Below are 45,899 nucleotides of genomic sequence, written 5' to 3' on the forward strand. Positions count from 1 at the left end.
GTTGCTCTAATTCTGTCTGCTCTTTTATAGCTAATACCGGTTGTATTACAAGCCAGGGATGTCCCAGATGGCTTTGCTAAAGGTGCCTGAGGATGAGGCAGAGCCTCCCTGTTAAGTTCTATCTCGTTATGTGGCTCATCATGTAACATTCTTTTTTTATGATGTTGCCTGCCCATGTGTCTGTTTGCAATGAGCCTGCATAACCTCGAGGAGATGATGGCAGAGCGTGGCGTGATGGTTGACCATTTCCTTTCTTTAGCGCTGAGCAGATCCTTACTGAGAACACCGACGTTTTTTTCACAGGCTCATGGCGTCCCTCAGACCCAGAAAATGGACTCCATTATGTATCTGTCCACATACCATTGTTTCCTGCCACTATAAATTCGTTATGCATAATACTTTAATGTTTATGCTTTGTGACCGGAACACCCGAACCGGCCAGTCCATAATCAGTAACCAGCTGCCGTGACTTTTTTTCATCAACCACCATCTTACGAGTACACTCCGTTTTGATAGCTTTTCAAGCGCTTCTGCTACTGGCACATTTGTAAATCCGTACAGAGACACATCGGCAGAACCGGCACCTGGGCGTATAAAATATATGATTAGTACCAGAGCGGTGCAGTCCTGTGAAAGCCCGCCTGCAGGTCAGAGCTGGCATAAGGGAAAAATGACAAAAACAGATTGGTTGATGCGATTCAGACGTTGTCGTTCGATTGATACGCTGGAGACTGTATATGAGCACCTGAAATACAAAGGTGACTCGAAAGAAGAGTTCGCAATTAACTCAGCATATGAGCATCGTAAGGCTGAATTGACAATGGGAAAGTTGTTTGATCGCGTTCCGCCACACGTATGGAAATTCGTTAAATGAGAGACTGCATGGAGTAGCAGCAAGATTTTACCGGTAACTGACGGCGCACACACAAATTCTTTGTGTGCGCGCCGTCAGTTGAACAAGCCGCAGGCGCGTTAGCAAAGAAGATCGTTTATCCACATTTGCACAGGCTCGATCCAATAACTTACCAATTTAGATCCTTATAGCTCCTAAAAGATCCCGCTGTCTCTCAGGCCCTGCCACATAAGGCCTGAAGCACTTTTATGATGTGTGGTGGCGGGATAAACATGTGTTCTGACGGGAAAATCGTGTGTGCTGGTGGGCTGGTAATGTGTGCTGTTGGGATGTAGTGTGTGTGCTGTTGGGATATAAGCCATTTTTAATAACAGGAAGATCCTGTGACGCAGAGTTGAGATAACTATATGACAGATAAGTCATTCATTGGCGATGCACTTTATAGTGACATGGTCAGTAAAGAAAAACAGCTCACAGTTAATTCTAACAATACTGTTCAGCCCGTGGCATTGATGCGCCTTGGTGTTTTTGTTCCTAAACCCACGAAATCACAGGGTGAAAACAATATTGTTGATGCTTCGGAATTGTTTTCACAGCTGGAGATTGCCCGGGCTGAAGGTTACGATCATATCAACATTTCAGGTCCGCGACTGGATATGGATAGTGACTTCAAAGTGTGGATAGGAGTTATCTATGCTTTCAGCCGACACGGACTGACATCGAATAAAATTGAACTGAAATTCACTGAGTTTGCTAAAGGGTGTGGTTTTTCTGCTAAACGTATAGACGGCAGGCTGCGTCTTTCGATCCATGAGTCTTTGGGGAAATTACGTAATAAATCAATCTCTTTCAAACGTGGACGTGATGCTAAGGGAAGTTATCAGACAGGGCTTTTGAAAACAGGCTACTTTGATGCTGAAAAAGATATCGTCCAGCTTGAAGCGGATGAAAAACTCTGGGAACTGTTTCAGCTGGATTACAGAGTCCTTCTTCAGCAACATGCAATCAAAGCACTACCTAAGAAGGAAGCGGCTCAGGCTATTTACACTTTCATTGAAAGCCTTCCAGCCAATCCTATTCCGGTAAGCTTTTCACGTTTACGTGAACGTCTCTCTCTTAGCAGTTCTGTAAGCGAACAAAACCGCACAATCAAAAAAGCGCTTGAGCAGTTACAAAAGATAGGTTACCTGGAATTCTCACTGGTTCGTAAAGCGCGGGAAAATTTCGTTATTATTCATAAACGTAACCCAAAACTTAAACCGGCTGACATCTGAATGTGTGCTATCGGGGGCCTTAGACAGCCCTCCACTTCAGAACAGCAATTATTCTATCCCGCCAGCGCACATGCTCAGGCAATGCATTGTTCCGGAAACCTGTCAGGGCACATATTAAGGGCTTTGACTCTTAACAGCAGCCCGTCAGCACACACAATCGGGTATTTTAAGCACATCTGATCCCCTCCAGCACACATTAATCTCCCGCTAACGCACATAATTATGAGTCATTCAGGAAAACCTATCCTGCCAGCACACACTTTCTGAAGTCTCTGAAGCTCAGTTTCCCGCCAGCACACATGATCGTGACTTTCGGACGGGCTTAACCGGCCATGACACATTTTTAGTTTCACTTGAACTCGTATCCCTCCAGCACACATTTCTGTATCCAAAATGAAGAAAATAGCCTGTCAGCCTGCATTTCTTTGCTTCTGCAAAGTAAATGGGCGTCCACCTTATCAGTCAGTTGCTTCATATAGCCCGTTATAGACGGCTTTTAGAGGAACTGCCTGTAAGCAGAACCGCCAGCACATATGTTGAAGTCCTGTGCTTTTTAATACCCGCCAGCACACATTTTCCTTTGGGAAATGACATTCCGCCTGCGCACATTCTCTTTCATGACAACGGTATCCCGCCAGCACACACGATCTATTGCTTAGTTCAAGATGCTTTAGGTTGCAAGTCTCCTATTTCAGACGTGTATTGTCTAAAAGGTTGAGTAAATGAGACTTTTCATCTTCTCTACCGAAATAACCGCACTCAGTTTTAATTAAAATTGTGCCTCCGCCAAACTTATTGAAGCACGCATGAATGACCTTCGAAACTTCTGAAACTATACAGGCATCACCTGCAGAGTAACTGAAAGACATTACTGATTATCGCTGAAGTAGAGGGAATTTCAACCTGAAATAAATTAATAAAATCAAATAAAAACATATACTTGAATGCTTTATGATGTAGGGTAAACCCATCTGAATTTCAGTGCATTTCTTATTCTGAGACGGTGATTCACTCATTAACAGGACATCACTTTTGCCGGTAAAGACAGTGATACTGTGAGCAATATTTTTTTCTCATGTACAAGAAATTCATGTCTTTTCGAAAAATATTGCTCTGACATTTTTGACATGTACAATCAACATAAAAATTGACAACGGAACCGTTAAATGAAAAGTCATTATGGTGGCGTGGACGAGACTGCACGCAGAGCCAGCGCAATGTTGCGCAGTATGAGCGACGATATATCCCTCAGAAGAAATGAGTTTGGTCTGGATCAGTACTACCAGACATTCACACGTAACTCTGTGGCGAACCTGCCTAAACTCAGCCGGCGTGCAGTTGAGCAGGCGATCGATGAAATGGAAGCGCAGGGGCATGTCTTCGGCAGAAAAGACGCCGGTAATACCCGACACTATGCGCTGACCATTAAAGACGTAGTTGATATTTACGCTCACCGCAAAGTGCCTAAATACCGTGATTTGCACGCCGGGGAAGGCCCCTTTGTTATCTTTGTTGTGAATCTAAAGGGCGGCGTGTCGAAAACCGTAAGCACGGTGACGCTTGCACATGGTTTACGTGTTCATCAGGACCTCCTGCAGCACGATCTTCGTGTCCTTGTGGTTGACCTTGATCCCCAGGCCTCCAGCACCATGTTTCTCAGCCAGCAAAACAGCATTGGCTCCATAATGGAGACGGCTGCACAGGCAATGCTTAACGATCTTGGCGCTGAGCAGCTCCGTGAAGACATTATTAAACCCACAATCATTCCTGGTGTGGATGTGATCCCCGCCTCCATAGACGATGGTTTCATTGCCAGTCAGTGGAATGATCTCGTCAGAGAACACCTGCCGGACAAGTTACCCTCAGAAGTTCTGCGCCGCACTATCATTGACCGTGTTGGCGGGGATTATGATTTTATCTTTATTGATACCGGTCCTCACCTTGATGCCTTCATGCTGAATGCTCTCGCGGCAAGCGATTTACTGCTCACACCCACGCCGCCGGCTCAGGTGGATTTTCACTCCACTCTGAAATATCTCACCCGACTGCCTGAAATGATTGAGCAGCTTGAGGAAGAGGGAATTACGCCACGTATAAAAGGGAATATCGGCTTTATGTCGAAAATGACCTCAAAACGTGACCATGAGATGACACATGGTCTGGCCCGCGATGTCTTCACGTCTTACATTCTTGATGCGGCACTGCCACGGCTGGATGGCTTTGAACGTTGTGGAGAGAGCTTTGATACCATCATCAGCGCCGATCCCGGTTCTTATCCGGGCAGTGCTGAGGCGCTGAAAAAGGCAAAACGGGAAGCAGAACGTTTTACTCAGGCTGTATTTAAAAGGATTGAGTTTATCAGGGGTGTGAAATGAAGAAAGAAATGGTGAAACTGGGCCGGCAGCTGGGTAACTCAAGTTTTTCGAAAATGATGAGTGAGTCTGACAGCGAGCGGGTTTTCACCCTGAAGTCTGGCGCTCAGGCCCGTTTTGTTCTGACAAAGTTTCTGCATGATGACATTGAAGCACAGACTTTTGTAGACGCAGCCGTTAATGGCCGAGACCAGGCCTTTCTGACGCGCGAATCGGTCAGTGATATTTCCCGTACCATAAGACTGCAGCAGTTCTTTCCCGCTATTGGCCGGGAGGTAGACGGACGTACAGAGATTCTCGATGGTTCACGCCGTCGGGCCGCCTGTCTTTACAACGGGACCGCCTTTGAAGTGCTGGTGACGCGTGATGCGTTGTCCATCTCTGATGCCAGACAACTGGCCGCTGATATTCAGACTGCCAGAGAACATACGCTGCGTGAACTCGGTAAAAGATTAAAGCTGATGTATCCTGCAGATATGAATCAGTCAGATATTGCCGCCGCAGAAGGACTTTCTGCGGCCAAGGTCACCCGGGCGTTTCAGGCGGCTGCAGTTCCTGAAGAGATCATTGCGGTGTTTCCTTCGGTCAGTGAACTCTCCATCAGTGACTATCAGATTCTGCTTGAGGTGACTGAGAGAGCCCGGACGAGAGGCATCAGCACGGAGGAGTTAACTGGCCACGTTCGTGCACGTATCGAAAGTGACGCGCATTACGACAGGGGTGATCCCACCTATAAGGCAAAAATAATCAGTTATTTTCGCGCTGAAAGCGCAGAGCCTAAAAAAGGGTCGGCCGGCAAAAAAGTCGTGACTGAAAAACTGGCTGAATTTGCTGATAAAAAGCAGTTTGCCAGAAAGAAAACGGACTCAGATAAACGGGTGGTTACTTATGAATTCTCGCGCCTTTCTGCAGCCTGTCAGGCTGAACTTGATGCCGCTGTCAGAAGCGTCATTGAGCGTATGATTGTGAATGAAAAAGACGCATGACTTACTGCCAGTTGCGGGAAATCCAGGAGAGGATTCCCGCAAAACAAATGCTTTAACCTTATGTTTTTTTTGAATAAAGAAAGGAAATTTCAATCTGAAATTCCCCTAATAGCATTTTCTTTAATTGCCAGCAGCTGACAGGGCCGGTTCTGGTCAAAGCAACAGAGCTATCCAGCCTGAAGCATGATAAAAGAACAAGGGGCCTGGCGTAACAAAACTCATTTTTTAAAACAGTACTTTTCTGCGAGCCTCGACAGGAATGATCGTGTGGGTGGCTCACCCGTGCTGATTCAACGTTTTCCCCATCCTGGATGTTTATTCATTCCCCATACATAACCTAATACGGAACCTGCTGTACGTCACAAAATTCTGTTCCCTGCCTTCAGGCGTGGCATCATGTTTTGAACCCTTCACAGACAGCAGGCATATTGATTACTGACATTTCCTGTATCCTCCGCGGTCATGTTATTGAGGCAGGAGTAAGTCAGGACCTGGATAGCTTTTCCCGGTTGCTGAAATCAATTGCGGTACGACAAATTAGTACCCGACTGGCATATCCTCAGTAAAACCTCGCGCAACTCGCCGTCGGTGTGCAGTTTTATCAGCGAGCATCCCGGCATCAGAATTGAGTCGCACTGTATGGATGAGACGCAGATTAAGCTGATTATCTGCCAGAATGAGGCGGCGACGCTTCACGCAGATGATGAAGTCATCAAGCTCTTTTATCAGGAACATCACAGGTATGGCTGCCATTCCCTGAACAAAGGAGCCAGTAAAGAACCCGGTCAGTTTACCGACGTCTGTATTGTGCCGGGTGCAACGCACCGGGCGCTGCTCGCAGTCCGGCGGTGAAATGAGTTGCCACCTGCTACCCGTAACAGACTCTGCGTGGCCTGTTTGCGCGCCCGGGGGCACATCTGGTTTTTACCGGAAAACCTTCTCCGCCACTTCAGACAGTAAGTGTTATCAAGGCAAAGATCAGCGGGGCAGCAGCAGTCGGCTTGCCTCATGTGGATTCATGGAGAACCGCACCCCGAGCTGACGGGTGACTTCCAGCGCAAACACCCGCGTATACCACTCGGTGGACTTCGCGTCTTTATGGTCCATGAGGGTCTGAATGACCTTCTGCGGCACCTGGTGCTGCACGAGGTGCATCGCAAACGAATCCCGGAACGTATTCGGCGTTACCGGCCGGATGGAAAACATCACACCGTCACGCGCTGCAGCTGTCACGGCCTGACTTATCCAGCTGCGTGCCGTGTCCTCGCTCTTAATGTCCCAGAGCCGCGCACCCGCAGGCAGGGCCGTCGTCGCAAACCATTCACTTAAGCGTTGCACGAATCCAGGATCGGTCAGCGGAACCGCCCGCGGCGGGTTGTCCCGGATTTCCGCTTCGGTTTCTCGCTCCGCCTGCTGCTCCTCACGGATCGGCCGCCCGTGCCGGCGGCTTCGGGCCGCCGCTTCCAGCTTCCGCTGTTTGAGCGTGCGCAGGACCACGAAGGGTGATGATAGGGGCGCGCCGCTGAGCGGATCGTCCAGCACAAAGTCTTCTTTCGTAAGCGGCAGAATTTCGTTCAGCCGGCCGCGGGTGTTCCACAGCGCATCGATGAACAGACGCTTGCGAAGATCGGGCACCCTAGAGAGCAGCACGGCCACTTCGGGAGCACGGCATGTCGGTGCCGTAGGCGGCGGCCAGGTTCCGCAGCGCCACCGCGCTTTTGTAGTCAAAATAGCGTGCGGCGTCCGAATTGGTCAGATTATGACCACTGACGTCGCTGTGTGAAATCTGCATCAGTTCGTGGGGTAAAGTACCCAAACTTTCAATCTCCGTTGTCTGCCGGTGTGGAACGTATTTTACATTCGCCCTACGGATTACCTAGTTCTTAGAGGATGCCGGATGGCAATCGGGACACAGAACTTACCTTCTAAGTTAAGTCCGTCACGTGAGCTGACGCTTATCTTCTCAAAGGGTAATGGCGACGATTCTTCATTCATGAGTGTGCAATATACTTATTATGTTAAATTCATGGGATAAGTTATTAATTATAATATCACGAGGTTTAAAAAAAATTGATGTGAATAACACTTTAAATTTATTTAATCGAATGAACTTTTCTAAATCTGCATATAAAATCGGTTAGACATAAACCGATTTTATATCTAAGTTGAGAATATTAGAACTTAATTTATAACTGGAATACAGTTTTTCTTACACGCTTTCCATTATGCATAACTTGACCATTAAGATATCTATCCAGTTCCGCCTCACATTTTTCAGCATCATCAGATGTCATAACAGAAATCTCACTCATTTTATTACCTAATGAATTAAACGATGTTCCAATTCTTAAGCCGTTTCCTTTCGTTATCAACCACCGGTCATGAATGTGATCATGTCCATCAGTTTTTTCAATTCCATATATATATGTTTCAGGGGGAGACTGATCGGATATAGAGTGCCATTCGGATTCAAAAGACTCATTGGAATCGCTTGATTTACTCTTAAGGTAATCGAGTCTTGTGAGTACATGAATAACATGTACGATTTCAAGCTCGCTGAATAAGGAAATTATATCTATATCATTTTTTGAAAAATAAGGGTCGCAAATTTTAATATAATCTTTACCATTTTTCTGAAGCCAATCACTAATGAAATTCAAAGCCTGATCTCTATTGTCTGCATGTACTATAAATGAACTATCACTTACTTCAATAGATGATTTACTAATGAAATCATTCTTCCTATTGACGATGGCGAACGCCATTTCTGTGGAAGTAAGCAGCATCTCGCAAACCGGTTGAATCTGGGTTTTTATATCATTTTTTGATTTGAATTTTCTTGCCGAGTTCTCAATATACCAGCAATATAAAGGATAAATTTCTGACAAACCTAACTCTGAATCTATCGTCATATAGCTTATCATAACATCTAAATTTTTAGCAGAAATTCTATGAGCAAGAAGAGATGAAAAGTTTTTCCACGATGCCTCGGAAATATAGCTTTGATCAATAACACCATCTGTATCTAACGTTTTATGCTCGGCTAGTTTCTTTTTTGCTCTAATAACTTCCACATTATGAGTAGCATTCATTTTAGCCTCTCTCCGTGCTGGGTCATCATCAAAAAGTTCCAGTAATACATCTGCATAACCTGGTTCTATTTGATCTGCAGAATCAATTAAAGATGATTGAATTTTACTAATATCTTCATCATCATTTAATTCCTTAGAGAGTTCAAAGGTTTGTTTTAAAATGTTCTTAGCTTGCTTAGTATTTATATTTTTACAAGCCAAGGAGAAAGTTTGATTTCTACCAATTCTATCTTTTACAGAAGGTATAAGATCAATGTTGTGTTGAGCGTTATCTAGCAACTCATCACGCCCAACAATCATTTTTGTAGGCAAGCATTTAGAAACTTCAATTTGAACGAAAGCTTTATCGGCAATGTTTGGAATATTGTCTATTTTTGAAATTAAAGCAATCCATTTATCTTGGCTTACATCTGTAATACTATAAGCTTTAGCGTAAGCACAAATCAAGAAGCCATCATGCGTTATGTTTTTTTGATCTGGTAATTTATCATCAATAACTGATATTAATTTATCGGATAAATCTTTTCTTTGAAGGTGTGTAAGTCTGCTTTTATTTTTTTTACTTGCAACAGTTCTTGTTAATTTATCAATAACAAGATATATGACAGAGTCATCATTCATATTATTTATTAAATTTAGAATATCTTCACAATCGTGATGACTTACGATAAATGATTCAGAATCATCAACGATGTCTGGATCATATTTTGTTTGTTTTCTTCTTATTAACTCACATGTTTGATAAAGAGCACTATCAACAAAATCGTCGTCTAAATCAGATAACCTTGAAAGAGCTGATGTTTGGCGGTATACATAAATTGCTGGGAAAGCAATTTCTAACAGGATTGTATACTCAATAGGATCTTTCTTTTTAATGGTTTCAAGTATGGGAATGCAGAAATTATCAATAATTTTCTGTGGATTTCCGCCTGCAATCCAGTAACGAGTAGCTAACTCACAAAATAAAGCAATTTGATGCCTAATAGAAACCATTTTTTCAATAGAAGATGTTAATCTAAAGAGAAGATTTTCATCTAACATTGTTTCCCTCATTAAAGGATGCAAAGATCTTATAACCAATGCCAAGCATCGGAAAAAGCTTTCCTGAACTTCATTTTTTTCAAATTCAAGACTGTTCCTTGTGGAAATTATTTCTTTATATGCCTTCTTAGACTCCAATGGATGGAATTTTGAAAGGACTTCAACCGCAATAAAGCACATATTGTTTCTAGTATTCGAAACTGAGACATTCTCCAATACGTTATACAATAAATCGGTTATTTCTTTATGGTCTCTTACCTCCTCCTTGTCATTATAATATTTGAATAGATTTATTTTTATACCTAATTTAATTACTGGGTCTTTTACTCTTCCTGCCTGCAACGATAGAAAATCAATCCAACGACAATCTATCTTTAACTTGGTAATCTTTTTACTTAAAGCCAGTAACGTCATTGATAATAAATCATTTGTGTTTAGCTTATTCAAAATCTGGAGTGCGTAAAACTTATTTTTCTCGGTGAATTCTTTACTGATAACGATTTGAACCAGTTTTTTATATGCTAACTCTCGATTCGAAGAAGTATTCAACTTAGATGAGAGGATTATGGCATTTTCAACATCATATTCAGCTATAGCTGGAAGAATATGCTCAATGCATTCATATTGACTTACGGTGTTTTTGATTAATTCTTCAATGCTTGTTTGAAGCTCAGCAGTAATCAGCTCTCGAATTTTTTCTTCTTTTTCAAAATCACCATCACTGTCAACTATTTTTAATGCATATATAATTCGCGCATAGCATTCAGCTTTAATCTCATGATTCGATATTTCTGATAGATCGTAATAAATCTCAATAATTCTTTCGAAAGCTTTTTTCTTATCGAACTTTGACTCAGAGCAAGATATTGCACATGATAATCTTGTCCAGTCCCTAGTAACAGATTTATTTTTAAGTAAAGTTATTTGGGAGTCAAATTTAGCAATTATCTTTTTAAGTTCTGAAATGTTAATATCTTGCCCTCTTAAAGCCTCAGCAAGCTCTGCATAATCCTTTGCTTTAGGGAAGTAACCTGTGTCTTCAACTATAAGTTTTAAAGCATATTCAATTAGTGATTGTAAGTTTTTACTATATAAAGATACTTTTATGAATGAAAGGAGTAATGATATTTTATGTTCAGATGCAGATGAATCAATAAATTCTATTATTTGCTCGCTATTTTTTTCTTTTTGAAAAAGCACAAGTGCTGAAGTGAACTCCTGTAGAGCCTTTGATTTTATCTTCTTATCAAAACCTGGATTACCTGTTTCATTTACACCCATCGCCGCAGCTATAGTTGCACGAGAATATGCAAAATCTTTTTGCGGGTTTTGTTTTTCATCAAATGAGCATTCTAACACATTGGCTGCCAGTTCTGGGTCAAAAGCCATTATGTTTTCTACAACCTGTAGAGCTATATCACCGAGTTTATCAAAATCCACATTTTTAACTAATTCCTTAATTGATTGTATAATTACTTCATCAACCTCTCTCCCCTTCCTTTTCAAGCCGCATGCGTATGAAGTTAACAATATAAGCTTAGATGTTTTAGTAATAGCACTGTTGATTATTTCCATTGCATGATTTGAATCACCTATTGAAACTAATGCTCTAATTTCTTCTTCTGAGGCTGTTGACTTTGCTAAATCAATAAATAAACTCTTTTGCAAAGAGAATTGAAATACAGCTGTGGCTTTCTTTAATGTATGAGCGCTTGCTAATCCTAACTCTGCTCTTGTCATGAGTTGAGACAGCGATTGTGTTGAGTCTAGTAGTTTATAATAATGATCTTTAGACAGTAACTCGATTAATTCTTCATATCTGTTTTTCTGTTGTAGATAAGATGGCAGAAAAAGAAGTGCCGTTTTACTATTAGGGTCACTACTCAAAAGCTGAATTTGAAGATCATTTATTTCAGATTGATAATCCTTAAGGTTTCTCTCGGCAACTTTTCGATGAGAGCTTGAAATGAAATTAATGAAGCTACCATCTCTAATTTTTATGAAACTTTGTTTTTCGAGGAAGGGAATTATTTTTATCGCAGGTAAAGAAGATAAGGTGGCTAGATCCTCTACACAAACTTCTTGTTTAGAGTATGCAATAATCGCTATTAATTTAACAAACTCTTCATCATTCAATAGTGTTTTCTTTATTTCAATGTCAACAAAATCAAGGTATTTTTCAGGGGTGTTTTTAAGAATGCTTTCTAAAGTAGTCCCATCCATTATCATCCTTTTTATTGAGCTCAAGTGACCTGGAACCCCCTTGCATACATCTTTTATCTCACCAAGTTCCTTTTCAGAGAGGTTAACGTCCTTAAATATCACGTCAACCTCTGATGCACTTAATTTCATTATTTGATACGGTTTTGTGTTTACGTTATTAATATGTTTAGCTAACCGTCTTTGCGAACCGGATATGATAAATTTATATTGAGCAACACCTACTGGTAAAGCAATTCTCAGAATATCATTAATGTCAGATTCATCATCTGTAGGTATATGGTTTAAACCATCTACAACTATAAAAATAGTGTCTTTTTTTGCAGAAACTCTCACTTTGTGAATAAGAATTAGGTATTCTGCTTCTTCTATCGCAAGCTTACCCTGCTCTGGCTCACCTAAATATGATCTAAATTGTTCTGCTAATAAAACTTTTACATATTCTACACTATAAGAGTATTTGCTTGAAGGGTTTAGAAATATTGAGAACGTCAAATGACATGTATTTCTTACCAGCTGCGCAAGTAGAGTTGTTGCGCCTATGCCGCTTTCTCCTTCTAAAAAAACGACATTAGTATCATCATTCAAAATTTCAAAAATGGTTTCAACGATTGATGAACGTTCGATCTCATCCTTTTTTTTAAGAGGAAAAGAGGGAGTATAGTTCCAAGAATTTTTAGCCGATAAACTATTCATACAAAGTCCTTAATTTGCAAGGTATGAGATTCTTCTGCTTTACATATGCAATATTCATACATGCAATTGACAAAACATCAATAAATATATAGTAATAATAATGATGTTTATTCTATATGTTAAGCAAAATCAATGGGTTATGACACAATTTTGCTTTTTCGACTTTTTACATTCTCTCATTAACACAAATCTTGTTATTCTTATCTTGATTGAATCTTTAATAATTATTATAGGTTCGATGTTCGATTATGCATTGTTAATTTTATGTTAAAACAATACCTGCTTGTATTTTGTTCGTTGTACCTTCGCCTTCAGCTAGCATACGTTTCGATGAGTTAGGCCTTTCAAATAAGCAAAATCCTTATCCCTCCTGTTTCTAAAAACAGAAGTTTTAATACATACCACTAAGCCGATGGATTATTAAATCAATAACCTTATATAATTATGTTTATATAAGGCCAGACAGAGTCTCTGAAACCTTGTATCATGCGGATCGGGGCTGGATCCTGAACCTTTAAGGCCATTTATATGAAACGGCGCAGTTCTGGACGGTGTGCGGCTGAACGACGGTGTTTAAAAAAGAGGCATCGCTACGTAAAATCTGACGAGCATTACCCTTGCTACTTTCTCAGAATTCACGTAGCGCTGCCTTCAGCCAAGAGTTGTAAATGGAGCAAACATGAACGATATCTCCGCTTTTACCGGTGTGACTCTTAGCAGCAGCGCCGGTGATGATCTCACTGCTAAACTGGCCGCGTTCGTCCGCCATCGAGAGGCCTTTTCGGCCAACACGTGGCGTCAGCTACTGAGCGTCATGCGGATCTGCTGGCGCTGGTCGCAGGAGAATCGTCGGTCCTTTCTGCCTATGTCACCGGATGACATGCAGGACTACCTTTTTCACCTGCAGACCATTGGCCGTTCAACTTCAACCATTTCGGTGCACGCGGCGCTTATGTCGATGTTACACCGTAACGCCGGACTGGTGCCGCCAACAATTGCGTCGGACGTCGTTCGCGCCAGGAAAAAGATAAACCGTATAGCGGTCATGTCGGGTGAGCGTACAGGACAGGCCGTCCCATTCTGCCGGCCGGATCTGAACCGTCTTGATGCTGAATGGGCTCATTCTCCGCGCCTGCAGCAGTTGCGCGACCTCGCATTTATGCATGTTGCTTACAGCACACTTCTGCGCATGAGCGAACTTTCCCGTCTGCGGATCAGAGATATCTCCCGTGCAGCAGACGGGCGTATCATTCTGGACGTTGGCTGGACTAAAACCATCCTGCAGTCAGGTGGGATCGTTAAGTCCCTCAGTGCGAAGTCATCCCGCAGGCTGAGCGAGTGGGTCACCGCGGCGGGTCTCGCCAGCGAACCTGACGCTGTTATTTTCTGTCCTGTTCATCGATCTAACCGTATTGGCAGGGTGTCGGAAGTCCCCATGAGCGCGCCCTGCCTGGAAGATATTTATCGTCGTGCCCGTCAGGCTGCGGGTGAGACGAAAGCTCTTGAAACCAACAAAGGGCGCTATGCAAGCTGGAGCGGACATAGCGCCCGCGTCGGCGCCGCACAGGATATGGCCAGAAAAGGAATATCCATTGTACAGATCATGCAGGAAGGTACCTGGACGCAGACCCAGACTGTCATGCGCTACATTCGTATGGTTGAAGCTCACCGGGGAGCAATGGTCACCCTGATGGAAAACGATGATGATTAGCTGATTAAGCGATCTGCTTCTGAGGTTCAGTACTGTGTTTACCCTGACTGAAATCTGTCTGTGATGCTGAAAGATTACTGTTCTGCGTTGCAGGCTTTAACTGACGATATGATGTATGACATGACGGTGAGCCAATGGCAGTTGATAAGTACGGGTTCATTACCCAGCCTGATCTCAAAGGATTTCAGCCAGCCTTTTCACAGCTGATTGCGGATGTTGTTCAGACACTGACAACGACATTTCCGTATCTGATTCATAGCGTTTATGTATACGGCAGCATTATCGACGCGACGGCCACTGAAAGGCTGTCTGACCTCGATCTTACCGTGATTTATTATCGCGAACCCGATGCAGATGCCACTGCAAAAATCGACGTTGTTAAGACTGAGCTTGAGCAGGATCATCCGGTTGTCAGTAAGATTGACATCGATCCGGGCGTGCTTGAGGAAGTGATGCTACCGGCTAACGGTATTCGATGGGGTTACTGGCTGAAGCATCACTGCGTATGCGTTTACGGTGAAGACCTGCGCGATCGCTTTGAACCCTTCAGGCCCTCAAGGGACATAGCCGTTGCCGTTAACGGTGATTTTCTCGAGGTACTTAACGGCTACGTTGCTCTGATGAAACCCACTCTGAAACCTGTGCAGCGCCATGTCCTGCAGAGGTCTGCTGCACGTAAGGCCATTCGTTCAACAAACATACTGAGAGAAGATAATGATCAGGATTGGCCGGTTACGCTGAAAGAATTGGGTAAAAAATTTAATGACCGCTATCCGGCTCTGGCCGAGGAGATGGATTATTTGTTGAGCATAAGTCACCGTCCACGCGGCGACATAATGGTATTCGCCAACAGGATCACAACTTTTAGCTACTGGCTCAATGCAGAATTTCATACGCGTCAGCGGTAAATAACTAAATCAGTACAATAAAATCCTCAGATCTAAGGGTGTCGCAGAATCCATTATCAGGCTCTGCGGCTCACGCTTCTTGGGGGACTTTTATCAAAAAAATGTTGCAAGGGAGAAGTATTATCTGGCTGACGTCGCCATCCAGCCCGTAACAGCAATATGTCAACCGCGGGAAAATTGATGCCCTCGAAGCTCCTGTCTCACAGGATAGCTTTACAGGAGGCCGCGTGTTAAAGGGATAACATGCTACGCTAGGGCTGTTTTTTAAGCATCAATGTTTAACAACTGCATGAACTGACGATGCTGTATCGTTTCTGGGTCCGAAACCATTCAATTTCCGCGAAGGGCAGGGGATAGAGGTAAACAAATATATCCTTGCAACCGGACGTTAAGCTATGTTTTGACTGCTCTGCAGGATCGTCAGCTGGCCAAAATCATTACTCGCTATCAATAGGTCGTTCCTGAATTACCATCCCCGTCGTCCCCTAGAGAATACAACTCTTTTTACTGATGATGATAAGTGCGTGAAATGTAATCTATGTTAAATGGTGGCAGAGATAGCCACATCTCCCAGCTGTATTGACGGTGATTTATGATTCCATCACTCATCTGGCTGTGCGAACTGCGACGAAGAATGATTATGCTTCGATTATTAGAGATCGTACGATGAAGCAGTGTATCCGAAAAAATTAAAAATAATCCGAACGGCTACCTGCAGGCATTGCAGATCTGTTCACCATCAATACAGACGGTTTTCTGCCTGTGGTAACATACAGCGGTTATTTTTCAGAGCCGGGACTGATGAAGAAGAAGAAAAACCGCACACCAACTCCTCACGATGCCACGTTCCGGCAGTTTCTGACTCACCCGGATGTCGCCCGTGATTTCATGGAACTGCACTTGCCCGCAGAGCTGCGTGCTATCTGTGACCTCAGTACGCTAAAGCTGGAATCCGGCTCGTTCGTCGAGGATGACCTGAGGCAGTACTTTAGCGACGTGCTCTACAGTCTGAAAACCACAGCCGGTGAGGGTTATGTTCACGTGCTCATTGAGCACCAGTCTTCACCCGATAAACACATGGCTTTTCGCCTGATGCGTTATGCGGTGGCTGCCATGCAGCGCCACCTTGAGGCGGGCCATAAGAAGTTGCCACTGGTGATACCCGTGCTGTTCTATACGGGTAAACGCAGCCCGTATCCTTACTCCACCCGGTGGCTGAATGAGTTTGATGATCCGGCGCTGGCTGGCAAACTCTACAGCAGCGCTTTCCAGCTGGTTGATGTTACCGTCATTCCTGATGATGAAATCGCCGGCCATCGCAGCATGGCCGCCCTGACCCTGCTGCAGAAACATATTCATCAGCGGGACCTGGCAGAACTGACTGACCGGCTGGCGCCCATTCTGCTGGCCGGCTATCTGTCTTCATCACAGGTGATATCGCTGGTACACTATATTGTACAGGCAGGCGAAACAGCCGACGCCGAAGGCTTTGTACGCGAACTGGCACAGCGTGTGCCGCAACACGGAGACGCACTTATGACCATCGCACAACAGCTCGAACAGAAGGGCATCCAGAAGGGCATCCAGAAGGGTATCCAGTTAGGCAGGCAGGAAGGCCGAAATGAGGGCATGCTGGAAGGCAAGCTGGAAGTTGCCCGTACCATGCTGCAGAACGGTATTGACCGTAATACCGTCATGAAAATGACCGGACTGACTGAAGACGACCTGGCGCAGATCCGCCACTGACTTATTTAGCGGCCTCTCCGGCCGCACTGCTGATCCGCCAGGTACAGCCGCCCAGGGTCTCACTGCTCCATCGTTAGTTCATATTTTTCTGCCGTCAGCACATAAAACCCGGAAGGCCCATCAATAGCCATCTGCCATCCACAGCGGTTAAGAAGCGTTGCCAGCCCCTGCACGCGCCCGGTCAGTCGCGCCATCACCGGTGTGAGCTGCTGGCCGTCATCGTCAAACGCAGCATCCAGGCTGCTCCGGGACAGATAAATTCCGTTTACGCCAGCGTTCAGGACAGCGGCATGTCTTCCCGACCACTCCCGATCGCTGAGCAACCGGTAAGCCCAGTGCATATCCTTCGCGGTTTCCAGGGCATATGTCAGCCGGAACAGGTCATTCTGCTGGGACAGCTCGCCTGTGCAGGAGCGCCAGAGATAGTCGAGCTTGCCGGCAAGCTTTGCGGCAACGCCATATTGGCGCCCCTGTTTTAGCAGCCACTCAATGTCGGGAGCCACCTCACGGGAAAAGCGACGCTGTTTCAGGGCGGTCGCCAGCCAGCGTGTCAGAAAGAGATTTTCCTGAGTAGCGGAACAAACGGTACCGTCCTGACGTGCAAGTGCAAGGGCTGCCAGAGCGCACCAGGCCAGATGACCGGATTTTTGTGTGAGCGTCACTGCAGTCTGTCCTCCTGATAAATCATATTTGCCATTCTAACCGTGCTTATCTACGCAATAAATCATGTACGGTAAATTTACTCAGTGACCGACAAACTAATAAAGATTGTGCTCTGTATGACGTGCAGCAGCATGAAGGCGCCAGAGGATTTCCCGAACAGGGTACACTCGTCAGACGGCGTCGATCATGTCATTTATAAGCTTTACTAATGAGCTAAGTCCCCGAAGGCCTGAAGCAATATTGACTGGCAGGAGTATTAAGCTATGAGCAAACATCGTGGTGGTAAAGGTAATTCCGCCCAAGACGCAGTACGCGCATCTGAGGTCGGCAGAAAAGGCGGGAAGGTCAGCGGCGGTAACTGCAGAAATAAGCCTGACAGAGCAGTTGATACCGGTCTTCAAGGTGGCTTACTCAGCCGCCGTGGTAAAGCGCAGGAAACCAGTGTTTAAACCCGTCATTCTTGAATAGCAAATAAATCAATTCAGGGATGCGCTGTACGATATTTAGCATGGTGGAATCTCCATTTCTTTTCTTTCGTGATTTCCCGGCATCCTCTGCCGGAACCACATCCTGAACAGCTGTTTCAGATCACTGGCCCACCAAATGGGCTATTGCGTTTGAAATTACCCTATGAGGATGAGCAGAGTCTGCCTGACATCAGCTTCCCCAATGATATCCAGGAGTGCAAAATGCAAAACATTAGAATGCTGTGGTCGCAGAGCAGACAATATGAACAGAGTCTCTGGTCTGCTATGACTAAGAAACGGACGCTGGCTATGAAAAGATGTACGGGGCTGAAGCACTCAGAAATAGCGTGACCGGGGCGTGGAGGTATATTCCTGGCATGTCTGTATTCACCCTGGTGAAAATGCCGCCTTCATACCTGGTTGCTTTCAGATCGCCTGCCTCAGGCTCTGTCAGCGAATACCACAACCGCCCTGCTTCGCGCAAATTAGCTCACGACGTTGTCAGCAACTTCTGTTGATGACTTAGAGGCTCCTGACTATCACCGCTGCTGCTGAAAAGAATCTCAGCTGACGACAACCTCACCCTGGGGAGCAGTCTGTCAGGCTTTAAGACCTAAAGCCTGACATGCGTGGCGCAAAATTAACGACGTACGGCCATAATACCTGCATCCACGTCCCAGATAGCACCGGTCACCCAGGCTGCCTTGTCCGACAGCAGGAACAGGATAGTATTTGCCACATCTTCAGGTTTGCCGACGCGGCCCAGCGGATGGAAATCACTCATCGCTTTCATTGCTTCAGCAATATCTTCTTTTGCCATAAATCCTTCGTAGATTGGCGTCTGCACAATACCCGGAGAAACGGCATTCACACGGATACCCGCGCTGGCCAGTTCAATCGCCAGGTTGCGCGTCAGCGCATGCAGACCGGCTTTTGCCATTGAGTAGGCAGAAGCCGGAGAATCACCCAGCGCAGCCTGCGCGCCAATTGAGCCGACGTTCACAATGGCACCTTCGCGTTTGTCGGCCAGCATGTTCTTCACCACGTCCTGCGTGATAAAGAAAGTGGCGCGGTTCAGCGACAGGTAGCTATCGTAGTCTGCGGCATTGTGCTCGGTAAAACTTTTCGGAATAAAGATACCCGCGGCATTTACCATCAGGCTGATGTCGCGATGATGCGCATTGATTTCCTGACGAATGGCATTCATCCCTTCTTCTGTCATCAGGTTTGCCGTAATGACAGACACCGGGCCGAGCGGGCTCAGTTCTTTCTGAACGGCGTCAGCTTTATCTTTTCTGCTGCCCGTCAGGACCACGCTGCCGCCTGCTTTCAGCACCATACGCGCCGTTTCAAGACCCATACCACTGGTGCCGCCTACGACCAGAAGCTTTTTACCATTAAAAAAATCGCTCATATGTGACTCCGTTATTTACAGGTAGTGTTCGCCGGCACGTAAACGGCCGGCAGGTGTCGGGTAATCAGATGCTGCAGCCGTCGGCGCCACAGGCCTGACCTGCAGTCACGGTCATTTCTTCCTGCTTTTCATCCCAGACCTGTCGCAGGGCACTCAGGAAATTTTCCGATGCCTGAGCGCCGCTTATGGCGTATTTCTGATTCAGCAGAAAAAGAGGCACGCCACTCACACCAATCGATCGGGCAGTGCTCTCATCTTCCGTTACCGAAGCACGAAGCGACGGGTCATTCAGCGCCTCAGCAGCGGCTTCTGCTGCCATGCCTGATTCGGCGGCCAGCTTTATCAGCTCATCGCGATCAAAGAGGGAGCGCCCTTCGGTGGTACCCGCAAGATAGAATCGTTCAGTCATCACCTCCCCCAGTCCAGCCAGTCGTGCAGCAGCCAGCAGGGTCAGCGCATCTTCGGTATCCCCGAAAAGCATGGTGTCAAAGTTGTACCGCAGTCCCTCTGACTTCGCGGCCGTATCGACCTGATTCATCATCAGCTCAGCGTTGCTCTGACCGCCGAGCTTTTTGTAGAGCGCATCGCGGAAAGGCATGGCCGGCATGCCTTCGGCAATCCGGAAGCTGTGCTGGCGGATGACCACGCTGTCGCGGTGTTCAAACGCTGCGAGGCCTTTCTCAAAGCGTTTTTTGGCGATCCAGCACCAGGGACAGACCAGATCGGACCAGATATCTATGGTTATGACGGGCTTAAGGGTTTGCATTGCTTACTCCTGAATTTCTGCTGTTCGTGTGACGACTGAAGACTGCCGGAGTCTTAGCGTTTCTGTTCATCCTGCCAAGCCGGATAGTCGGTGTATCCCTTTTCAGGATTGCCACTGACGCCGTAATAGGTACTGCGATCGCTTTCAGCCAGCGGCCAGTCGTTCTGCATTCTTTCGACAAGGTCAGGGTTTGCGATGTAGGGCACGCCAAATGCCACCAGGTCCAGTTCCTCAGCTTCGAGAGCGGCGCTGGCAATGTCCCGTGTAAAGCCGCCGGCGCCGATAAGCGTGCCGCCAAAAGCCTTACGGAAGAAATTCTTAAAGCCCTTAGGTACAGGTGCATTGATATAAGCCGGCTGGTAGTAAAGGTGAACATAGGCAAGTTCACGTTCTCCAAGCGTCATCGCCAGAACCGCCCACGTCTCTTCCTCCCCCTCATACGGGGCCAGATCATAAATACGCCCGAACGGGGAAAGCCGCACGCCCGCCTTCTCGCCGCCAATGGCGGAAGAGACCGCATCAATGGTTTCAATCAGAAAGCGCTGACGGTTTTTAACGGTACCGCCGTAAGCATCGGTGCGGTGGTTCAGCGCGGTGCTGAGGAACTGGTCAAAGATGAAGCCGTTGGCCGCCATAATTTCGACGCCGTCAAAGCCCGCTTCCATTGCCAGTTCTGCTGACTTAACAAAGTCAGCCGTAATACGCCTGATTTCAGCGGTTTCCAGTGCTCTTGGCGTGCTGGGGACGACAGGGCCTGGCTCGCCGGATTCTGTCAGGGCAAATACGGTGGTGTTGGTTGCCGGAATGGTGCCCGATGACACCGGGGCGGCATTACCCTGCTGTAATGAAACATGGGACATGCGGCCGACGTGCCACAGCTGGGCGAAGATACGGCCGCCCTTTGCGTGTACCGCATCGGTCACCGTGCGCCAGCCGGCTACGTGCTCACGGGTATAAATGCCCGGCGTGTAGAGATAGCCGCGTGCCTCTTCTGAAACCGGCAGCCCCTCCGTAATCAGCAGACCTGCGGAGGCCCGCTGCGCGTAGTAACGGGCAACCACCTCTCCGGCAACGTCATTCATGGTACGGGTGCGGGTCATGGGGGCCATTACGACGCGATTTTTCAGCTCTGTTCCAGCCAGGTTAAAGGGGGTGAATAATTTGCTCATAGTGCGCCTCTGACGATATCAATGATGGCTATAGGGGCCGGGCTTCGGTTTTTTGCTCCGGACGTTCCGGCCTGCCGGGTTTATGTTCGGCACTATACCAACCTACTAGTTGATAGGTCAACAGCAATTAATTATACTGCAGCTTACGGCTACACCAATATTTTCAGCATTAAGGTTTCAGATGGGCGGCAGACACAACAGATGCCCGGCCATTGAACAGAAATAGGAGGAGTTAACGTGCGTGAAGTAATAGCTTATAACGAAGATAATTTTCGCGATATTGAACAGTATGAAGGCATTTCTGTCGTGCGCTTTTCGGCGCCATGGTGTCCGCCCTGCCAGAGCAGTGAGCCATTCTTTAGCGCGTTTACCGACGGCCTGGAAGAAAGTATTCAGGTCGGCAAAGTGAATGTCGATCAGGCGCCAGTGCTGACGACTAAGTATGAAATATGGGGGCTTCCTTCGGTACTGATTTTCAGGGAAGGCCAGCTGGTACGCCGGATACCTGGCGTTAAATCACCAGCGTTTTATGCTGCAGCGCTGGAAGAAATAAAAAAAGGGCCTTAAGGCCCTTTTCTGAGGAGGCGGTAATGTTCCTTAACCGCGCAGCTGGCTGACTGCATCAAGGGTACGGGCTGAATAAACAGCAGCGGCGCCCGCATTCAGATTGATGGCAACGCCCAGCGCTTCGGCAATTTCTTCATCCGTCGCGCCGGCCTTGATGGCGGCTTCAGCGTGAAACGCAATGCAGCCGTCGCACCGGGTTGTCACCGCACACGCCAGGGCTATCAGTTCCCGGACCTTTGCACCCAGCAGGTCGGTTTTATTGCCTGCAGCGCCCAAAGTAACCACGCCTTTCATCGTATCCGGCGCCAGCTTGCCCAGTTCACCGAGGCGCTGCATTAATTCCTGACGGTAATTGCTCCAGTCATACATAACGTTATTCCTCAGAGGTGGTGTTTAAGGTAAGAAGGATGTGCCGCAGGCTGGTTTTAAAGACTTCAGACCGGCCAGTCGCTCGGGCCACCACGCTGGCGCCTTCGCAGAGGTTTATTATCAGCATAGCCACATCGGCGGGCTGCATGGCAGAAACAAACTCACCTGCATCTGTGCCACGCTTAACCACGCCAGTCAGCCATGTAATCTGCATATCAAAATACCGGGAGGTCTGTTCAATAACCGCCTCGGGGAGGTTTGCCGTTTCAGCTGAAAGCGCGCAGCATAGCGGCAATAGTGATGCCCGGTAGCTCGCCTCAAATAATGCTACATAAGCGGTAATCTGATCTGCCGCTTTGTGATGTACTGCTTCAATCTGATCAAACTGGTTAACCGTATCACTGACAGCCTGCTTCACGACCTCCTGACCGAGGATTTCTTTCGTCGGGAAGTGGTGATGTATACTTGCTTTCGTGATACCAATCAGCTTAGACAGGTCAGCATAACTGAAAGCTGAATAACCCTTTTCCCGCATCAGGTGTTCGGCCTCATTAACCAGCCGTTCACGCGTCATAATCGTCATTATTAAATCCTTCAATCTACTAGTTGGTAGATTGTATCCTTCATGCCCATTTATGGCAAGCAGTCGGCGTGTTTCCTCAGCTGTTCTGGCGGCGACAATGCGCAGCGGCTTCCTCTGCACGAAACAGTACTGCGGCAATTTCCCGGGTTGTATCCAGGAGCATCTCACCTTTTCGGTACCGGTCGGTCATGTTTCCCTGCGCATCGTTTGCATTACGCGGTCTTTCAATAAACTTACCGAGAAGTTCGAAGTTGCTGTTCAGCACAGCGGCAAAAGGAATGTGAATTTTATCAATGCCAAAGAAAGCTGAAAATTCATTGCCCGCGTCTTCACGCGTAATCAGGCCCAGAGAAACGTGTGGAGCTGCGCGGGCAACGGCCCTGATGGCTGGCAGGTTTCGGTGACAGTCCGGGCACCACATCTCTGCCACGACCAGAATGTTGTAGCCGCCCTGCAAGGCAGACAAACGTTCAGACAGCGTTTTATCCTCTGCCTGTCCTGCCAGCGCTTCAAAATAACGTAACGCCCCGACATCTTTCTCTGCACCGCCCTGCGTAAAAGGCTCGTAATCCATTGCGTGTGTAAACAGTGCCCTGAAGTTCATCATTTTTCTCCTGTCTTAAGTTATCCGGTTCCCGGTAGCGAAACCGCTGCGCGAGATCCGCTATTTAATTTCCGTCTCAGGCTTAAATAAGTTACTTCAGGACTGTCCGGACAGCCAAAACGTTAGCATGAATATTACCAATCTACTGGTTGGTAGTGTATGTTTTTCTTTTTGGAGTACCCACTTTGACCAAAAAATTTATCGTACTGAAGGTTATTATTGCCATGATTGCCTTTGCGGCCAACTCCGTCATTTGCCGCGTGGCGCTGCGTGGCAACCACATTGATCCGGTGACCTTTACCGATCTCAGACTGTTAAGCGGTGCTGTCGTTCTGCTGCCTTTTTTCCTGCTCCGGAAGGACGGAAAAGGCTCACTGTCCCTGAAAAATGGGTTCAGTCTCGTGGTATATGCCATGTGTTTTGCGATTGCTTATATTCATCTGGATACCGGTGCCGGTGCATTACTGCTGTTTGGTGTTGTCCAGCTGGCCATGGTTATTTACGGCCTTTTTCACGGAGACAGGCTTTCCCCGGGAAGAGCCGCAGGCCTTCTTATAGCGTCCTGCGGATTACTGATGCTGCTGTTACCCGGTGCCACAGCGCCGATGCCGGGCAGTGCGCTGATCATGGCGCTGGCAGGGCTTGCCTGGGCGACCTATACCCTTGCCGGCAAAAAAATGCCTGAAGCCACAGCGTCTACTGCCGGTAACTTCCTGATTGCCGCGTCCCTGGCGCTTCTTGTTTCTCCTTTTATCAGCAGCGGTATGCATGCTGACGGCACTGGCATTGTTCTGGCCGTAATGGCGGGTGCAGTTGCATCAGCCGGCGCCTACGTTCTCTGGTATTCACTTCTGCCGCATCTGGATGCCGTGACCGCGAGTACGGTTCAGCTGAGCGTACCCTGTCTCGCCATGCTCGGCGGCGTGTTATTTACCGGTGAATCACTGAGCCTGAAAATGGTTCTGTCTGCGGGGGCCGTGCTCAGCGGGATTGGTATAGTAATTGGTTTTTCGCGGTCCGAAAGCAGTGGCAGCAGCCCGGCAAAGTAAAAGATCAGAAAGACTTGATTTACCAACTAGTAGGTTGGTAATCTCAATCCGGGTGCTTTGCATTGCCCGGACTCCCTGCAGCTGGTCTGTCTGACGGTCGTCGGGCCGTGATTGTTATTTCGGATATACCGGATATCTTCATGCAATACGATTTTGACGGGCTTATTGAACGATCGGGAACAGACAGTCTGACCGCCGAGGGCTGGCGTGAATATATGTTCGGCGACTGCCAGGGCGACATACCATCAGAGCCGCCCGGTGGCTTTATTAATCTGTGGGTAGCGGATATGGCGTTTTCCACGCCTCCGGAGGTACTGGAGGCTATCCGTGCGCGGCTCAGCCAGAAAATAATTGGTTATACTAAAGCTTACCACCCCGGGTATCTTCTGAGCTTTGAAAACTGGTGCGAAAGGCACTATGGCTATCGTTTTCCGCGCGAGAGTATTGTGCTGTCACCCGGGGTGATACCCGCGCTGTACCGGCTGGTTCCATTACTGACACGTCAGGATGAAAGTATCCTGATCCTCACACCCTCGTATGCCCCCTTTAAGAAAGCCGGGGAATACAGCGACCGTCGTGTGATCAGCTGCCCGCTGAAAAGCAATAGCGGGTATATGACGGTTGATTTTGATGCGATGCAGAATCTTGTGCAGGATAATACGTTGAGGATAAAAGCGTTTTTCTTGTGTAATCCGCATAATCCCACGGGGCGTGTCTGGCATCCTCATGAGCTTCGCAGGATGACCGAAATCTGTCTGGAAAACGACGTCTGGATCATTTCAGATGAAATTCACTGTGACCTGACGCGCATTGGCATTTCACACACGCCTGCGGCTTCCCTTTTTCCCCACAGTCAGAAAATCATTACCTGCATGTCCTCCAGCAAAACGTTTAACCTTGCAGGTAACCTGCTGGCCAACATCATGATCCCTGATCCTGGCGTCAGGACTGCCTGGCTTCGCCTGCACGATGAATTCGTTTCCCCGCTAAGCCTGGCGGCTAACATTGCGGCCTGGTCGCAGTGTGATGAGTGGCTGCTTCAGGTAAAACGCTATATTGACGGAAATTTTCTTTTCCTGAGTGAGTGGCTGAAAAAACATCTTCCCCGCGTCCGCTACAGCATTCCTGAAGGCACCTATCTTGCCTGGATTGACCTGGCGCCGCTTTCTGCTCAGGACGAACCGAAATTCACTTCCCACTTTTTTGCAGAAAAAGCGGGTGTTCTTGTAGAGGACGGATCCATGTTTGTCGGTAACGGTGATAACCACATACGGCTTAATCTTGCCTGCCCTCGCGCCGTTCTGAGCGAAGGGCTGCTTCGTATATATCTGGCATTAACCGCCTCAACCTGAAACCAGGACAGCAGAGCTGTCCGGAGTACAAAAATGACAAACCGACACTTCGATTATCTCACCATCGGCGGCGGCAGCGGCGGTATCGCCTCGATAAACCGTGCGGCTATGTATGGCCAGAAATGCGCCCTGATTGAAGCGAAAGAACTGGGAGGCACCTGCGTGAACGTGGGTTGCGTACCGAAAAAAATCATGTGGCACGCCGCGCAAATCGCCGAAGCTATCCATCTCTACGGACCGGATTATGGCTTCGACACCACAGTGAATCGCTTCGACTGGGCCACGCTTGTAAAAAACCGCAGCGCCTATATCGACCGTATCCACACTTCGTATAAAAACGTGCTGGGTAAAAACAATGTTGAAGTGATCAAAGGATTCGCCCGTTTCGTTGATGCGCACAGCGTTGAAGTCAACGGTGAGATCATCACGGCGGATCATATTCTGATTGCCACCGGCGGTCGCCCCAGCCATCCGTCGATACCGGGCGCAGAGTACGGCATTGATTCCGACGGTTTCTTTGAGCTGGATGCGCTGCCGAAGCGCACCGCAGTTGTTGGCGCGGGCTATATCGCGGTTGAGCTGGCGGGCGTTGTGAATGCGCTGGGTTCAGAAACTCACCTGTTCGTGCGTAAGCAGGCGCCGCTGCGCAGCTTCGATCCGCTACTCACCGAGACGCTGGTCGAAGTGATGAACAGCGAAGGTCCGGCGTTGCACACCGAATCCATTCCAAAAGCGGTGATTAAAAACAGTGATGGCAGCCTGACGCTGCAGCTGGAAAATGGCAGTGACTGTACCGTGGACTGCCTGGTCTGGGCGATTGGCCGTGAGCCCGCCAACGATCACCTCAACATTGAAGCCGCAGGCGTGGCACTCGACGACAGGGGCTATATCAAAGTCGATAAATTCCAGAACACCAGTGTGTCAGGCATCTATGCCGTGGGCGACAACACCGGTGCGGTTGAACTGACGCCGGTTGCGGTTGCCGCAGGCCGTCGTCTCTCTGAGCGTCTGTTTAACAACAAGCCGGACGAGCATCTGGATTACAGCAATGTGCCGACCGTGGTGTTCAGCCATCCGCCGATTGGCACCGTGGGGCTGACCGAACCGCAGGCGCGCGAACAGTATGGCGACGATCAGGTGAAGGTCTACCAATCGTCGTTCACTGCCATGTACACCGCGGTCACTCAGCATCGTCAGCCGTGCCGTATGAAGCTGGTCTGTATGGGTGCCGATGAGAAGATTGTCGGCATTCACGGTATCGGATTTGGTATGGATGAGATTCTGCAGGGCTTTGCCGTGGCGCTGAAAATGGGTGCCACCAAAAAAGACTTCGATAACACCGTAGCGATCCACCCGACGGCTGCAGAAGAGTTTGTGACGATGCGCTGATTGGCGCGATGCGAGGCGCATAACAGGCGACTCCGGTAGTCTGTTATGCGCCTGAAGCTTCATGCAGAACAGTGCTGAGTAAAACAGATAACTGGCTGCACAGAAAAACCCTGCTCCGGGAGGAACAGGGTCATGAAGCTTCACAGGCAGAACAGATGTGACTTATACGAGACGTGTCTCAATCGGCACCGGGTTAGCCAGCGTGTCATGAATAGGTGATGCCTCAGGAAGCAGGCTGACCAGCTCTTCCAGCTGTTCACGGCTCGCCGTATTACTTTCAAGACGTACGTCTACGCGGATACCTTTAGCCCCTTTACGGGCGTTTTTATCCAGTCCCAGGAAACCTTTCATATCAATATCGAAATAGAGATCCAGCTCGATACTTTCCAGATCTACACCTTTTTCAGCAGCCATCAGGGTCAGAGTAGCGGTATAACACCCGGCCAGCGCCTGCAGAATATATTCGGTGGGGCTCATGCCGGTGTCGGCACCAAGCAGCCCAGGTGGTTCGTCCCCGATATTCGAGAATTTGCCTACGCGGCTACGGTCTTCTTTGCCATTCTGAAATGACGATCCGGTTTCCACACGTACGGCCAGACCGCCGTGTGAACGCGCTTTTACCTGGAATGACATGTTACCAAGGCCAGGCTCTGCGCGAACGGCCTCACGAACGTTACTGATGGCGTCAGCGGAAGCCTGAGGTTTTGCTGAATGCGACATACATACTCCTGTAAACGGTTTGTGGGAGAAAGCCAGAATAGGCCAGCTATCTACTAGTAGGTAGATTAGTCATTTGAAATGCCGTTGTCCAGTTTTAAAAAAAGTTATTCATCATACTTTCGATTTAACCGCAGAAGCTGATCTGAACCTGACGGGTCACTCAATGACTGGCGGCGTAATGAGCGGGGGGTATCAGAAACGCTGATACGTACTGGCAGAATATTTACGGCGGCCTCCCTCCGGCAGAGTGCTGACTATCCTGGAGGCATCTGCTTCTTCATCAGCGCCAGACCGGAGGAGCTTACACCGGAGAGATCAGTCCAACGCAGGCAGGACTATCAGGAATAAAAGTGAGAGCTGCTTAACGTTCCCGGATAACGTCAATTGACGGATGATTTCATAGCGGTATTGTCTGCACTTAACAAACGAGCAAACAAAAGTGATCATATGAGCAAAATTGTTGAGCCATGCAGCATCCCGGCTTAGCTGTTTTGAGTCTGATGATACTTTTGTTCAGCTCTGTCATTTCTCAGAAATTGTTCAGGGGTAGTTCAATGAAGCGGGACCTTGTTGCGGGAATAGACTCATCGACTCAGTCTTGTACCGTTATGCTGCGCAGCCTTGAAAGTGGCGACGTGATTGCTCAGGCCCGTAAGCCGCATCCGCCGACGACGCCCCCCTGCAGTGAGCAGGATCCGCAGGCCTGGTGGGACGCGTTAACTTCGGCTCTGGATGAGCTCAAAGCATGGCAGCCCCGTATTGCAGGGCTTGCTGTCGGAGGGCAGGGTCACGGTCTGGTCATGCTTGATAAAGATGACCGGGCACTGCGTCCAGCCAAGCTCTGGAATGACACTGAGTCTGCTACCCAGGCACACGAGTTGTGCCGGAAAGTTGACCCTGAAGAGTGGGCTCGCCTTACAGGATCGGTGCCCGGACCGGCGATGACCATTTCAAAACTGGCGTGGACCGAACATCACTGCCCCGGCCTGCTTGAAAAGTGCCATCGCATTATGCTGCCGTTTGACTATCTGGTTTATCGCCTCAGCGGCAGTTTTGTGTGTGAGCGTGGCGGTGCATCCGGGACCGGCTACTTCAACCCTTTCACCAATAGCTGGGAGCCTGAGCTCGCTGCTGTGGTAAACAACCGAATTGACTGGCTCTCCCTCTGGCCTGCAATCATTCCCTCGCATCAGCCTGCTGGCGTGGTGAAGCTGATCCCCGGTCTGGAAGACCTTGCTGGTGCCGTTGTAGGCGTAGGAACTGGCGATAATATGTCTGCTGCGCTGGGAATGAACCTGAAATCCGGTGATACCGGCATATCGATCGGCACGAGCGGTACGCTGTACGGCATAACCCCGACGGGAATAGCCGACAGCACCGGGATTATCAACGGCTATGCAGATGCGGCCGATCGCTTCATTCCCATGATTACCACGCTGAATTCCGCGAAGGTAACCGATACATTCCGCACCCTGCTGGGTGTTACCACTGACGAATTCGATGCACTCGCACTGAGTTCACCTGCCGGCGCCAACGGTCTGCAGCTTGTCCCATGGCTGGATGGCGAGCGCACGCCTAACCTTCCCGACGCTACGGGGCACATGCGCGGGTTACGCACCACCACAACCAGAGAAGATATGGCCCGCGCTGCCGTGGAAGGCGTGCTGTGCGGCCTGCTGGCAGGCGGACTGATCCTGAAACAGCATGGCTTCAGTGATGACGGGCACATCGTTGTCACCGGCGGCGGGGCGAAGTCACGTGCCTACCGCCAGATCCTTGCTGACCTGACTGGCAAACCGGTCTGGGTTTCTCCGGTGGAAGAAACAGCCGCCGCCGGGGCAGCCATTCAGGCAGCCGCTGCTGTACTGGGATGTACGAATGCTGAAATGGCCGAACGCTGGTGCAGGCCATTTGTGAAAGTCGCCGATCCCTGTGAGGATGCGCGCCATGTTCTGAACGCTTACGTTAACTATGCCAATGCTTTATCAGGAGAGCTGCAATGAGTTCAATGAGCACACCCGCTAAAATTAAACCCCCAAGGCAGCCACTTAAAGTGCCTGCTGAAGCGGGGATCGCCGTGGTTTTTTTACTGGTTATGCTGGGCGGCTTTATCGCCACGCCTAATTTTCTGACCGTATCCAACATGATGGTTTTACTTCTTAACGGCGCGGTCATCGGTTTCCTGTGTCTGGGGCAGTCTTTTGTTCTGCTGACAGGCGGGATTGACCTTTCCTGTGGCTCAATTGTGGCCATGACCTGCGTAGTCGCGGCGCTGCTGATGGAAAAATTTGGCATTCCCTGGCAGCTTGCCGTACCCATGGTTCTGGCGGTGGGGGCCCTGAGCGGTCTGGTTAATGGGCTGATCATCGAACGTACCGGCGTTCCACCTTTCATTGTGACGTTTGCAATGATGGGCGTGGCGGCATCCATTCCGCAGATTATCACCGGAGCCGAGTCGATCCGCGTGACGCAAATCGGTTACAGCCTTATCGGTCAGTCAAAACCCCTGGGTATTCCGTTTCCGGTGATAGCCCTGTTGCTGGCCATTATTATTGGCGTCATCTTCCTGCGGCGGACCATCACCGGTACCCATATTTATGCGGTCGGCGGCAACGCAGATGCCGCGCGCCTGTCAGGGATCAGCATTCCGCGTATAACCCTGCTGGTCTATGCCATCTCCGGTCTCTGCTCGGCATGCGGCGGACTGATTTACGGCTCGCGCCTGATGACTGGATATCCGACGGCGGGCCGTGGTGACGAGCTGTTTTTCTCAATCGCGGGTGCGGTAGTGGGCGGCGTCAGCTTGTTTGGCGGCACCGGCAGCCTTATCGGCGCGATGATCGGGGCAATGCTGATTGCCGCCATATCCAATCTGATGAACGTACTGAACGTCAGCGCTTACTGGCAGCCGCTGGTTATCGGACTGATCATCCTGTTTGGCGTGACGTTCGATACTCTGCGCACGTCCAGAAAAATCGTGATCCCCTGGTTCAAAGTCAGGAAATCACCAAAAACACAACAATAAAGCCTCTTAACCTCTGACCTGTACCTTACCAGGAGATAAACATGAAACTGCGTACGACTCTCACTGCAACAGCTACGATCGTTGCGCTGGCCTGCCTGCTTGCCGGCTGTAACCGGGATGATGCGGAAAGCACCGCAGGCGCTGGCAAAAAAACACTCGGTGTAACGCTTCCGAACCTGACCAACCCCTATTATGTGGCCATGAAAAAAAGCTTTGAGGATAATGCTGCTGCTCAGGGGATGAACGTCAAAATCTCGATTTCTGATAATGACGATGCCAAACAGCTGTCGCAGGTGCAGAACTTCATCGAGCAGAAAGTGGATGCGGTTGCGGTGAACTGCGTTTCGTCCGGGCCATGCGTTTCAATTATCAGTCAGCTCAATCAGGCAAAAATCCCGGCATTTGCTATCAATATCCTCCCTGATACAGCGGGACTCAAACAACAGAACGTCACCCTTGTGCAGGGGGTTCAGACCGATCAGCGGGAAGGCGGCAGGCTCATTGGGCAGCAGCTGCTGAAGGACATCGGTGAAAACAGCCCGGCAACGGTCGGGATAGTGGGAGAACCGACTTCAATAGCCGCAAACGCCCGTGATGAGGGGTTCAAAGCCGCCGTCGCGTCCAATAAAAATATTAAGTTTGTTGCGCTGGTTAACGGAAAGGTGGAAGAAACCACGTCTCTGAAAGTGACCACTGAAATGCTGCAGGGCAGGCCGGAGATTGACGTGGTGTATTCAGACACCGAACCTTCCGCACTGGGTTCACTGGCAGCCATCAGGCAGCTGGGCGTCAGTGACAAAGTGAAATTATATGCTTTTGTAGATAAAGAAGGCGTTAAAGCCGTTCAGGACAACAGCATACTCAAAGCCGGTGCGATTCAGGAACCCGTAAAGCTTGCTCAGATACTGGTTGAAAACGTCCGGAAAAGCCTGGGCGGTGAACAGGTCCCGGCCATGATCAACAATCCACCGCTGCTGGTCACTAAAGACAACGCGGCCTCCGTTATGGGTTCAGCGTACTGAGTAAAAGGCAGACAGTTATGAATTATGTGGCGAAGCAGATAAAAATCGGTTTTTCAGGCGTGCAGGTCCTTCATGGTGTGGATTTCAGCGTAAAACCTGGTGAAATTCACGCCCTTCTCGGCCATAACGGCGCGGGTAAATCAACGCTGCTGAAAATACTGGCTGGCGTCAATATGCCGGATAACGGGGAGCTGATGATTGGTGCTACGCCGGTGCGCCTTGCATCGCCACGTGATGCGCTCAGCCACGGTATTGCCTGCGTCTACCAGGAGCTCCGGCTTATTCCCGGTATGAGCGTATGGCAGAACCTTTTCCTCGGGCGTGAGCGCCGCAAGCGCAACGGTTTTACCGATGATGTCAGCATGATTGCACATACTGAGAAAGTGCTGAGTGATTACCACCTGGATTTCAGCGCGACCGATCTTGTCAGGGACCTCTCTCATCCGGACAAGCAGATGCTGGAAGTGGTCTCTAATCTCGATCGTGACGCACGTTTTCTTTTTCTCGATGAACCGACGACCGCGCTGGAGGGTGCGCAGGCAGACGCGCTGCTGCAGGCCGTACAGCGCATTGCGCGCGAGAAACAGATTGGCGTGGTGCTGGTATCGCATAAGCTGGACGAGGTGCTGGGCGTCTGCGATGAGGCTACAGTGATGTGCGGCGGCCGCGTGATTTATAACGAAGGTAAAAAAACGCTGAGCAAGAGCGCCATTATCGACGCAATCGTGGGCGACGCAAATGCTTATCAGGCTCCCTCAAACAGCCGCGGCCTGATCCGGGGGGCACTGGGTAAACCCTGGCTGTCGGTGAGTAACCTGCATACGGATCGCCTTAAAGGTGTGAACCTTGAAGCGTACCGCGGGGAGATTCTTGGAGTCTATGGACTGGCCGGTGCAGGCCGTACGCGCCTGTGCCAGACGCTGTTTGGACTGGAAACCGTCACCGGTGGTGAAATCCGGGTGGGACACAGGGAATATCATCCCTCATCACCTGTAAAGGCCATTTCCCGTGGCATTGCCTACCTGACCGAGGAGCGTAAAAAGGACGGGTTTATTCCCCAGATGTCGAGCTATGCTAACGCGACGCTGCCGGTTCTGAAAAAATTCCGCTCCGGTGGTTTTGTGAGTCACGGCGCGGCGCGGCAGGCTGCCTCAGAACTGCTGGGGAAAATGAATACGCGGGGATCGCTGGATGGACCGATTAAGGCCCTCTCTGGCGGGAATCAGCAAAAGGTACTGCTGGCCCGGGTTATTGCGCAAAACGCGGACCTGGTGTTGCTGGATGAACCAACTAAAGGTGTCGATATTGGTGCGAAAGCGGACATCTACCGCATCATCCATCAGCTGGCGGATAAAGGCTGCTGCGTTATCGTGGTATCGAGCGAGGAAGAGGAACTGCTGGACGTCGCGGACAACATCACGGTATTCCGCCACGGTAAATGTGATGGCGTGATTGTCCCGGCAAAGGAGCTTAAACCTGCAGACCTGCGCAAAGCTGCATGGGAACACGCTGAACCTTAAATCATCCCCTCCGGCACCTGATGCCAGTCAGGCTGCCAGCCTGACTGGCAGTTGTGCTTCCCCACCTGTTCTACCCCTGAATATGCGATCCGCAGTAGGTCGCTGAGCAGACGTCGTTTTCGGCAGCAGAAGGCTATCGATATATATCCCTGTAAATGATAAGTGTGATGGTTGAAATTCACCCGTCTGAACAAATATCAGGCTGTGGAACGCGGTTACGCGGTGTAGCCACGAAGGAGAGTCACATGGCAGACTTTTATATCTCGGGTATACGCAGGGACAGTACAGGGCAGCACATTCAGTACGTTAAAATCATCAAAGCTGGCAAGGGAAATAAAGACGCCTCCATCAACTCGCGACAGTTTGTTGCCGAGCTGATAAAGGCCAGTAAGGCGACGTTTAAGACGATCACGCTTGTTAACGGGCAGTGGGTTTATGGCGCGAATGTTCACGTCATAGACGATATTTACCTTACGACTGATCCGAATAGTACGACACGCGATAATCTCGGCAACCTGCCGGTCTTTTAAAAGTGTGCCATGCACAGAGCGCTTCCGGAGAAGCGCTCTGTGACGTCATTCAAGGTCAGCGTGCCGTGCAGCCATGGTTTTGCTGGTTTCTCCCAGCTGAGCCATCAGCTCAAGCACAATGGCATCGTAAGTTATGAAACAGAGCTGCTCAAATGCAGAGCCCATCGGCTGGGAAAATGGTACCGGATTGTGATCGTTTTCCTTTGTCACTGCACCAGGTAAAACCAGTATGCTGCCGGCCAGTCTGGCAATTGACGAGTCTTTCTTCATGGTCACCAGCGCCACACCGACGCCACTTTCAGCAGCCTTTTGCGCGAGACTTTTAAGGCTGCCGGTTTCGCCACTGCCGGAACCAATAATCAACAGGTCACCCGGACGGGCACGTGGAGACGAAATGTCTCCCACCACGCTCACGGAGAATCCCAGATGCATTAACCGGTTAGCAAACCCCCTGATTGCAACTCCGCTGCGTCCGGCTCCCTGCAAAAAAATGTGTCCCGCACTGCGGATCCGGGCAATCAGCTGCATCGCCTGATCCTCATCAATTTTCTGCGCATTTTGCTCTAATTCACTGAGGATGCTTCGTGTGTATTCCTGTACGCTCATTTTCAGCTCCCGGTCAGGCAATGGTACGGCCGCCATCCATAAGGATGGTCTGTCCCTGGATGTAGGAGTTTGATTTATCAGCGAGAAAAATGGCCAGGTTTGCTACGTCATCAATGGTGCCCAGGCGGCGGACCGGAATTTTTTCCAGCACTGCATCCAGATCGGCCTGCGTCGGATAGTTAACACGCATCATTTCGCCGGTATCAATCAGGCGGGGTGCAATAGCGTTAACGTTAACGCCTCTCGGTCCCAGCTCTTTTGCCAGGCCGCGGATAAGCCCCTCCCCGCCTGCTTTGCTCGCCGGATAGCTCACGCCGCCGCCGGTTCCTGACAGCGCTGAACCGGAAGAAATGTATACAATTGATCCCTGATTGGTGAGAAAATCATCGTAAAAAGCCTTAACGGTATTGAACAAGCCGGTCAGATTGATGGAGAGGGTCTTATTCCACTCCTCAAAAGAGATATCACTGACCCGGTTAGCGAAGGCTACACCTGCATTCAGCACCAGAACGTCGATGCGGCCATACGCTGCAAAAACCTTATTACGCGCATCGACCAGAGCCTTCGGGTCAGATACATCCGTTCTGATGAAAAGTGATTTTACATCGGCGGACGTCAGTTCTTCAGCGGTTCTGATACCGTTGGCTTCATTGTAATCAGCGATGACGGTATGGGCACCACGATCCGCGAACTGTTTTGCAATCCCTTTTCCGATACCGTGCGCACCGCCGGTGATAAACACAACCTTTCCTGCAAAATTACCCATCAGCATTTTCTCCTGAATTTTTACGACCAGGAAGGACGTTCCCAGCCGGATGACCTGAATCACGACTGCTTATGCAATCAACTTTTCTTTGATAAAGGCTTAAATCAGTTCATAGCAGCTTTTAATTCCCGGTAGCTCGATTCCGGGTTCGCATTAAACAGCGCGCCGCCGACGACAATTAAATCCGCACCGGCTTCCCGGACTTTTTTTGCTATTGCAAGGTTAATGCCGCCATCGACTTCAATCAGGATATTCCGGTCGGCGATCATTTCCCGTGTATTCCTGATTTTCTCCAGGCTTTTTTCAATAAAGACCTGGCCTGGCTGTCCCGGATTAATGGTCATGATGAGAATGTAATCGATATCGTCCAGCAGATAGGTCAGTACGTTTTCAGGCGTACCCGGATTAATTACCACCCCGGCTTTACGTCCGGCCTGGCGGATCTTCTGTAAAATAAAATGCACGTGCGGAGTTGATTCATAATGTACGGAAATCATTTCTGCACCGGTACTGATAACGTCATCAATATGTCTTTGCGGATCTGCCAGCATCATATGTACATCAAATTTCATTTTGCTGACCTTTTTCATTGCGGATATCTGGTTCGGACCAAATGCGATATTACTGACATAAGAACCGTCCATTAAATCAACGTGCAGTATGTCGGTATTTTCATTTTCCAGAAACCGGATCTCATCCTGCAGTCGCAGGATATTTGCCCCGAAAATTGACGGTAAAATCTGTGCCATGGTAAGTAAACCTCATTGTTCAAATCAGTGGAATACCGTGCTCAGCCAGTACGTCAGTACTTCCCACGGGCCGGTCAGTACAAAGTCAGTGCCCTGCCCCTGTAAACCCACGCCGGCACCGTGCAGGAACTGCGTTGCGCCTGGCGCCACATAGCCGCCTAAATACATAACAACAATGCTGAACAGTAAGGTGGAGATAACGGCGCGGATGACGTTTCCGTTACTGGCCATCACGGTCATAGTTGTCATATAGATGATCGACATCAGCACACCGATGGGAAAAATCATGATGCCCGGAAATACCAGTGCGCAGAGCATGGTCAGCGGAATGGTGATAACGGTAACGGTAACGGTGGCCGGATCGCCCAGCGCCAGCGCACAGTCCATACCAATGTTCAACTCTGCGTCCTTGCCCATTTGCTTCTGCATAATTTCTTTGGCGCTTTTGCCAATCGGAGACAGACCTTCCATCAGCACGCCCACAACTTTGGGCAGCAGTACCATGACTGCGGCAACACCCATTGCCATGGGCACAATAGTTGTCACGGGCTGACGGGTCAGGATCCCGAGCAGGCACCCGACCATGACGCCAATAATGGCGGGCTCACCAAATACTCCCAGTCGTTTCTGCACGCTTTCCAAGTCGAGGTCGAGTCTGTTCAGGCCAGGAATGACGTCGATAATTTTATTGACCAGCAGCGCAAAAGGTAATGTCCAGCCAATGTGGATCATGGTGGTGCAGGTCGTTCCTTCCAGACCGTAGTATTTCTGCCAGCGGGGAGCTATTAAATCACCGATAAACAGCGCGATGACGCTCAGGGCCACGGCTACGCCAAAACCGATAAAGAAACTGTCAAACACGAAGTAAGCCAGCGCACCAGGAACGAGGAAGTGCATATAGTTCCAGATATCCACGTTAAGCGTTCTGGTTAACTTCAGGCGAACAAGGAGCAGGTTAAGAATGATGCCGACAGGCACAACCAGAGCCGCAAATGGTGCAACCCATGCCGCTGCGCCTACTGCGGGCCATCCAATATCAGCAACGGTAAACCCGCTGCCAATTTTCGAATAATAGGCGATAGCAGGCTGCAGGGAGGTGCTCAGCAGGTTAACAACCAGACCCAGTCCGATAAAGCCGATACCGACGGTAATGCCTGATTTGATGGCCGCTCCGACTTTCATGCGGAAAACCAGGCCTAAAATAAAGATGACAAGTGGCAGGATAGCGGTAGCACCCATACCTGTTATCGTCAGCATTATGCTTTTTAACATTTCCATCCTGATACCCTCTTAATCTGTTATTATTTCCGGGTCAGATCAGTTAGTAATTCACCAGGTTTTTTTCGCAACACGCCTTCATTAATGCCGGTGATAAAACCCGCGACACTCATGTGAGGCTTGCCCATATCACCTTTATAATTATTCGTTGTTAAAACAACGTCGGCATGCTGCAATTCTGAAGGCAGTTCTGACATGCTGCATTTATTTATTTTGTACTGAGAGATTCCGTATTCAGCACAAACAGATTTAACCTCATCAGCAGCAAGTGTTGAGGTGGCGACTCCGCTTCCGCAGGCGACAAGAATAGTAATCATAATTTTGCTCCGGTAAGGTTATTGCATGATTTCTGAAATAAATAATGCTTCAGCTTTTTCAGACGGCAGTTCCAGGAGATTCTGATAGAAACCTTTGTCCTGCAGCTTGCTGAACAGGGATTTCAACAGCTGCAACTGATTAGACGGGTTGGTTACCACTAAATTGATGACAAGTCGTACCGGTAATTTATCATCGCCATCAGCCTGACCGACCTCAACGGGCTCAGGCAGACGAATAATGTAAACAGAAGGTGTGTTGGCATGCGTACTGTCACAGTGCGGGATCGCCACAGAATAGCCATCAAGCAAAATACCCGTCGGGTACATGGCTTCACGCTCGCGTAGTGCCTCCAGATAGGTATCCTTCACTGTCCCCGCAGCATTCTGCCGTTCATTAATATGCTGCAGCACCTCGTCATAGCTTTTGAAGTCGGCGCCATCGGTGACGCTGATAAGTACTGTATTCATAATTTCTCCCGGTAACCTTTAGATGCTCAAATGAGCATTAAAATATGTACACATGAGCATTTATAGCATGCCGGCGTTTAGCGGTAACAAGCAGAGAGCAAAAGTTATAGGTCGATCACAGTAATAAACAATTGAGCTAAATATAAAATGCTCACATGAGCATATGGCTGAATGCTATATGACCATCTATTTGTCTCAACTTGCTGAATTAAAAGGAAATATATCTGTTACGGCTGTTCTGCTGTTTCGTAAGGTCTCTTTGCGGAAGCGCTTGGAATCCTAGAGGGATAATTGAGCGGGCGTCCTGACAACTGCAGGCGTAATGCGCGGAAATCTGACCGTATGGACTTTTCGCGAAGCTGAGCCACTGTTGCTGCGTCGTGAAATTTCAAAAAGAGGGGCGCCTGCAGCGCCCCGTATTGAAAGAGAAACCAGTTTTTTCCTGACTTATCAGGGACTGACCAGCTTTACCGCTGTATCAAAGTCGGTGATCAGCACATCAAGAAGGCCTGATTTAAGAGAGGCTACGATACCTTCATACTTCTGCTCTCCTCCCGCCACGCCAATCACTGTTTTCGCGCTTCGCAGTTGCTCTGTGGAAATACCGAATCCCAGCCGGCTTATCGGGCTGTCAAGGATCTCCCCTTTGCTGTTGACGAGCGTGATGCAAACATCAGCTGCAATGTCGTCACGGAAAAGTGGTGTCTGCCATTCTTCGGGAAAAATGTCGCACAGGCTGGACGAGCCGGTTTTCCACGCGCCAATACCAGTAATAACGACGTCCAGGCATGAATAATACTGCTGGGTGTCAACCACTGCAGGATCGCTGGCCAGCTTTTCTGCCAGACTTTCATCATCAACCCACATGGGGACATACATAGGATGTGCCTTTCCCTGAGAGATAGCTGCCAGCCGGTGTATCAGGTCTATCGGACCCTGACTGAATTCAATACCCGGATGTACGCCTGAAAGCTGTACAATATCTAAAGCAGGGAGGCTGGTCAGCTGACTCACGGTACTGGACAGAACTCGCCCCCAGGCAATACCCACCTTCATACCCCCGGTCAGGTAATTGCCCAGATAGCTGGCTGTGATACCACCCAGCTTCTCATTTAGTTCTTCCTGGCTGTTCCAGGATTCTGATACAGAAAGCACGACGGCTTTTTGCAGGCCGTATTTCTCGCAGATATTATGGGCCACTTCTTCATCAAGCATCTGCTGTTTGGGAAAAAGGAACTTAACGTATTCCTGTTCGATCGCCTCATCGATCAGGCGCGCGGCCTTGAATCGTGAGATCTCAAGCTCTTCGGCAATTTCTGTTTTGGTCTTCATCTCAACAAAATAACGGCGAACGACCAGAGAATAGATATAGCGGGGGTCATAACCTGACCAGCGGCTATTTTTTATACGTTTAGGCATGGCTAATTCCGTTTTAATCGAAAGGAAATATCACAAAGGTTAACCTGTTGCCCCTGATTTTAATCAAAAGAGTACACTTTTTTATGCTCGTTTGGTATTTACTGGAGTGCTTATCTTACTGCTGTGTGATGGGCAACACGTATACTGTATCTGGTTGGTAAAGCTGGCTGGTATTTTACCTGCGCGTCCGGCTGCCACAGGTATACCTTAGAGACGGTATCCATGATAAAGGTTTGAAAACAGGTTGCCCGAAATGACCTTTCTTGAGTAAAGCAGTACCGCACTGGCAGTATGAATGTAACTAATTAAACAAGCTGTTTTTTTACATGTTTCACAGATTAAGGTTAGAAGTGTTTTGCACAGTGTATGTCCGGCAATCAGATACGGCCCATAGCCCGTTCTGTCACCGCCAGGTTACAGAAATCACAGGCGCTAATTTCGGTAAAACGATTAATGAATATCAGCAAAAAGCCTTCCCGTGAACTTCATAAATCATCTGCTACTCCTGAAGGGGAAAAGTCCAGGTCGTTCATCAGATGGCTTCTTTCATCAGCTTTCCTGAGTTTTCCACAGGCTGCAGGCCCCATTGCATTCTCATTGCTTGCACTCAGTATCACAGGCGATAGCAGAGGCGGGGCAGCGATGATCCTTGCCATGACGATTGCTCAGGTTATTGGCGTGATCCCGTTCACACGCCTGGGGAACCGCTTTAACTCGGTCACTTACTTCCAGCTACTGACGCTTACTCGTTCTGTGGCTTTACTCTGCATAGTACTGGCATCATGGTATAAATTGCCTTTTACGGTATTAGTCATACTTGCCAGCCTGGCCGGACTGGTAAATGGTGCAGCTCAGGGATATTTAAGGGTGATACTAAACCACGTGGTTAACGCAAACCGTTTACCACGTGGGCTGGGTATGGCAGCGACTCTGAATGAGATGGTTTTTGTTCTGGCTCCCGTGGCCGCATCAGGACTGGGAAGCATCTCCCCGGTGTTTTCTCTGCTTGTCATTACCGCTCTGGGTATACTTCCCGCTATTCTCATTCCCCGGCTTAATATCCGGAGCTCACCTTCCGTGGTTAAAACCCAACAAAGAGCACTGACAAGACCGGTTGCTTTGGTGCTTATATGCTCTACTGCAGCTGAGGCAACCGTCGCCGCCGTTGAGATAGGTGCCGTGGCGTTAGCCCTGAGCTTTCGGTATGAGCCATTTTATGCCATTTTTTTCACCGTTCCCTTGTGCCTTGCCTCTGTCATGGGAGGAGTCTGGGTCAGTATCCGCAACCGGATGTCTGCACCCGGCACAGTACTTTTACATCTGTGCCTGATGATGCTAGGGGCTTTGATGGTTACTGTTAATTTCTCCGTCATTACAACCATTGTGGGTGTGATGTGTATTGGCTCTGTCATTGCCCCACTTGGAACACATTTTTCGCTTGTACTTGATGAAATGTCTCCTCCGCATTTGAAAGCCGAGGTCTTCGCCTTACTGCGAACCTCCAATGCCATGGGTGTGATATTTGCGAGTGCCCTTCTGACTGTTACATCGCTGTCATTATCACTGTTAATGATTACGATTTTTATTGGGATAGTCGCTTCAGGAATGGCTGTTACAGTGCTGGGTAAGAAAAGCGTGATTGAGACTGATTGTGAATAACGCCTCAAACAGTAGGGCTCATTGCTTAATCAAAGACATAGCACATTTAAGATAATTATCAGAAGATTAGTAAGAATATAACCGGCAAATGACTGTCATTTATTAAGCCTACAGAAAAGCATTTATCTGCTTCTGGTACGAAACAGACCAGTGTACTTGAAGGTCCGCTATGAGCGAAAAGCGGACGTTGTCCGCTTTGGTACAGAGTTGAATTTACTTACTTCACTTTGGGCCTGTCAGATAAGTCCTGTATTTAACTGTTTATGTCGTCGGGGCTGGCTACCTGAACCCGGGTTGCGACCAGGCTGGCAGCGAGAATGAAGACCAGGCAAATCAGTGCCTGTATTCTGAGAGTGACGTGATGATCAATCAGCACACCCATGATGACCGGGGAAGCGCCGCTGGCAAGCACAGTACCTGCCTCAACGGCAGATCGCACTTTTGCCAGCTGCGCGGAGCCAAACAGCTGCACCCACAGCGCGGTCGCCAGCGTGGACGCAATGGCTGACGATACGCCGGTCATTATGAGATAAAACGGCGTGACCCACTGACTGCTGCTGAGCCACAGCGCCAGCATGCTAGCGCCCTGCGGCAGCAGAAACCACGGCAACAGACGGCGTGGCGTCATCCGGTCTATCAGCGGACCAAATGATAACAGGGAAACCGCCTGCGTTATCGCGTAGGCAATAAACCACCCTGCAACCCACGACAGTGCCCATCCTTTCTCCTCTGCCAGGCGCGCCTGATGGAAAAAGAAGCCCGTAGTGATGAAAGGTGACGCCAGCACTGCGGGCAGAGCAAGAAGCAGATTCCGGTTCTTCCAGACTGACGCTTCGCGAACCTTCTCTGCGCCCCGCTTTCTGAACGTCCGCAGCGGCTTTTCGGCAGCGCGCGGAAGGCAGCTGACAGCCAGCGCAACGCCGGCAATCAGAACCACAGCGTTTATCAGCCAGGCAATGCGCCATCCCGTCAGATAGTTAATCTGCACAGCAGCCAACGGAAACAGCGCCTGCGCCAGTGACAGGCCCAGCGCGATGGCGCCCAGCGCCTTGCCGGCATCAAGCGGAAACTGGCGCGCAGTCGCCGTCAGGGCGGTATGCACCATCAGCCCCTGCCCGCCGAGGCGAAGCAGGTAAAAGCCTGCACAAAGCATCCATGCCGCCTGCGCGCCGGAGACCAGCAGGCACGCCGTTATCAGCAGCAGGGTAACGGCCAGGGTGAAGCGACGGGTGGTGGTGTAATCAATCATCCGGCCTGCCCAGGTCAGCGTGACGGCACTCATCACGGTGCCGGCGGCATAAAGGCCGCCCAGCCCGCCGTCGCTGAGCCCGAATGCCTGACGCAGGTCCTGCCCGTAAAGCGATACGAAATAAGTCTGTCCGAAACTCGACATTGCCATCAGTATCGCGGCAAAAGCCAGATGGCTGCCGTGCTGATACATAAAGCGAAACAGCTGACGCATGGTATTCCCTGAGCGCGGCTGACAAAGGAGCCGCACAAATGAACTGCTCTGGGACTGATGTTCCGGAGGCGCGTTATGAAAAGGGCCCGCGATTGCAGGCCCGTAAAGTTTACCGCAGCATCAGCAGCGGATGACGGCTTTCGGCCAGCATCGCCGTGGTGTGACTGCCGATAAAGAACTGGCGCAGCCGGGAGTGTCCCCAGGCCCCCATCACGATCAGGTCCGTGCCGTTCTCCTCCGCGTAACGACACAGGCCGCGCGAGACGGATTCATCCTGAATCAGCCGGGACTCTGCATCGATGCCGGCTGCCTGCAGGATTTGCTGCGCATCATGCAGTGAAGCATCGTCGCCGTTCACCATCACAACATGGCAGGTCAGACCGCGAAGCAGCGGGCTCACGGTCAGCCGGGTCAGGTTTCGGCGGCTGGCCTCGCTGCCGTCCCAGGCAAAGAGCACCCGGGATGGCGTGCTGAACGTTTCAGGCACGACCAGCACGGGCACTTTCTGCAGGCGGATGACGCTTTCCAGCTGGCTGCCCACCGTATGTTCCGCGCCCCGTCGTCCGAGAACCATCAGCCTGACGTCATCAAGTCCGGCAAGTATTTCATCCAGCGCGCCGTGCATCTGTAGCTGACGCACTTCCGGAACCCCCGCACGGGACAGCCGCTCCGCGCAACCGCTCAGAATGGCTTTACCCTGTGCCATGAGCAGGCGGCTGCGCTCACCCTCCACGCGCACAAGCTCTTCGGTCAGCAGCTCTTTGCTGTCGATGCCAATGCTGCCGCTCAGGTCAGATACGGCCGGATGACCATCTTTTTCCAGCACGTGCAGCAGGGACAGTGGCGCCGGGAGGCCGGCGGCGGCCCACGCCGCGTAGTCACAGACCGGCCCGGTTGACGGCGAACCGTCCACGCAGGCCACAACGGTATTGTTCATAGCTGAATCTCCTGTCGGTTAATGACCGCCCATCAGTTTTTCCGCTTCTTCCGGCTTGTCATGCACGCCGAAGCGGTCAACGAGGGTACGGGTGGCGTCGTTCATGCCCAGTATTTCCACCTCAGCGCCTTCCCGGCGGAACTTAATCACCGCCTTATCAAGCGCGCTCACGGAGGTAATGTCCCAGAAGTGAGCGTGTGTGACGTCAATGACCACGCGCTCTGCCGCTTCCCTGAAGTCAAAGTGGCTCATAAAGCGATCGGCGGAGGCAAAAAAGACCTGGCCGGTCACGGTATAGGTCCGGGTATCGCCCTCCAGTGACGATTTGACCGTCATAAAGCGAGCTACCTTGGTGGCAAAATTCAGCGAGGCAATCAGCACCCCGGTCAGCACGCCGAAGGCCAGATTGTCGGTTGCCACCACCACGACCACGGTTGCCAGCATGACCACGCTGGTTGACAGCGGATGGCGGCGCAGGTCGGTGATGGATCGCCAGGAGAAGGTGCCGATGGAAACCATGATCATGACCGCGACCAGCGCCGCCATCGGGATCTGCGATACCTGGTCACGAAGGAAGATAATCAGGCAGAGCAGCACCAGTCCGGCCGTCAGGGTGGAAAGGCGTCCGCGCCCGCCAGACTTCACGTTAATCACCGACTGACCGATCATGGCGCAGCCCGCCATGCCGCCGATAAATGCCGTGCAGACGTTGGCAATACCCTGCGCCTTGCACTCGCGGTTTTTATCGCTCGGGGTGTCGATCATGTCGTCCACGATAGTGGCAGTCATCATGGATTCCAGCAGTCCCACCACGGCAAGGCCGGCAGAATAAGGCAGGATAATCAGCAGCGTATCCAGGTTCAGCGGAATGTCCGGAATGAGGAATACCGGCAGGCTGTCAGGCAGTTTGCCCATGTCGCCCACGGTGCGAACGTCCAGGTGCAACCACATGGAAATGGCGGTCAGCACCACGATGCAGATCAGCGGGGAGGGAATGGTTTTATTGAGGTACGGAAAGAGGTAGATGATTGCCAGGCCAGCGGCGGTGAGCGCATAAACGTGCCAGGTCACGTTTGTCAGCTCCGGCAGCTGCGCCATGAATATCAGAATGGCCAGCGCGTTGACGAAGCCTGTCACAACAGAGCGCGACACGTAGCGCATCAGGCTGCCAAGCTTCAGGTAGCCGGCAGCCAGCTGCAGCAGGCCGGTTAACACCGATGCCGCCAGCAGATACTGCAGGCCGTGGTCTTTCACCAGGGTTATCATCAGCAGCGCCATGGCGCCGGTGGCCGATGAAATCATGGCGGGACGTCCGCCAAAGATGGCCATAACCACGGGAATACAGAACGCCGAGTAAAGGCCGACCTGCGGGTCAACTCCGGCAATGATGGAAAACGCGATCGCTTCAGGAATAAGCGCGAGCGCGACGACAATACCGGCGAGCACGTCACCACGGACGTTGCCCAGCCAGTCCTTACGCGTCGAGGACAGCAGCATAGTAATTTCTCAGATTTTGAATACAGTCAGCCCGTAAGGGCAAAAATTTCAGGTACGAATAAGCACATCCGCAGACGGGATGTTTTTGAGTACGCGACTGAAACTACTCAGTGCGACAGGGGAGGGTTACGACTCAGGGTGGCGTAAGACGCATGATTTTTTGAGTTCTCCTTTACGGCAACCGATGCCTTCAGGACTGAATTAAGCCAGCTCATCAGGGGATGAACACAGACCACGAAGCCTGCTCTTGCCAGAACAGGCGCTTAACTATAAACGAAAGAAGAAAGAGATCAATGTTTCACTGTGCAGATCATCGTCAGGTAAGTAATCAGAAAGGCACTCCTGCTAACGTCCGCTTTTGGCACAAAGTGGACATGAATCATGTATAAAATTCGTTAAGAGAGAAGTTGATATTAACCATCTTTCCTACCTCTTATGAGGTAATTGCTAACATCAGTATTTTCTAATTACTCGGTAACAGGTTAGACCTTGTTGCGATTCAACCTAAATATTCTCTTTCTTACACCTGCTATAAAGTTAATGAATAGTTAACCGATAATGATGATTAAGATGCTTTTAATCTGCATTATTTTTGTTCTTGTAAAAATTAATTCAGCAGGATGTAAAAATGAG

Annotated in this window: 40 protein-coding genes; 19 read left to right on the forward strand and 21 right to left on the reverse strand. The window is 49.6% G+C overall.

The genetic code is table 11. From position 1 onward, the window contains the following. Positions 1-670: 670 nt before the first annotated feature. From hha to N5J69_RS20675, 5 genes are all read left to right on the forward strand, one after another. A complete protein-coding gene (hha, locus tag N5J69_RS20655) occupies positions 671-874 on the forward strand; it encodes a hemolysin expression modulator Hha (protein ID WP_159222803.1) in 204 nt (67 codons plus the stop codon). A gap of 386 nt (positions 875-1,260) precedes the next feature. Next, on the forward strand, positions 1,261-2,127 hold the full coding sequence (locus N5J69_RS20660; protein WP_010260494.1) for a RepB family plasmid replication initiator protein: 867 nt from the start codon (positions 1,261-1,263) through the stop codon (positions 2,125-2,127). Positions 2,128-3,293: 1,166 nt separating this feature from the next. Then, positions 3,294-4,502 (forward strand): AAA family ATPase, encoded by a 1,209-nt coding sequence (locus N5J69_RS20665; RefSeq protein ID WP_029571169.1) that lies wholly within the window; start codon positions 3,294-3,296, stop codon positions 4,500-4,502. Further along, positions 4,499-5,485, forward strand: coding sequence for a ParB family protein (locus N5J69_RS20670; protein WP_029571170.1), 987 nt, complete (start codon positions 4,499-4,501; stop codon positions 5,483-5,485). The genes N5J69_RS20665 and N5J69_RS20670 overlap by 4 nt, the downstream gene beginning before the upstream one ends. Before the next feature lie 522 nt (positions 5,486-6,007). Continuing rightward, entirely contained in the window at positions 6,008-6,337 is a 330-nt protein-coding gene (locus N5J69_RS20675) for a hypothetical protein (protein ID WP_052656084.1), read from the forward strand. A 126-nt stretch (positions 6,338-6,463) separates the two neighbouring features. Here the strand turns inward: N5J69_RS20675 and N5J69_RS20680 are convergent, their stop codons facing one another. The 3 genes from N5J69_RS20680 to N5J69_RS20690 form a co-directional block, all read right to left on the reverse strand. Further along, the gene (locus tag N5J69_RS20680) at positions 6,464-7,135 is read right to left on the reverse strand and encodes a tyrosine-type recombinase/integrase (protein ID WP_279772462.1); all 672 of its coding nucleotides are present in this window, start codon (positions 7,133-7,135) and stop codon (positions 6,464-6,466) included. Next, positions 7,122-7,301, reverse strand: a complete 180-nt coding sequence (locus N5J69_RS20685) for a hypothetical protein (RefSeq protein WP_227024374.1) — start codon at positions 7,299-7,301, stop codon at positions 7,122-7,124. Before N5J69_RS20685 ends, N5J69_RS20680 begins: the two co-directional genes overlap by 14 nt. A gap of 370 nt (positions 7,302-7,671) precedes the next feature. After that, positions 7,672-12,534 carry a hypothetical protein gene (locus N5J69_RS20690; RefSeq protein ID WP_279772463.1) on the reverse strand — a complete coding sequence of 1,621 codons (4,863 nt, stop codon included), beginning with the start codon at positions 12,532-12,534 and terminating at the stop codon, positions 7,672-7,674. A gap of 679 nt (positions 12,535-13,213) precedes the next feature. Here N5J69_RS20690 and N5J69_RS20695 point away from each other — a divergent pair. From N5J69_RS20695 to N5J69_RS20705, 3 genes are all read left to right on the forward strand, one after another. Beyond that, positions 13,214-14,245, forward strand: coding sequence for a tyrosine-type recombinase/integrase (locus N5J69_RS20695; RefSeq protein ID WP_159222876.1), 1,032 nt, complete (start codon positions 13,214-13,216; stop codon positions 14,243-14,245). A 134-nt stretch (positions 14,246-14,379) separates the two neighbouring features. After that, entirely contained in the window at positions 14,380-15,153 is a 774-nt protein-coding gene (locus N5J69_RS20700) for a nucleotidyltransferase domain-containing protein (protein WP_159222875.1), read from the forward strand. A gap of 801 nt (positions 15,154-15,954) precedes the next feature. Continuing rightward, positions 15,955-16,899 carry an Rpn family recombination-promoting nuclease/putative transposase gene (locus N5J69_RS20705; RefSeq protein WP_159222874.1) on the forward strand — a complete coding sequence of 315 codons (945 nt, stop codon included), beginning with the start codon at positions 15,955-15,957 and terminating at the stop codon, positions 16,897-16,899. Positions 16,900-16,958: 59 nt separating this feature from the next. Here N5J69_RS20705 and N5J69_RS20710 read toward each other — a convergent pair whose 3' ends face one another. Continuing rightward, on the reverse strand, positions 16,959-17,561 hold the full coding sequence (locus N5J69_RS20710) for a DUF2913 family protein (protein ID WP_159222873.1): 603 nt from the start codon (positions 17,559-17,561) through the stop codon (positions 16,959-16,961). A 264-nt stretch (positions 17,562-17,825) separates the two neighbouring features. On the opposite strand from N5J69_RS20710, the gene N5J69_RS20715 reads away from it, so the two are divergent. Continuing rightward, complete coding sequence (locus N5J69_RS20715) at positions 17,826-18,011, forward strand: general stress protein (protein ID WP_159222872.1); 186 nt, start codon at positions 17,826-17,828, stop codon at positions 18,009-18,011. Positions 18,012-18,669: 658 nt separating this feature from the next. On the opposite strand, the gene N5J69_RS20720 is transcribed toward N5J69_RS20715, so the two are convergent. The 3 genes from N5J69_RS20720 to N5J69_RS20730 form a co-directional block, all read right to left on the reverse strand. After that, entirely contained in the window at positions 18,670-19,443 is a 774-nt protein-coding gene (locus N5J69_RS20720; RefSeq protein WP_029571174.1) for an SDR family oxidoreductase, read from the reverse strand. 64 nt (positions 19,444-19,507) lie between these two features. Beyond that, entirely contained in the window at positions 19,508-20,209 is a 702-nt protein-coding gene (locus tag N5J69_RS20725) for a DsbA family oxidoreductase (RefSeq protein WP_064691134.1), read from the reverse strand. Positions 20,210-20,262: 53 nt separating this feature from the next. Then, complete coding sequence (locus N5J69_RS20730; protein ID WP_159222871.1) at positions 20,263-21,378, reverse strand: alkene reductase; 1,116 nt, start codon at positions 21,376-21,378, stop codon at positions 20,263-20,265. A 237-nt stretch (positions 21,379-21,615) separates the two neighbouring features. Between N5J69_RS20730 and N5J69_RS20735 the strand changes: the two genes are divergently transcribed. Further along, positions 21,616-21,945, forward strand: a complete 330-nt coding sequence (locus N5J69_RS20735; protein ID WP_064691136.1) for a thioredoxin family protein — start codon at positions 21,616-21,618, stop codon at positions 21,943-21,945. Positions 21,946-21,975: 30 nt separating this feature from the next. Here N5J69_RS20735 and N5J69_RS20740 read toward each other — a convergent pair whose 3' ends face one another. From N5J69_RS20740 to N5J69_RS20750, 3 genes are all read right to left on the reverse strand, one after another. After that, the gene (locus tag N5J69_RS20740) at positions 21,976-22,314 is read right to left on the reverse strand and encodes a carboxymuconolactone decarboxylase family protein (RefSeq protein ID WP_029571178.1); all 339 of its coding nucleotides are present in this window, start codon (positions 22,312-22,314) and stop codon (positions 21,976-21,978) included. A 4-nt stretch (positions 22,315-22,318) separates the two neighbouring features. Then, positions 22,319-22,897 (reverse strand): TetR/AcrR family transcriptional regulator, encoded by a 579-nt coding sequence (locus tag N5J69_RS20745; protein WP_064691137.1) that lies wholly within the window; start codon positions 22,895-22,897, stop codon positions 22,319-22,321. A 76-nt stretch (positions 22,898-22,973) separates the two neighbouring features. Further along, a complete protein-coding gene (locus N5J69_RS20750) occupies positions 22,974-23,504 on the reverse strand; it encodes a thioredoxin family protein (protein ID WP_052656085.1) in 531 nt (176 codons plus the stop codon). Positions 23,505-23,686: 182 nt separating this feature from the next. Here N5J69_RS20750 and N5J69_RS20755 point away from each other — a divergent pair, with 182 nt between their 5' ends. The 3 genes from N5J69_RS20755 (at position 23,687) to gorA (ending at position 27,291) form a co-directional block, all read left to right on the forward strand. Next, positions 23,687-24,550: a DMT family transporter gene (locus N5J69_RS20755; protein WP_159222870.1), complete on the forward strand. Its 864-nt coding sequence runs from the start codon at positions 23,687-23,689 to the stop codon at positions 24,548-24,550. 140 nt (positions 24,551-24,690) lie between these two features. Next, the gene (locus tag N5J69_RS20760) at positions 24,691-25,902 is read left to right on the forward strand and encodes an aminotransferase class I/II-fold pyridoxal phosphate-dependent enzyme (protein ID WP_067437149.1); all 1,212 of its coding nucleotides are present in this window, start codon (positions 24,691-24,693) and stop codon (positions 25,900-25,902) included. Between the two features lie 33 nt (positions 25,903-25,935). After that, positions 25,936-27,291 carry a glutathione-disulfide reductase gene (gene gorA, locus N5J69_RS20765; protein WP_029571183.1) on the forward strand — a complete coding sequence of 452 codons (1,356 nt, stop codon included), beginning with the start codon at positions 25,936-25,938 and terminating at the stop codon, positions 27,289-27,291. Positions 27,292-27,453: 162 nt separating this feature from the next. Here the strand turns inward: gorA and N5J69_RS20770 are convergent, their stop codons facing one another. Next, complete coding sequence (locus N5J69_RS20770; protein ID WP_029571184.1) at positions 27,454-28,011, reverse strand: OsmC family protein; 558 nt, start codon at positions 28,009-28,011, stop codon at positions 27,454-27,456. Positions 28,012-28,565: 554 nt separating this feature from the next. Here N5J69_RS20770 and xylB point away from each other — a divergent pair. The 5 genes from xylB (at position 28,566) to N5J69_RS20795 (ending at position 34,108) form a co-directional block, all read left to right on the forward strand. After that, positions 28,566-30,014, forward strand: coding sequence for a xylulokinase (xylB, locus tag N5J69_RS20775; RefSeq protein WP_074399347.1), 1,449 nt, complete (start codon positions 28,566-28,568; stop codon positions 30,012-30,014). After that, positions 30,011-31,036: an ABC transporter permease gene (locus tag N5J69_RS20780; RefSeq protein WP_064691141.1), complete on the forward strand. Its 1,026-nt coding sequence runs from the start codon at positions 30,011-30,013 to the stop codon at positions 31,034-31,036. Before xylB ends, N5J69_RS20780 begins: the two co-directional genes overlap by 4 nt. A 41-nt stretch (positions 31,037-31,077) precedes the next feature. After that, on the forward strand, positions 31,078-32,058 hold the full coding sequence (locus tag N5J69_RS20785) for a substrate-binding domain-containing protein (protein WP_067437157.1): 981 nt from the start codon (positions 31,078-31,080) through the stop codon (positions 32,056-32,058). A 17-nt stretch (positions 32,059-32,075) separates the two neighbouring features. Then, positions 32,076-33,578 carry a sugar ABC transporter ATP-binding protein gene (locus N5J69_RS20790; RefSeq protein WP_064691143.1) on the forward strand — a complete coding sequence of 501 codons (1,503 nt, stop codon included), beginning with the start codon at positions 32,076-32,078 and terminating at the stop codon, positions 33,576-33,578. 245 nt (positions 33,579-33,823) lie between these two features. After that, the gene (locus N5J69_RS20795) at positions 33,824-34,108 is read left to right on the forward strand and encodes a DUF3892 domain-containing protein (protein ID WP_064691144.1); all 285 of its coding nucleotides are present in this window, start codon (positions 33,824-33,826) and stop codon (positions 34,106-34,108) included. A gap of 45 nt (positions 34,109-34,153) precedes the next feature. Here the strand turns inward: N5J69_RS20795 and hxlB are convergent, their stop codons facing one another. The 7 genes from hxlB to N5J69_RS20830 all read right to left on the reverse strand — a co-directional run bounded on the left by hxlB (position 34,154) and on the right by N5J69_RS20830 (position 39,711). Continuing rightward, positions 34,154-34,714: a 6-phospho-3-hexuloisomerase gene (gene hxlB / locus N5J69_RS20800; RefSeq protein WP_029571190.1), complete on the reverse strand. Its 561-nt coding sequence runs from the start codon at positions 34,712-34,714 to the stop codon at positions 34,154-34,156. Between the two features lie 13 nt (positions 34,715-34,727). After that, positions 34,728-35,480, reverse strand: a complete 753-nt coding sequence (locus N5J69_RS20805) for an SDR family NAD(P)-dependent oxidoreductase (RefSeq protein WP_029571191.1) — start codon at positions 35,478-35,480, stop codon at positions 34,728-34,730. Between the two features lie 104 nt (positions 35,481-35,584). Beyond that, positions 35,585-36,229 carry a ribulose-phosphate 3-epimerase gene (gene rpe / locus N5J69_RS20810; protein WP_029571192.1) on the reverse strand — a complete coding sequence of 215 codons (645 nt, stop codon included), beginning with the start codon at positions 36,227-36,229 and terminating at the stop codon, positions 35,585-35,587. Between the two features lie 24 nt (positions 36,230-36,253). Beyond that, positions 36,254-37,507: a PTS transporter subunit IIC gene (locus N5J69_RS20815; RefSeq protein ID WP_029571193.1), complete on the reverse strand. Its 1,254-nt coding sequence runs from the start codon at positions 37,505-37,507 to the stop codon at positions 36,254-36,256. A 23-nt stretch (positions 37,508-37,530) separates the two neighbouring features. Further along, the gene (locus N5J69_RS20820) at positions 37,531-37,824 is read right to left on the reverse strand and encodes a PTS sugar transporter subunit IIB (protein ID WP_279772465.1); all 294 of its coding nucleotides are present in this window, start codon (positions 37,822-37,824) and stop codon (positions 37,531-37,533) included. Between the two features lie 18 nt (positions 37,825-37,842). Beyond that, positions 37,843-38,292, reverse strand: a complete 450-nt coding sequence (gene gatA, locus N5J69_RS20825; RefSeq protein ID WP_064691145.1) for a PTS galactitol transporter subunit IIA — start codon at positions 38,290-38,292, stop codon at positions 37,843-37,845. A 450-nt stretch (positions 38,293-38,742) separates the two neighbouring features. Next, positions 38,743-39,711: a sugar-binding domain-containing protein gene (locus N5J69_RS20830; protein ID WP_064691146.1), complete on the reverse strand. Its 969-nt coding sequence runs from the start codon at positions 39,709-39,711 to the stop codon at positions 38,743-38,745. 453 nt (positions 39,712-40,164) lie between these two features. Here N5J69_RS20830 and N5J69_RS20835 point away from each other — a divergent pair, with 453 nt between their 5' ends. Beyond that, positions 40,165-41,370, forward strand: a complete 1,206-nt coding sequence (locus tag N5J69_RS20835) for an MFS transporter (RefSeq protein ID WP_236566369.1) — start codon at positions 40,165-40,167, stop codon at positions 41,368-41,370. 253 nt (positions 41,371-41,623) lie between these two features. Here the strand turns inward: N5J69_RS20835 and N5J69_RS20840 are convergent, their stop codons facing one another. The 3 genes from N5J69_RS20840 to N5J69_RS20850 all read right to left on the reverse strand — a co-directional run bounded on the left by N5J69_RS20840 (position 41,624) and on the right by N5J69_RS20850 (position 45,266). Further along, positions 41,624-42,832 (reverse strand): MFS transporter, encoded by a 1,209-nt coding sequence (locus N5J69_RS20840; protein WP_159222869.1) that lies wholly within the window; start codon positions 42,830-42,832, stop codon positions 41,624-41,626. Between the two features lie 109 nt (positions 42,833-42,941). Further along, positions 42,942-43,769, reverse strand: a complete 828-nt coding sequence (locus N5J69_RS20845; RefSeq protein ID WP_064691149.1) for a universal stress protein — start codon at positions 43,767-43,769, stop codon at positions 42,942-42,944. Between the two features lie 18 nt (positions 43,770-43,787). Next, the gene (locus N5J69_RS20850; protein WP_159222868.1) at positions 43,788-45,266 is read right to left on the reverse strand and encodes a SulP family inorganic anion transporter; all 1,479 of its coding nucleotides are present in this window, start codon (positions 45,264-45,266) and stop codon (positions 43,788-43,790) included. Positions 45,267-45,899 lie beyond the last annotated feature (633 nt).

Source organism: Pantoea sp. GD03673 (genome assembly GCF_029844725.1).
GTDB lineage: Bacteria > Pseudomonadota > Gammaproteobacteria > Enterobacterales > Enterobacteriaceae > Pantoea.

Coding starts and splice junctions, on each gene's coding strand:
- N5J69_RS20830 (WP_064691146.1), bottom strand. CDS start 39,711: ATGCCTAAACGTATAAAAAATAGCCGCTGGTCAGGTTATGACCCCCGC.
- N5J69_RS20745 (WP_064691137.1), bottom strand. CDS start 22,897: ATGACGATTATGACGCGTGAACGGCTGGTTAATGAGGCCGAACACCTG.
- xylB (WP_074399347.1), top strand. CDS start 28,566: ATGAAGCGGGACCTTGTTGCGGGAATAGACTCATCGACTCAGTCTTGT.
- N5J69_RS20835 (WP_236566369.1), top strand. CDS start 40,165: ATGAATATCAGCAAAAAGCCTTCCCGTGAACTTCATAAATCATCTGCT.
- hha (WP_159222803.1), top strand. CDS start 671: ATGACAAAAACAGATTGGTTGATGCGATTCAGACGTTGTCGTTCGATT.
- N5J69_RS20660 (WP_010260494.1), top strand. CDS start 1,261: ATGACAGATAAGTCATTCATTGGCGATGCACTTTATAGTGACATGGTC.
- N5J69_RS20730 (WP_159222871.1), bottom strand. CDS start 21,378: ATGAGCAAATTATTCACCCCCTTTAACCTGGCTGGAACAGAGCTGAAA.
- N5J69_RS20705 (WP_159222874.1), top strand. CDS start 15,955: ATGAAGAAGAAGAAAAACCGCACACCAACTCCTCACGATGCCACGTTC.
- N5J69_RS20790 (WP_064691143.1), top strand. CDS start 32,076: ATGAATTATGTGGCGAAGCAGATAAAAATCGGTTTTTCAGGCGTGCAG.
- N5J69_RS20665 (WP_029571169.1), top strand. CDS start 3,294: ATGAAAAGTCATTATGGTGGCGTGGACGAGACTGCACGCAGAGCCAGC.
- N5J69_RS20770 (WP_029571184.1), bottom strand. CDS start 28,011: ATGTCGCATTCAGCAAAACCTCAGGCTTCCGCTGACGCCATCAGTAAC.
- N5J69_RS20805 (WP_029571191.1), bottom strand. CDS start 35,480: ATGGGTAATTTTGCAGGAAAGGTTGTGTTTATCACCGGCGGTGCGCAC.
- N5J69_RS20715 (WP_159222872.1), top strand. CDS start 17,826: ATGAGCAAACATCGTGGTGGTAAAGGTAATTCCGCCCAAGACGCAGTA.
- gatA (WP_064691145.1), bottom strand. CDS start 38,292: ATGAATACAGTACTTATCAGCGTCACCGATGGCGCCGACTTCAAAAGC.
- N5J69_RS20785 (WP_067437157.1), top strand. CDS start 31,078: ATGAAACTGCGTACGACTCTCACTGCAACAGCTACGATCGTTGCGCTG.
- N5J69_RS20760 (WP_067437149.1), top strand. CDS start 24,691: ATGCAATACGATTTTGACGGGCTTATTGAACGATCGGGAACAGACAGT.
- N5J69_RS20740 (WP_029571178.1), bottom strand. CDS start 22,314: ATGTATGACTGGAGCAATTACCGTCAGGAATTAATGCAGCGCCTCGGT.
- N5J69_RS20750 (WP_052656085.1), bottom strand. CDS start 23,504: ATGATGAACTTCAGGGCACTGTTTACACACGCAATGGATTACGAGCCT.
- N5J69_RS20820 (WP_279772465.1), bottom strand. CDS start 37,824: ATGATTACTATTCTTGTCGCCTGCGGAAGCGGAGTCGCCACCTCAACA.
- N5J69_RS20700 (WP_159222875.1), top strand. CDS start 14,380: ATGGCAGTTGATAAGTACGGGTTCATTACCCAGCCTGATCTCAAAGGA.
- N5J69_RS20670 (WP_029571170.1), top strand. CDS start 4,499: ATGAAGAAAGAAATGGTGAAACTGGGCCGGCAGCTGGGTAACTCAAGT.
- N5J69_RS20690 (WP_279772463.1), bottom strand. CDS start 12,534: ATGAATAGTTTATCGGCTAAAAATTCTTGGAACTATACTCCCTCTTTT.
- N5J69_RS20845 (WP_064691149.1), bottom strand. CDS start 43,769: ATGAACAATACCGTTGTGGCCTGCGTGGACGGTTCGCCGTCAACCGGG.
- N5J69_RS20840 (WP_159222869.1), bottom strand. CDS start 42,832: ATGCGTCAGCTGTTTCGCTTTATGTATCAGCACGGCAGCCATCTGGCT.
- N5J69_RS20695 (WP_159222876.1), top strand. CDS start 13,214: ATGAACGATATCTCCGCTTTTACCGGTGTGACTCTTAGCAGCAGCGCC.
- rpe (WP_029571192.1), bottom strand. CDS start 36,229: ATGGCACAGATTTTACCGTCAATTTTCGGGGCAAATATCCTGCGACTG.
- hxlB (WP_029571190.1), bottom strand. CDS start 34,714: ATGAGCGTACAGGAATACACACGAAGCATCCTCAGTGAATTAGAGCAA.
- N5J69_RS20725 (WP_064691134.1), bottom strand. CDS start 20,209: ATGCAAACCCTTAAGCCCGTCATAACCATAGATATCTGGTCCGATCTG.
- N5J69_RS20815 (WP_029571193.1), bottom strand. CDS start 37,507: ATGGAAATGTTAAAAAGCATAATGCTGACGATAACAGGTATGGGTGCT.
- N5J69_RS20780 (WP_064691141.1), top strand. CDS start 30,011: ATGAGTTCAATGAGCACACCCGCTAAAATTAAACCCCCAAGGCAGCCA.
- N5J69_RS20795 (WP_064691144.1), top strand. CDS start 33,824: ATGGCAGACTTTTATATCTCGGGTATACGCAGGGACAGTACAGGGCAG.
- gorA (WP_029571183.1), top strand. CDS start 25,936: ATGACAAACCGACACTTCGATTATCTCACCATCGGCGGCGGCAGCGGC.
- N5J69_RS20850 (WP_159222868.1), bottom strand. CDS start 45,266: ATGCTGCTGTCCTCGACGCGTAAGGACTGGCTGGGCAACGTCCGTGGT.
- N5J69_RS20720 (WP_029571174.1), bottom strand. CDS start 19,443: ATGAGCGATTTTTTTAATGGTAAAAAGCTTCTGGTCGTAGGCGGCACC.